The sequence below is a fragment of the Deinococcus aerophilus genome, assembly GCF_014647075.1.
Taxonomy (GTDB): domain Bacteria; phylum Deinococcota; class Deinococci; order Deinococcales; family Deinococcaceae; genus Deinococcus; species Deinococcus aerophilus.
Genome location: NZ_BMOM01000002.1, coordinates 173015 through 229898, shown reverse-complemented (window position 1 = coordinate 229898; position 56884 = coordinate 173015). Strand labels below are relative to the sequence as shown.

Below are 56884 nucleotides of genomic sequence, written 5' to 3'. Positions count from 1 at the left end.
GAAACACCGTCCACACAGATTGCCGGCCAGCTCTCCTTTCCACTCCTGCCCGACGTATAGTTTAAATTCTCAAGTACCCCTCATTTCACGCCCAACCGCAAGGAGATCCATGAAAAAGTTGCTTACGCTGGCCCTCGGCCTGTCCCTCGCCTCCGCCTCGGCCGCTCCCGTAACGCTCACCTACTGGCAGTACGACTACGCCAGCAAGGTCAGCACCATGAACGAGCTGATCAAGAAGTTCGAGGCTGCCAACCCCGACATCAAGATCAAGCAGGAAACCTTTCCCTACGACGCCTACAACCAGAAGGTCGCCTCCAGCGTTCCCGCCGGCCAGGGCCCGGACGTGGTCAACCTGTTCTACGGCTGGCTGCCGCAGTACGTGGACAGCGGTTACCTGCAGCCCCTCCCCGCCAAGGACTTCCCGATCAAGAAGATCGAGAGCGACTTCGTGCCGATGATCCAGACCAGCAAGATGGACGGCAAGTACTACGCCCTGCCCATCTCGGTGCGCACGCTGGCGGTGTTCTACAACAAAGACCTGTTCAAGGCCGCCCGCCTGACCCCCCCGCGCACCTGGGAAGACTTCATCGCCGCCGGGGCAAAGATCGTCAAGGGCGCGCCGCCGCGCTTCACCACCCTGGGCTTCGGCATCCAGCCCGACGGCCAGGACTACCACATGGTCCGCGAGGTGCTCGTGCGGCAGTTCGGCGGCACCCCGTACAGCAAGGACGGCAAGACGGCCACCTACGACAGCGACGCCGGGCGCAAGGCCATGGCCTTCTACACCGACCTGCAGACCAAGTACAAGCTGGGCGTGCCCAACTTCTTCCCCGGCAACAACAGCTACCGCGACGCCTTTATCGCCGGCAAGGTCGGCATGATCATCGACGGTTCCTTCGCCATCAACACCATCAAGAACGGGGCCAAGTTCGAGTGGGGCGTCATCCCGCTGCCGGTGATGAAGGACAACGGCGTCCGCAGCAACTTCGGGTCGTACTGGGTCAACGGCATCACCAAGAATGCCAAGGGCGAAAAGCTCGACGCGGCCGTGAAGTTCCTCAAGTTCCTGACCAGCGAGACCACCCAGCGCACTTGGCTGGACTCGGTGGGCGAGATTCCGGCGAGCCGCAAGCTGGCGGGCGACGCGTCGCTGCGCAAGGACCCGGTGTTCGGGGCCTTCGTGGGCTCGCTGCCGTTCGCGCACTCCACGCTGTTCGTGGACGAAGCCGGGCAGCGCAAGGCCTGGGTGGACGCGATCAACACGGTGCTGCTCAAGGGCGCCAAACCGGCCGACGCCATCAAGCAGGCCGCCGCCGACGAGCAGAAGATCCTCAACAGCTACTACAAGTAAGGCGTTCGGCGGCCCGCGCCGCCGCCTCCCCTCCGGCGCCGTCCGGGGGGAGGTGGAGGCGCGTCGTCCTTCCACGCCCCGCCGTGTCCCCGCAGGCCCTCCATCACTCCGCTCCAGAGGTTGAGATGCCCAGACTCCATGTCCGCCCAGGGACCCCGTGACCCGCACGGCGCCCACTTCCCCTCCCAGGCCCCGCCGGGGCGGCTCGATGCGCCGGCATCAGGCCCGTACGGCCTACACCTTCCTGCTCGTTCCGCTGATCTTCTTTCTGATCGTGCGCTTTTTGCCCACCCTCTCCGCCCTGCGCCTGAGCGTGTTCGACTGGAACATCCTTAAAGAGCAGCAGCCCTTCGTCGGCCTCGAGAACTACGAGCGCCTGTTCGCCGATGAGAAGTTCGGACAGTCACTGCGCAACACGGCACTGTACGCGGTGATCGGCGTTCCGGCCCAGATCGCCCTGGGGCTGGTGGTGGCACTGATGCTCAACCGCATCCAGGCGCTGCGGGGCCTGTTCCGGGCGCTGTACTTCGCTCCCTACGTGACCCCCATCGTGGCCGCCGCGTGGGTCTGGCAGTGGCTGTTCAGCCCGCAATTCGGTCCGATCAACACCTTCCTGATCTGGCTGAACATTCCGCCGCAGAACTTCCTGACCTCGCCCTCGCAGGCGCTGGCCACCACGGCGGCCCTGGTGGTGTGGCAGAACCTGGGCTTTCAGATCGTGCTGTTCCTCGCCGGTCTCGCGGCCATTCCGCGCAGCTACTACGAGGCCGCCGAGATCGACGGCGCGAACGGCACGCAGGCCTTCTGGAAGATCACGCTGCCGCTGCTCAACCCCACCATCGTCTTCAGCGTGGTCACCGGCACCATCTCCTATCTACAGCTGTTCACCCAGGTCGTCAACCTGAACTTCACCGACCAGGGCGGCCCGCTGGGCAGCACCATGACCGTGGCGCTGTACATCTACCAGATCGCCTTCGGCCGCTACCAGATGGGCTACGCCTCGGCCATCACCGTGGTGCTGTTCGTGATCATCCTGGCCATTACCCTGATTCAGCTGCGCTTCCTGACCCGGCGGTACGACCTGTGAACCGGAGTTCATTCCGGCCGCAGGCCACGCTTTCCGGGCAGCGCCCTTCCGTGGAGCCCGCATGACCACCCATCCCGCCCGCCCCGAAGAGCGGCCCGCCGCCGTGAGCGGCCAGCCCCGCCCGCGCCGCCGCCTCAATACCCCCGTCCTCCTGGCCTATGTCGTCCTGACCGTCGGCATCGTGGTCACGCTGTTTCCCTTCGCGTGGATGCTGCTGACCAGCCTCAAGAGCTTTCAGGAACTGTTCAACCTCGCCTTTTTGCCCGCTGTGCCCACGCTCGACAACTACCGTCAGGTGCTGCTGGAAACCCGGTTCCTGCAGTGGTTTGCCAACAGCCTGCTGGTGGCCGGGGTGACCACCGCCAGCGTGCTGTTCTTCGACTCGCTCGTCGGGTACACCCTGGCCAAGTTCGACTTTCCCGGCAAGAACCTGATCTTCATCCTGATCCTGTCCACTCTAATGATTCCCACCGAGATGCTCGTCATTCCGTGGTTCGTGGGCGTCAGCGACCTGCAGTTGACCCGGAGCACCCCCGGCGCGTACTTCGCGATCATGTTCCCGGGACTGATCAGCGCTTTCGGGGTCTTTCTGATGCGGCAGTTCTTCGAGACGCTGCCCGATGACCTGCTCGAAGCGGCGCGCATCGACGGCATGAGCGAGTTCGGCATCTTCTGGCGCATCGCCCTGCCGCTCGTCCGCCCGGCACTGGCGAGCCTGGCGATCTTTACCTTCCTGGGCAACTGGAACGCTTTCCTGTGGCCGCTGATCGTCATTCAGAAACCCGAGTTCCGCACGCTGCCGGTGGGCACGGCGCTGTTCAACGGCGAGGCGGGCACCCAGTGGGGCCTGATCATGGCGGCGAGCAGCCTGGCGGTGATTCCGGTCCTGATCGTCTTCGCCATCTTCCAGAAACAGATCATCGACGGCATTGTGCTGACGGGCATGAAGGGATGAGCGCCCCCGCTTCCCTTCTGGCCGTGTTCGCCCATCCGGACGACGAGGCGCTGCGCTGCGGCGGAACGCTGGCGCTGTACGCAGCGCGGGGGGCGCAGGTTCACCTAATCTGCCTCACGCGCGGCGAGGCCGGGCGCAACACCGATCCGGCCCTGGGCGAGGTGGAGATCGCCCCCCAGCGGGCGCAGGAGCTGAAAGACGCCTGCGCCACCCTGGGCATCCACCCCCCCATCTTTCTGGATTACCACGACAGCGGACGGGGCGACCGGCTGCGCCGCGACGATCCGCTGGCGACCATCAACGCGGACCCCACTGAGATGGAACGCCGGATTCTGGAGGTGATCGAGGCCACCCACCCCCAGATCATGCTGACGTTCGATCCACACGGCATGTACGGCCATCCCGACCACCTGATCGCCCACCGCGTCGCCACCGCCGCCTACGCCAGCAGCGGGTTCCGGCAGGTGCGGGTGCAGCGGCTGTTCTACACCGTTCAGAGCCGCGAGGAAATGCTGCGCCTGCAGAGTGGACGCCCGCTGGGAGTGCTCGAGGGCCTGGAGCCGGAGACGTATGCAGTGTGCGACTGCACCATTGCCGCCCGCATCGACATCCGCAGCCAGGCGGCCCGGAAACGGGCCGCGCTGTTCTCGCACCGTACCCAGACCGGACCGCTCAGCACCCTGGGCACCCTCACCGAGGAGCAGTTCGCACCCCTGATGCACACGGAGACCTTCAGCCTCGGCGGCATTCGCTCCCCGGTGCCCGAGTATCCCATGAACGATCTCTTCGCTGGCCTGGACGTTGAATTCCGCCCGGCCGCCCTGCAAGGGGAACCGGCGTGACCCGCGACCTGGTCATTCTGGGCAACATCAATGTGGACCTGATCGTGGGTCCCCTCGGGGAGTGGCCCCAGCGCGGCACAGAGGTTCTGGTCGAGGAGTTGCAGTGGCGCGTCGGCGGCAACGCCGGAAACGCCGCCGTCGCGTGCGCCGCGCTGGGGACCGACCACGCGGTGATCAGCACCGTGGGAAACGATCTGGCGGGCGAGTGGCTCCGGCGGCAGCTTCCCGCTGGACCCCTGACCTGGATTTCCCACCCCGGACCCACCTCGGTGACGGTCGCCGTGAGCCATCCCGACGGGGAACGGACCTTCCTGACCCAGCTGGGTCATCTCGCGGACCTGAGGTGGGAGGTGTTGCGCCCCCACCTGCCGGGCAGTCACTTTGTCCTGCTCGCCGGGGCCTTTCTGACCCCGGAACTCCGCCGCCAGTACCCCGAGCTGCTGACGCATTTCGAGCGCGCCGGGACGCAGGTGGCGCTCGACATGGGCTGGCCCGATGGAGGGTATACGCCCCAGCTGCGGCGCGAGGTGCTGAGCTGGTTGCCCCGAACCCAGCACCTGCTGATCAACGATCTCGAAGCGCTGGCCCTCGCCGACGAGACCGAGGTGCGGCGCGCCGCCGATGCGCTCGCCGCCCACCTGCCTCCTGAGGGCACTCTGGTCGTCAAATGCGGAGCCAGCGGCGTTGTGCTTCACCACCGCGGGCGGGTGACCGTGCATGCGGCGCCGGCCGTTCAGGTCAGCGACACGGTGGGGGCCGGCGACATCTGGAACGCCGCCTACCTGCATGCCCTGAGCCGCCAGCAGGGCACCGAGGCGGCGGCCGGGTTTGCCGTGCAGGTCGCTTCTCTGGCCGTGTCCACCCAGCCCAGGCGCTACCTCACGCCGCAGTGAGGCGGTGGGCCCGGCATCGAGCTGAGCTCTCCCCTACCGGGGGCACGTCTGGACCACGCCCCGGAACGGTGTCCCGCATCAAACCACTTCGGAGCACCCCGCCACAGCGGCGCGGGTGCGTCTTGCTGTTCGGTGATGGTGCACGGCGTGCCTGCAGCCGCCCGGCGCCCGGGGGGAGTCAGCACACCGCCTCGGTCAACCGCGCCGCGTGTCTGCGCCGCTTGACCGCGTACATGCGTTCGTCGGCCAGGGCGAGCAGCGCGTCCCCGGACGCCTCACGGCTGTGGGCCACCCCCACGCTCGCGCCCCGCAGCGGCGCCACCTGACGCGCCGTGAGCACGGCGGTGTCCACCGCCTCGAGCACCTGTTCCTCGTCCCCTGTGCCCAGCGTCACGAACTCATCTCCGCCCACCCGGTACACCTTCCCCGCCCCACCCAGTTCCACCTTCAGGGTGGCGGCGAATACCTGCAGCAATTGGTCGCCCCGGGCGTGCCCCTCCTGATCGTTGACCGCCTTCAGGCCGTCCAGGTCCAGGCCGGCGAGCACGAACGGCCGCCCGGTGGCCTGCCACTGCGTTAGGTCCTCGCTCAGCGCCCGGCGGTTGAGTACCCCGGTCAGCGCGTCCTGGCGAGCGGCCTGCCAGGCCAGCTGCATCTCGCCCTGCCGGCGCAGCGCGCTGCGAACGCTGCGCCCCGCCGATTCCAGCAGCGCCCGGTCACTGCCGCGCCAGCCACAGACCTCGCTGCCCTGCAGGCGCACCACCAGCAGCAGCGCGCTGCCTTCCACACACTGACCCAGCGGCACCCACGCCACCTGCTGAATTCCAGCGTCCACGACCTCTGCCAGGGCACCCACTTGGTCGGGATAATCCTCGATGTACACGGACGTGGTGATGTCCCGCAGACGCCAGGTCAGCGCCCTGGGCAAGACCGACAGACGGTCTGCCACGGCCCGTGCCTCGGGCGTCATGCGGGGATGGTGGTAGGCCGCCCGGACGCTCAGGTTCTCGCCCTCAAAGGCGATCAGGCCGGTGTAGTCCGCGGCCAACGCCTCGCCCAGCAGCGCGGACGCAGCCAGGATCATCTCCTCGGGACTCAGCTCCTGGTCCATCAGCTGCGCCACGGCTTCGAGCACCTGCGCCTGATCCACCATTCGTTGCAGGTCGGCGCCGCGCTGGGCCTGGGCGTCCAGTTCACGGTCCAGGGCGAGGTTGCGGGCGCGCAGTTCCAGCTCGCTGACCACCAGATCGGCGAGGTCCTGCAACGCCTGCAGGTCGGGGGCCGACAACGCGCGGGGCCGGTCATCCATCACGCACAGCGTACCGATGTGCTGTCCGGCCGGGGTGGTCAGCGGAGTGCCGGCGTACATCTGAACGTGCGGCTCCCCCACCACCAACGGGGTGTGGGCAAAGCGCAGGTCTGCCCGAACGTCCTCGATGGTCAGCGGGCCGCTCTGCAGGATGGTCCACGAGCAAAACGAGTCGTCCCGCGGGGCGACCACACCGTCCAGACCCACAGACGCCTTGCTCCACAACCGGTCCTCATCTACGAAATTGATCAGCGCGATGGGCGTGGCCAGAACGCGGGCCGTCAGGCGGGCGATTCGGTCGAAGGCCGCCTCGCGCGGAGTGTCGAGAATGTCGTACGAGGCCAGATCGAGCAGCCGAGCATATTCGTCAGCGGGCAAGGGGGCACCGGTCATTGACGGCACCGTAGGACACGACGTGTTTCATGGTTCTGACAGAAGATGGACCGGTGTGCTGGTGACGTGGCGCCCAAAAGAAGGACCCTGAGAAGCCGAGCAGAAAGGAGTGGCCTGTCAGGTGCCCGTGAACAGCGAGCAATCCAAGAGCATGTGATGAACCGCCAGACTCAGACCGGCCGACCTTCCAGACACGGCTCGATGAACCCGACGTTCAGCCAGTACGCGGCGTCATTCCGCCTTGTTGGGGCCAGTCGGCCGCACCATACTGCCCACGCTTCCTCTCTCACGTCGTCGTGGCAGCCCAGGTAAGCGGCCAGGGCCGTGCGCTCCTCGCCTGAGGGAGCATTCTCTTTCTGGCCGCTGTCGGCGTGGTACATCCGGGCAAGCTGGTCAGCGATTTCCACTGGGGTCAGGTCAGCGGGGCGCATGACTGCAAAGTACTCACGGCAGAGTGGAGCCGGGATGAGCCCCAGGTCTGCCAGCAGGAGGCGAAGCTGCGCCGCATTGGCGGCGGCGTGTGCGTCGTCTCCCATCTTGCGGGCCATCATGACAGGGCAGGGGCTCTCGCGAACACGAAAATACCTCAATCGTACCTGCCAGACAGCACTCAAATCCAGCGAACACCGTACACTGCCACACAGACGTCTGCCACGACCACACAGGCACCTGGATTCTTCGGCAGACCTTGCAGCTCCACGAGGTTCGTACACATCGGCTTCATCTGGGCCGTGTACTGCCGAGTCAGCTAATGGCTTCTCTGCTACAGAAACGGCACCTGAAAGACCGCGTTGGTGTAGCCGAGCGTCACTCGTTCACTGGCTGCGGCTGATTCTGCCTTGAACGGACAGGACGCAGCGGTGAGGCCTGGCTGTGTTGGGCGTTACAACGCGCGGCCGTGGCCTCCCGGCTGAGCGACACAGCGGTGGGAATGACTCTGGTGCTCGGCGTAGGTGTGACGGTCTTCCAGTGGCAGGCCAGGCTGCCCGTGCAGCCGCTGCCTTTCCCCCTGTGCGCCGGTCTGGGCCTGCCCGTCACCAGGAAGGGCATACTCTCCTCCAGATCGGTTTCGGGGTGGCCGTGACTGGCCCGTTCTTCGCCGCCGGGGCGCTGAAGACGCGTGAGCTGTGCCAGCGATAACGTGGGGTCACTGGACAGACCTGAGCCGGACTGTCTTTAACGTGGCCGGGATAATGCCATGTCCCCGGCTTTTTCCATGCTTTACCTTGAGCTCACCGGAAAATAGAGGGAGCTGCAAAAGGCTGTCGCCAGCGCCATAATTCGGCGTTCCCGATACCCGACTAAACCACCCTGATTGATCACTCGGGTCTGATTACATGACGCAGCAGAACACTGAAAAGCCGTTCCAGAATGTCTAGGGTGCAGGCATGAATGAAAACACCACGGTCAGCCGCTGCGACGCCACCTCCTGCCGTTTCAACAACGACCAGAAATGCACCGCCGGGCAGATCGAGGTCAGCATGAGCGCCGGACAGGCCCAGTGCCTGACTTTCTCGCCCAGCAAGGATGCCCAGGGCGAGCAGCCGCGCACGCAGCAGTAACCTTCACCGCGCCCGTCGTCCGGCCAAGGCTCCTCACTGTGGGAGCTTTTGCTTTGGCTGACCTTTTCATCCGCGTTCATGTGTGCTTTAATCCTGACCAGAGAACTCGGAATTATGCCCAGACTGACTCCTTTCCCTGCATCCACGACCGCCCTTCCCGATCTGCACGACGCTGCCACGCTGGCCGCTGCCGAGGCAGTGCTGGCGCAGTTGTCGGGCCGCGCGCCACTGCGCATCGAATCGGTTTCGCTGGCGGATGGTCCGGCCGTGCGTTATGCCCTGGCACCCGATCTGCAGGCCATGCGTGCCAACCGGGGGCTGATGGAAGACGTGGTCATGACCGCGCTTGCGGCCCCCATGGCCGCCGGGATGCTGGGCTTGCCTCCGGTGGCCCCGGGCCGCGACGCCCGTGCCCTGCTGGACGCCGCCCTGACCGAGCCGGAGGAGCGTGAAGCCGTGGACGCCTACCTGACCGTCCTGAGCGCCCGCACCCGCACCTCGCTTCGCCGTGCGTGGGCCGAGATCGGCGTGGTGGCGGCGGGCCTGCGCGAACACGGCGTGCTGGACCTGCAGGACGTCCAGCACCGCATGGCCTGCGCCCAGGGCATTCGCGGCACCCTGCTGAACTGAGCAGAAATGCTCCAGTCGGCACAGTTCAGGGTGGCCGGTGAACTGCGCCATGAGCACTGAGCGCAAAGTGAAAGTTGCCACTGAACCTGCCTGACGCAGCCGACCCGTACCCAGGGAGCGGATCTGTGGCACCGTCAGACACAACGCCGGATGCTCCTGCGTGGTCCGTTGCCTCGCCCTGAGGACCCCGGGCTCGCCCAGATACCCAGGGTCCTCAGCTTTTGTACCACTGAATTTAATTGGATATATATTCTAGAAGTTTATTCCAGTGCGCCCTGGCCGGTCAGGTGACGTCCCACGATCAGGGTATGAATGTCGTGGGTGCCCTCGTAGGTATCCACCGTCTCGAGGTTCAGCATGTGGCGGATCACCGGATACTCGGTGGTAATGCCGTTGCCGCCCAGCATCTCGCGCGCCAGGCGGGCACCCTGCAGCGCCACCCGCACATTGTTGCGCTTGGCATAGCTGACCTGGGCGTAATTCATGCGCCCGGCATCCTTGAGGACCCCCAGCCGCCACGCCAGCAGAAGGCCCAGGCTGTGGTCGGTCGCCATGCGCACCAGCTTGTCCTGCACCAGCTGACGGGACGCGATGGGCTTGCCGAAGGTGGTACGGTCCACCGTGTAGTCCAGTGCCGTCTGCAGCACCGCTTCCAGCGCGCCCATGGCTCCCCAGGCGATGCCAAAGCGGGCGCTGGTCAGACACGACAGCGGGCTCTTCAGGCCCTGGCTGCCGGGAAGCAGATTGGCGGCGGGAATCCGGCAGTCCTCCAGCACGATCTCGCCGGTCACGCTGGCGCGCAGGCTCATCTTGCGGTGAATCTGCGGAGCGTTGAACCCCGGCGTATCGGTGGGCACGATAAAGCCCCGGATCACGCCGTCGTCGTCCTTGGCCCACACCACCGCCACGTCGGCCTGCGGGCTGTTGGTGATCCACATTTTGTTGCCGTTCAGGACGTACTCGTCACCATCCTTGCGCGCCCGCGTCCGCATCGCGCCGGGGTCCGAGCCGCCGTCGGGCTCGGTCAGGCCGAAGCAGCCGATCAGTTCACCGGAAGCCAGGCCCGGCAGCCAGCGGCGCTTCTGTTCGTCGCTGCCGTAGGTGAAGATGGGAAACATGACCAGGCTGCCCTGCACGCTCGCAGCGCTGCGCAGGCCGCTGTCCACCCGCTCCAGCTCGTACATCATCGCGCCGTAGGCGCTGTAGGACACGCCGGCCCCGCCGTACTCCTCGGGAGTGGTCGGCCCCAGCAGGCCCATCTCCCCGAAGCCGCGCATCACGTCACGCACGGGCAGTTCTCCGTCATCCCACCAGCCGGCAATCCGGGGCATCAGTTCGGCGTCGCAGTAGGCGCGCACGCTTTCACGGACCAGTCTCTCGTCGGGGGTCAACAGCTCATTTACGGCAAATTCATCAATCATGGGTGAACGCATTGTGTCAGGTTTGCGCCCGGCGTTCTGTACCGCAGGTGCAAACCCGGCGGGTGACCCCTCAGCGGGCTGTCCCGGACCGGGCGGCCAGTAAGGTGTTGCCCACGGCCCGGCGCAATCCCTGGATGTCAAAGCCGCTGTGACGGGTGGGATGGACCCGGTGGGTCAGCAGTGTCCAGGCCAGGCCCCGCGCCGGGTCCACCCACAGCCCGGTTCCGGTAAAGCCGGTATGGCCCACCGCCGCCGGGCTGCCCAGGCTGCCCCCACTCCATCCAGGCTGCGCCGCCACGAAGGCCAGCGTCCGTCCGTGCGCCTGAACGCGCAGCGCCTCTGCCTGAGCGGCAGGAGACAGCCAGCCGCCGCACAGCACCTGCTCTGCCTGGGCGAGCACACCGTCCAGTGTGCCGAACAGCCCCGCGTGGCCCGCCACCCCGCCCAGTGCCGCCGCGTTCTCGTCATGGGTCTCGCCGCGCAGCAGGCGTTCCCGCCACGCGCACTGCTCGGTGGGCGCGCAGCGGGCCGCGTCCGGGGTGAAGGTCAGACCTGGGTCCAGCGAAAAGTCCCGCAGGGCGCGCTGGTACACCCGCTCCAGCACCCGTCCCAGCAGGATGTACCCCAGGTCCGAGTACACCACCTCGCCCGGCGTGGACAGCGTCCACGGCTCCTGCAGCACGCGGGCGCGGATGGTCGGCCCGTCGCCCCAGGTATACAGCGGGGCCCAGGCGGGCAGGCCCGCAGTATGTGTCAGGAGCCCGCGCAGGGTACGGGTGCGCAGCGCCGTGTCCTGCATCCACGCAAGCTCGGGAAGATGGGCTCCCAGGGAATCGTCCAGATCCAGGCGACCGTCCTCCACAGCGCGCAGCACCGTGCGGGCCGTGAACAGCGGCTTGGTCAGGCTTGCCAGATCAAACAGGGTGTCGGCCCCCAGCGCAATCTGTTCGGGTTGAAGCTGCGCGTGGCCCAGAATCAGGGTTGCCCGCTCCCCTTCCGCATTCACCACTCCCAGCGCGGCGCCGGGCACGCCCCCCGTCTCGGTGGCGGCGTGCAGCAACTCGCGGGTGCGGGACGGAATCAGATCGGTCTTTGGGGAAGCTGCAGGACGTTCCGGCTTCATTCCGCCTCCAGGGCGGCGCGGGCATGGCCGCCGTGGGCCGCCAGTCGGGTTATGGCCTCGGTCGCCGGGATGCCCAGCAGCAACGTCACGATGGCGACCTTGACGTTTCCGGCGGCGTCGGCCAGCGCCCGCTGCGCCTCAGCTTCCCCCGCGCCGGTGGCATGCCGCACCAGCCGCACGGCGCGGCCCTCCAGCTTGGCGTTGCTTGTCCGGACGTCCACCATCAGGTTGCCGTAGACCTTGCCCAGCCGCACCATCACGGCGCTGGAAAAGGTATTCAGCGCGATTTTCTGGGCGGTGCCGGCCTTCAGGCGGGTGCTGCCGCTGATCACCTCCTCACCCGTGTCCAGCAGCACCGGGCAGTCCACCGCCCGGAGCAGCGGCGTGTCCGCATTGTTCGCCAGGCCCACCGTCAGCGCCCTGGCCCGGCGGCCCTCCTCCACCGCGCCCAGCACGTAGGGTGTGGTGCCGCTGGCGGCGATGGCGATCAGGACGTCGGTGTCGCAGATGCCTATCGCCTGCACGTCGCGCCCACCGAGGGCGTGGTCATCCTCGGCCCCCTCGACGGCCTCGCGGATGGCCCGCGCTCCCCCGGCGATCAGCGGAACGGCACGCTCGCGGGGCCACGAAAAGGTGGGGGTCAGCTCGGTGGCGTCCAGCACCCCCAGCCGCCCGCTGGTGCCCGCCCCCACATACACCAGCCGCCCGCCCTGCGTGAGCCGGGGCAGGGCGGCCTCCACCGCGCGGGCCAGCGCCGGGACCGCTGCCCCCACCGCCCGCAGCGCCCCGGCCTGGTCCCCGGCGAGCACGCGCACCAGTTCGGAGACCTCCAGGCGGTCCAGATCGGGATGGTCGGGGTGAACACCCTCGGTGCGGCGCGAATCCAGGGTCATGAGGACGCTCCGGGGTTGGGAAGACTCAGTTTGCCCGCGCAGACGGCCCGGCGCGCTCCGGTGGTGTGCGGCAGGGTGTTCGCCCAGCCCTGCACGCGGGCATAGCCCAGCAGCGCAAAGGCCGCCGCCTCGCGGGTGGCGTCGGTAAAACCGTGGGCGTTCCAGCCCAGGTCGGCAAAGGTTTTCAACGGCACCGGCGCAAGACGGGCGGCCAGCTCACGCATCACGCTGGGGTTCCGGGCCCCGCCCCCGGCCACGACCACCTCGTCGGGCGGCGCGGGCAGAAAGCGGTGAATCGCGTCTGCCACAGTCTGTGCGGTAAAGGCAGTTGCGGTGGCCGCCAGATCGGGCACAGACAGGTCCGGAACGGGCAGTCGGTCCAGGGACCAGACCTCGCGCCCGGTGGCCTTGGGTGGGGGCACGGACAGCTCGGGGTGGGCGAGCCACGCCCGCAGGGTCGCGGCGTGTGCCGTTCCGGCGGCGGCCAGACGGCCCCCGTCATCACAGGTCTGGCCCATACGGGCAGCGATTTCGTCGAGCAGGCAATTGCCGGGACCGGTATCGAAGGCGACCACTCCAGCCGGGTCCGTGCTCTGCAGGAAAGTCAGGTTGGCGAGGCCGCCCAAATTCAGAATCACCCGGTTCACTCCCGTTTCAGCGAACAGTGCCCAGTCGGCGAAGGGGACCAGCGGCGCCCCCACCCCCCCCGCCGCGAGGTCGGCCGGCCGGAAATCCGAGACCACCGGACGGCCACAGGTTTCGGCGATCACGGCGGCCTCGCCGAGCTGCAGCGTGGCGGGCCGCGCCCACCCGCGTGCCGCCTCGGGCCGGGGATGGTGCTGCACGGTCTGGCCGTGGCACGCGATCACGTCGGCGTCCGCCGCCAGGGTCTGTGCTGCCCCGGCCAGCGCCTCGCCCAGCGCCCAGTGCAGCTGGGTCAATTGTGCCGTGTCCAGCCCGCCACGCATGGCCCTCAGCACCTGCGCGCGCAGCTCGGGCGCGTAGGGGGTAATGGTGTGGGCAACCACCCGACCGCGCGGCACGCCCGGCGGCAGCGCAGGAAAAGCCTCTCCCCCCTTCGGGTTCAGCGCGGGCCAGCCGGGCAATTCCAGCAGCGCGGCGTCAATGCCGTCGGCAGAGGTTCCGCTCATCAGGCCAAGAACCCGGGGAGCGCGGTTCACTCGGGCTCCCCGTGCAATTCCATCACGAAGTCGTAGCGGTCACCGCGGTAGTGGGCACGGGCATACTCGACCGGCCGCCCGCCGGTCGTCCACGAGACCCGCTCGGTGGCGAGCAGCGCCGCGCCCACCGGGACGCCGAGCAGCCCGGCCAGCTGAGGATCGGCGTTGACGGCCCGCAGGTGCCGGATCGCCCGCCGCGGCCCCAGACCCCGGGCACCCAGCAGGGCGTACAGGCTGGCGTCGGTCACGTCGGGCGCACTCAGGGAGCCGACGAGCGCGGCGGGCAGGGTGCTGTCCTCGACCGCCAGGGGCTCACCGCTGGAGGTGCGCAGGCGGCGCAGCCGGTAGACGCCCTCGCCGGGCGACAGGGCCAGACTCATGGCCTCCTGGGGGGTGGGACGGCCCAGCTCGAAGGCCAGGACCTGTGCCCCCGGCGTCTGCCCCCGCGAGCGCACATCCTCGGAAAAGGAACTCAGCAGACCCAGGGGCCGCGACGGGCGCGTCTCGGAGGCGGGCGGGGCCACGAACGTCCCGCTGCCATGCCGGCGGGTCAGCAGCCCCTGCTGCGCGAGCAGGGCCAGCGCCTGGCGCACGGTCACACGCGAGACGCGCAGCTGCGCCGCCAGCTCGCGCTCGGCGGGCAAAGCGCTGCCCGGCCGCAACTCTCCACTGTGGATGCGCCGCTCCAGGCCCTGCGCCACCTGCAGGTACACCGGGGTGGCACTTCCGGCATCGAGCGGGACGGCCCAGGCAGGCGGGGAGGCAGACGCAGACATCGCCTCAGAACATACCACTCCCAAACCACTTGGCAAGGGGGTTGTCATTGGCCGCAAAGTGGTATTACTCTGGGGCGTCGAGTATCACAATTCAGTCTGGCCTTCGAGGTCCGCTTCGTCTGCCTGCCCCCCCCCGTTTCTGCCCCACTCCCCGATGTTTCCGGAGGTTTTCATGCAGCACACTTCATCCCGCCGCCTGCTCCGTTCCGCCGCGCTGGTCACCCTGGCCCTGCTCGGCGGTGCGCTGGCCGCTCCCAAGAAGGTCAGCGGCTATGGCACGCTGGGCGTCACCACCGGCAAGCCCGGCGGCACGCTGACGCTCGCGCTGGGCGACAGCCCGCAGAGCCTGTTCTATTACGGCGTGATCGACAACAACCTGGGCCTGATCTCGCAGCAGCTGTTCGACGGTCTGGTGGAGTTCAACTACGCCACCTACAAGATCGAGCCTGCCCTGGCCGAGAGCTGGACCATCACCGAGGGCGGCAAGGTCTACACCTTCAAGCTGCGTCAGGGCGTGAAGTGGAGCGACGGTCAGGCCTTCAACGCCGATGACGTCGTCTTCTCGTACAAGAACATCATCATGAACCCCGAGGCCCGCGCGGGCGACGCCGGGAACTTCAAGCTGGACGGCAAGGACGTCACCATCAAGAAGATCGACGCTAACACCGTGCAGTTCACCCTGCCGCGCGCCGCGCCCGCCTTCTTGCTGCAGCAGCGCTACTTCATCATGCCGCAGCACAAGCTCGCCAAGTTCAGCGTGGACGGCGGGGCCAAGCCGGCCGACATCAACAACGCCTGGCCCACCAACGTGGCCCCCAGCGAGGTCGTGGGAACCGGTCCCTTCAAACTCGCGGGCTACACGGCGGGCCAGAAGGTCAGCCTGGTCAAGAACCCGAACTTCTGGAAGGTCGACGCCAGCGGTACGCCCCTGCCCTACCTGAACGCCCTGAACTTCCTGATCATCCGCGACCCCCAGGCGCAGGTGGCCCAGTTCCTGGCCGGCAACCTCGACCAGCTGAACAGCAGCGGCGCGCAGTTTCCGGACCTGAAGTCCAAGGAGGTCGCGGGCGCTGCCTTCAAGGTGCTGCGCTCCACGGCGCTGTTCGGCAGCCCCCCCTTTGTCGCGTACAACTTCGACGCCAAGGACCCGGCCCTCTCCAAGCTGTTCAGCGACGCCCGTTTCCGGCGCGCCATGCAGAGTGCGGTGGACCGCGAGCGCATCATCGACACGGTGTACAACGGTCTGGCGAGCCTGCCCGGTCACGGCGTCGCGCCGGTAAACACGCAGTGGTACACGAACACGCGGGCCCAGCTGGGCAAGTTTGACCTGACGGCCGCCGGCAAGGCGCTCGACGCCCTGGGAGTCAAGGACACCGATGGCAACGGCGTGCGCAACGTGCCCGGCGGCAAGGACCTGGAAATTGACCTGACCTACGGCACCGACAGCGCCGTATACCCGGCGATCGCCACCATTCTGCAGAGCGATTTCAAGAAGCTGGGCGTCAAGGTGAACCTCAAGGGCATCCTGTCGAGCAAGCTGTTCTCCACCGGCATGGCGGGGGACTTCGAGATGATCGTGGCCGCTTTCGGCGACCAGCCGGACCCCGAACTGCGCAAGCCCATCTGGCAGCCCGGCGGCGCGCTGTACTACTGGCACCGCAGCACCCAGCCGGCGCAGGACGGCGGAACGCCCAACCTCGCGAAGATGGCTCCGTGGGAAAAGGAGATTTACAACATCTTCAACGACGCGGCCACAACCACCTCGGCGAGCCAGCGCAAGGCCCTGTACACCCGCTGGCAGCTGCTGTTCGCCCAGAATCTGCCGGTGACCCCCATCGCCAAGCCCGAGAACATCGGGGCCATCAGCAACAAGTACGGCAACTACATCTACAACCTGGGGGTTATTCCCGGCTACAACCCGGTCCCCCTGATCTACCAGAAGTAAGGAGCCAGGAACACGGGCGGGAGGCGGGGCGCGCAGGGCGAGAAAACGCCGGCGGCCCCCCGCCTCCCGCCGCCTGTCCTCCACCAAACCCCCACCCCGGCCCTCACCCTCTGGGAGGAAGACCACCCATGACCTGTTTCCCGCCGCCCGCCGCGGGGCCTGCCGGCCCTCTGTTTCCCGCGCCCCCCCTGCCATGCTGAGCTACGCGCTGCGCCGCCTCCTGGGCATGGTCCCCACCCTGCTGCTCATCAGCGTGGTGTGCTTCATCGTGATTCAGCTGCAGCCGGGCAGCTTCATCGACCAGTACCTCGACGACCCGCGTGTGACCCCGGAGACGGTGGCGACCATCACCCGGCAGCTGGGCCTGGACCAGCCGCTGTGGGTGCAGTACTACAGCTGGATCAAAGGCATCGTCCTGCACGGCGATTTCGGGTACTCGTTCGCCAACGGACGCCCGGTGGCCGAACTGATCTGGGAACGGCTGGGCTGGACGGTGTTCCTGGCCCTGCTTACCCTGATCGTCAGCTGGCTGATCGCCATACCACTGGGCATCTACACCGCGCTCAACCGCTACGGCTTCGGCGCGACCGTCACCAACTTTCTGGGGTACATCAGCCTCGCCACGCCGGATTTCCTGGTGGCGCTGCTGCTGATCGCGCTGGTGCTGAACATGGGCGGCACCAACGTGGGAGGTCTGTTCAGCCCCCAGTACATCGGGGAGCCGTGGAGCATGGGCAAGGCCCTGGATCTGCTGGGCCACCTGTGGATTCCCATGATCGCCATCGGGCTGGAGGGGGTCGCGGGGCTGATGCGGCAGATGCGCGCCTCGATGCTGGACGTGATTCACCAGGATTACGTGCGGACCGCGCGGGCCAAGGGACTCGCCGGACAGACGGTGCTGTGGCGGCACGCGGTACGCAATGCCGTCAATCCCCTGATCAGCCTGGCGGGCCTGAGCCTGCCCACCCTGATCTCGGGGACCATCATCGCGTCCATCGTGCTGAACCTGCCCACCATCGGGCCGTACCTGTACGACAGTCTGCTGAACAAGGACCAGTATGTCGCCATGACCCTGCTGCTGTTCAGCGCCCTGCTGCTGCTGATCGGGAACCTGCTCGCCGACCTCGCGCTGGCCTGGGCCGACCCCAGGATCCGCTTCGAATGACGGCACTTCCCGCAAATCCAGGGGTCAGGGATTCGCAGCGGCAGACCCCGCTGACCCTGGCCCTGCGCCGGTTCCGGCGCAACCGCGTGGGCGTGCTGAGCGCCTACGTGCTGGCCGCGCTGTACCTGACCGCGCTGCTCGCCGGATTCTTGGCGCCGTACTCCATCACGGCGCAGCACGCCGAGTACTCGTTTCAGCGCCCACAAGCGGTGCATATTGTCCACGACGGCCAGCTGATGCGGCCCTTTGTGTATGGGGTCAAGAAGACCCGCGACCCGGTGACCTTCCGCTCCACCTTCGCGCCGGACACCAGCACTCCACTGCCCATCCTGTTCGTCGTGCGCGGCGACGATCCGCTGGAATACCGCTACAACTTCCTGGGCGTGTTCCGCAGCCAGTGGCACCTGTTCGGCGTGAAGGACGGCTTCTACTTTCCCCTGGGAACCGACAAATTCGGGCGTGATCTGCTGTCGCGGATGCTCGTCGGGGCGCAGGTCAGCCTGACGGTGGGATTGATCGGTATCGTGATCAGCTTTGGCATCGGCATCGTGCTGGGCGGGGTCAGCGGGTATTTCGGCGGCTGGGTGGACAATCTGATCCAGCGCGTGATCGAGGTGCTGCTGTCCTTTCCACGGCTGCCGATCCTGCTCGCGCTGTCCACCATCATTCCGGCGAGCTGGCCGAGCACCTGGGTCTATCTGGGCATCGTCGCCGTGCTCGCGCTGATCGGCTGGGCCGGGCTGGCGCGGGTGGTGCGCGGTCAGGTGATCAGCGCACGGCATGTGGATTACGTGCAGGCGGCGCGGGCCATCGGCGGCAGCGACCTGCGGGTGATCCTGCGGCACATCATGCCCAACCTGTCGTCGTTTCTGATCGTGACCGCCACGCTGGCGCTGCCGGGCTACATCCTGGGCGAGAGCGCGCTGAGTTTCCTGGGGCTGGGCATCAAGGAACCCATGACGAGCTGGGGCCTGCTGCTCAAGGACGCGCAGAACTTCGAGACCCTCAACCTGTATCCGTGGCTGCTGCTGCCCGGCGTGATGATCGTGCTGTCGGTGCTCGCCTTCAACTTTCTGGGCGACGCGCTGCGCGACGCGGCGGACACCCAGAGCCGGTAACGGACCCCACCCCATGACCCCACCTACACTGTTTGACATGCACCGAATGCCAGCCTTCCCACCCCGCCCGGACCGACCTTGACGCGCACACCCCTGCTGCTGGGACTGGATGCCGGGGGAAGCGGCAGTCAGTGGGCCCTGCTGCGCGGCGGCGAGGTGCGGGCTTCGGGGATGGCCCCCGCCTTCACGGCGGCGCTGCTGGACACGCCGGCAGGGAGGGATGCCCTGCAGGAACTTGCCGCCGGACTGCCCGGTTCGCCGGACGGCGTCCACGCCGGGGTGCCGGGCCTGAGCCGCGGCTCCGAGCGGGCGGCGCAGGTGGAGGCCGCCCTGGCCCAGGCCCTGGGCCTGAGCCCAGAACGCGTCACGGTGGAGGGCGATCTGGACCTGGCGTACCGCACCCACCTCTCCCCCGGCGCGGGTGTGCTGCTGTACGCAGGCACCGGCAGCGTGGCGTATCACGTCACGGCGGCGGGCGAGGTGGTGCGCGCGGGCGGACGAGGGTACCGCATCGGCGATGACGGCGGCGGCTTCGACCTGGGGCGCCACGCGCTGCGGACGCTGACCGACGCGCTGGACGCAGGCACGCTGGACCCAGAGCAGGCTCCCCAGACGCCGCTGGCCCGCGAGGTCGCGGCCATCACGGGCGGGCTGGACTGGCCCACGCTGCGTGCCTTTGCCTACGGCACACCCGGCGCGGCGGCGCTGGCCCGGCTGGCCCCGGCGGTGGGCCGCGCGGCCGATCAGGGGGATCCGGAAGCGCAGCGCATGGTCACGCAGGCGGCCCACGCCCTGGCCGAACTCGCGCGGCGGGTGCTGGCCCGGACCGGGCCGTTGCCGGTCACGGCGACCGGCGGAGCGCTGCGCACCACGGCGCTGTTCGGGGCGGCGCTGGGCCGCGCCCTGCCGGGGGCCACCGTGCAGCACCGCGATCATGCCGAGGCGGCGGCGCGCTACAGCGCCGTGCGCCAGGAGGAGGCCCTCTTCTGATGCCGCTCCGTTCCTGAGTGTGGGTTCTTCCCGCCCAGGGCAAAAAAGAGCGCCACCAAGAACCCAAGTCTCGGTGGCGTCGTCTGGATATTCTAAAAGTCGGCTCTATCCCACCCGACCGCGCGGATCGATGGCCTCGCGCAGTCCGTCTCCGATCAGGTTGAAGGCCAGGACGGCCAGGAAGATCGCCAGACCAGGGAATACAGCCATCCACGGAGCGTCGGTGAGGTAGCCGCGCGCGGCATTGAGCATGGAGCCCCAGCTTGGCGCGGGCGGCTGGATGCCCAGTCCCAGGAAGGACAGGCTGGCCTCGGCGAGGATCGCGTTGGCCACCGCCAACGAGGTCTGCACGATCAGCGCCCCGCTGATGTTGGGCAACAGGTGGCGGGTGATCATGCGCCCGTCGCCGGCCCCCAGCGCGTGCGCGGCCTGGACATACTCGCGCTCGCGCTGCGACAGCACCTCGCCGCGCGTGATGCGGGCAAAGGCGGGGGCCGTGACGATGGCGATGGCGATCATGGTGTTCTGCAGGCTGGGACCCAGAATGGCGGCCAGCGCGATGGCGAGCACGAGAAAGGGCAGCGCCAGCAGCGCGTCCACGACCCGCATCAGCACGTCATCCAGCCAGCCGCCGGTATACCCGGCAATCAGGCCGATGGCGCCGCCGAACACCAGTGCCAGCGACACCGAGACCAGACCGGCGCTCAGCGACACCCGTGCGCCGTACACCACCCGCGAGAAGATGTCGCGTCCCAGCTCGTCGGCCCCGAACACGTGGGCGGCGCCGGGCGCGGCCCGCAGGTCGGAGAAGAAGATCTGAGCGGGATCGTAGGGGGCCACCCAGGGGGCGAGCAGCGCCGCGAGCGCAAACACCAGCAGCACGAACAGGCCAGCGACGGCCAGCTTGTTGTTCAGGAAGCGCCGCAGCGGTGCGGGCAGACGCCGCCTGGCCGGGGACGGACCTTTGGAAAGTGTTGAGGTCATCGTTGTTCTCCCATTAATGGTCCGGGCATCAGTGGTACCGGATGCGCGGGTCGACCGCCGCGTAGCCCAGGTCCACCAGGAAGCTCACCAGAAAGACCGCCACGGCCGACACGAGCACCACCGCCTGAATCACCGGCAGATCCCGGGTGAACACGGCGTCCACGAGCAGGCGTCCGAAACCGGGAATGCTGAAAATCTGCTCGGTGATGACCGCTCCGCCCAGCAGGCCGCCCAGCTGCAGCCCAAAGGCAGTCAGGAAGGGAATCAGCGCATTCTTGAGGGCGTGTTTGGAGATCACCCGGCCCGCCGGTAGCCCCTTGGCATGGGCGGTCCGCACGTAGTCCTGCGCCAGCGTCTCGCTCAGGCTGGAGCGCAGGTACCGCGTGAGCACGGCTGCCGAGCCGATGCCCAGCGTGATGGCCGGCAGCAACAGCAGCAGCAGGTTGCGGCCCGGATTCTCCAGCAGACTGGTGTAGCCGCTTGCGGGAATCCACGCCAGGCGGATGCTGAACAAGTAGATCAGCAGGATGCCCAGGAAGAAATTGGGCAGGCTGATGCCCGACAGGGCGAACAGGGTCAAGGCCCGGTCAATCCAGGTGTTGCGCCGCACCGCGCTGAGAATCCCGGCAGGCAGCGAGATCAGCATCGAGATCAGCATGGCGAACAGCGCGAGTTCCAGCGTGACCGGCAGCTTCTGGGCGATCAAGCGTCCCACACTGCTGTTGTCGGTCAGGCTGGTGCCAAAATCCAGCTGCACGGCGCTGGCCAGCCAGCTCAGGTACTGCTCGGGCAGCGAGCGGTCCAGGCCCAGCGAACGGCGCAGCTCGGCCAGGGCCTGCGGCGTGGCTTCCTGGCCCAGAATCAGCCGGGCCGGATCGCCGGGCAACAGCTTGACCATCGCGAACACCAGCAGCGTCACGATCAGGAGCGTGGGAATGGATGACAGCAGACGGCGCAACGCGAAGACAGCCACTTGACCTCCTTATTCAAACTTGTTCAAAGAGAGCGAAAAGGGCGGGGAGTTGATCCGACCCGGCCCTTTTCCTGGGAAATACATCCGAAGCAGTGATGGAGCGGGAGGCGCCGGAGCAGGACCGTCGGCGCCTCCCCGGAGCCCTTACTTCAGGTCCACATCCTTGAAGCGCAGAATGCCGTCCGGGATGGGCTTGAGGCCGGTCAGGCCCTTGACGCTTCCCACCAGGTTGCGCTGGAAGTAGACCCAGGTGTACGGCGTGTCGCTGATGATGGTGCCCAGGGCGACGTTGTAGGTGGCGATGCGGGCCGACATGGCGTTCTGGGCGCGGGCCTTGGCAAGCAGGCCGTCCACGGTCTTGTTGCTGTATCCGGCCTGGTTGTTGGTGCCGCCCGTCGTGAAGAAGTCATAGATGTTGCCGTCGGGATCGGGCCGGCCGCTCCAGCCCAGCATCAGGGCGTCGTAGTCCTGCTTGTCGGCGCGGTCCAGCAGCGTTCCGAACTCTACCTGCTCGATCTTGGCCGTGATGCCGGCCTGCGCAAACATGGCCTGGTACACCTGCGCGAGCTGCGTGGTGACGCTGCCCGGCGTGGTGAGCAGCGTGAAGGACAGCGGCTTGCCGCCCAGTTTCTGCTTGGCCAGGGCAAGGTTGGGTTTCTGAACCGTGATGGCCGAGGACGCGGCGGCCGTGCCGGGGGGGAAGGGACCGGCGGCGGGAGTGACGGTGCCGTAGAAGATGCTCTTGGCAATGGCCTCGCGGTCGATGGTGGCGGCCACGGCCTGACGGAAGTTCTTGTTGTTGAAGGGCGGGCGGGTCACGTTGAACCACACCCCCTGGAACCCGATGCCGGGGTAGTTCAGCACGTTGAACTTGGGGTTCTGCTCGAGCTTGCTGACGTCCTTGGGGTCAATCGGCGTGATGGCCTGCACGGCGCCCGAGAGCAGGTTGGCGTAGCGCACGTCGCCGTCGGGGAAGGGACGGTACACCAGCTTGTCGATCTTGGGCACGCCGCCCCAGTAGGACTTGTTGGCGTTCAGCGTGATGTTGTCCTGGCGCACGCGGCTGACAAAGGTAAAGGGGCCGCTGCCCACCGGATTGTTCTGGAAGTCGGTGCCGGCTTTCTTGGCCGCCGTGGGCGACACGATCATGCCGGCGCGGTCCGTGAGCACGGCCAGCAGCGGACCATACGGCTGCGAGAGGGTCAGCTGAACGGTCTGTGGATCGATGACCTTGACCTCTTTCACGCTGGACAGCTCATTCTTGCGGGCGCTGCCCTCCAGGGTCCGGTTGCGGTCCAGGCCGTACTTGACGGCGGCGGCGTCCAGCGGGGTGCCGTCGCTGAACTTCACGCCGCTTCTGAGCTTGAAGGTGTAGGTCAGGCCGCCGTTCGTGACCTTCCACGACGTGGCCAGCGCCGGAATCACCTTGAGGTTCGCGTCCAGATCGACGAGCTTGTCGAAGATCTGGTTCATGACCTGACGGTCGACCAGCGCCGTGGAGAGCGCCGGGTCCAGGCGCGGCGGATCGGCGTCCAGGCCCACGGTCAGGGTCTGGGCCGAGGCCGGGTGGGCGGCACCCAGAAGGGCCGCGCTCAGGAAAGCCATCAGAATTTGAGGTTTACGCATTGTCTGCTCCTTGATCGATGAGGGGGGCGGCGTGACGACGAACGGACTGCATGTGAAAGAGCATGGCCTCACGGGCGGCCTGAGGAGAGGCGCTGGCAATGGCGTTGACCACCCTGCGGTGCTCCGCGATGGTCACTTCCGGTTGATCGCCCACCACCTGATTGCGCAGCTGGGCCAGCAGGGCCCGCAGCGTGTCCAGGACCAGCATGACCACCTCGTTGCCCGCAATCTGGGCAATCAGCTGGTGAAAGATCATGTCCTCATCGCTCAGCTTGATGTGCCGCGCACGGGCGGCCTCCTGGCGGTCGAGGCAGTGCTGCAACTGGGCAATCTGGGTCGGTGTGGCGCGGGCAGCGGCCTGCGCCGCCACTTCCGGCTCGATCATCTGGCGGAACTCGAGAACATGTGCCAGCTTCTGGGGCGAGCGGATCAGCATCCCCTGAAAGGACTGGGTCAGGTGGGCGGCGGAGGGTTCCCGGATGAACACACCGTTGCCCTGTCGCGCCTCCAGGTGTCCCAGAACTTCGAGACGGGCAATGCCGTCGCGCAGGCTGGTGCGGGAAATGTTCATCTGTTCGGCCAGCACCCGCTCGGGTGGAAGCCGCTGCCCGGGAGTGAAGTCTCCCCGCAGAATCAGGGCCAAGAGTTCATCCGCTGCGCTGGCAGCCAGTTTCTGGTGCTTGATCGGCTGCGCCGTCATCTCGCCTCCTTCCCTCTGAGTTTGAGGTCCAGTGGTTGGACCATTTAAGGATGGCTTCAGCTTAGGGCTTCCCACCGCAGGAGTGTTCGTTTGTCTATACCGTTCAGGACCGGCACCCAGCGGACACAGCGCCGAAACTGGCCCCCGTTTCCGCTGCCTTCATGCGCGGCAGGGGGAGGCCGGCCGCACCGCAGGGGGCAGACCGAAGCGTTCCAGACAGCAGTTGAACAGCGGCCACCGTCTGGAACGAAGTTCAGAAGTTCAGCTGAGAAGCGGGCAACCAGTGCAGGAAAGGGGCGGCGAGGACAGCGCCGGGCTCAGCCCTGATCCAGCGGACGGATCAGCAACTCATTGACGTTCACCCGCTCCGGCTGGGTCACGGCGTACAACACGGCGGCGGCGATGTCCTCGGATTCCAGGGGCACCATGTCCTTGATGCGGCCCTCGTACATGTCCTTGGTCTGCGTGTGGGTGATGTGGTCGGTGAGTTCGGTGGCGACCACTCCGGGCTCAATGACGGTCACGCGGATGCGGTCCTGCTTCGCTTCCTGGCGCAGCCCCTCGCTGAAGCCGCCCACCGCCCACTTGCTGGCGCTGTACCCGGCGCTCAGGGGACTGGCCCCGCGGCCCGACACCGAGGAGATGTTGACGATGTGCCCGCTTTTTTGGGGCTTCATGACTTCCAGCGCCGCCTGCGAGAGATGCATCAGCGCCGTGACGTTCAGGTCCATCATGCGCTGCAGATCGCTGGGGTCGCCCCCGGCCACCGGCCCGAGGAGCATGATGCCCGCGTTGTTCACCACGATGTCCAGGCGGCCCAGCGCCGTGAGGGTCTGCTGGACGACCGTGGCCGCCTGCCCGCCCTGCGCCAGATCCGAGACGATCACGGCTGACTGCCCGCCCATCTCGCCGATCTTCTGGGCCAGCTCTTCGAGGCGCTCCCGGCGCCGGGCAACCAGGGCAACGGCGGCCCCCTCCTGCGCGAGGGCCAGTGCGGTGGCTTCCCCGATGCCGCTGGACGCGCCGGTGATCAGGGCGACTTTGCCGGTCAACTTGCCGTTTTGCTGGGTCATGCGGTCTGCTCCTTCCTGCCCACGGTGGGGTGGTCCAGGCCATACAGCTCGGTGAATTTGCCGCTGAGATAGTCCAGATACGGCTGTGGGTCCAGGCCGTGTCCGGTGGTGCGCTCCAGCAGTTCGTGGGGCGTGTAGGTGCGGCCATGCTGATAGATGTGTTCGGTCAGCCAGCCGCGCAGGGGCGCGTAGTCCCCGCGGGCGAGCGTGCCTTCCAGATCGGGCACCTGCCGCGTGGCCGCCGCGTAGAACTGCGAGGCCATCACATTCCCGATGGTGTAGGTGGGAAACGAGCCGAACATCCCCGCCGACCAGTGAATGTCCTGCAGCACTCCCCGGGCGTCGTCGGGCACGTCCAGGCCGAGGTCCGCCTTGATGCGGGCGTTCCACGCTTCGGGCAGGTCCCGCACCTCCAGTTCTCCCCCGATCAGCGCCCGTTCCAGTTCCACCCGCAGCATGATGTGCAGGTCGTAGGTGAGCTCGTCGGCCTCCACCCGGATCAGGCTGGCCTGAACGGTGTTCACGGCGCGGTGGAAGGTGGCGGCGTCCACCCCCGCGAGCTGCTCCGGGAAGGCCGCCTGCAGCTGCGGGTGGTGCAGGTCCCAGAAGGCCCGCGAGCGCCCGATGCGGTTTTCCCACAACCGCGACTGGCTTTCGTGGGTGCCGTAGCTCGCCCCGGCCACCGCGTACAGGCCGAGCAGGTCGCTGGTCAGCGCCGTGCGGACGAGGTCCGGGCTGACCCCCTGCTCGTACAGGGCGTGCCCGGTCTCGTGCAGCGTGCCGAACAGCGCACCGGGCAGGAAGTGCTCCTGAAAACGGGTGGTGATGCGCACGTCGCTGCGGGTGAAGCTGATCTCGAAGGGATGGGCCGATTCGTTGAGGCGGCCGCGCCGCGTGTCATAGCCGAATTCCTGCGCCAGGGCCAGCGAGAGGCGCCTCTGCTGCGCCGCCGGATAGTGGGCGTGCAGAAAATCGGTGCGCGGCTGGGGCCGGGCCTGGATGGCCCGCAGCAGGGGCACATGGTGTTCGCGCAACCGGTCAAACAGGGGCCGCAGGGTGGACACGGTCAGCCCCGGTTCGTACATGTTCAGCAGGGCGTCGTAGGGGTAGTCCTCGTAGCCCAGTGCTCCGGCGAGCTGACGGTTGAGCTCCACCATCCGGGTGAGCAGCGGCGCGAACATGTCGAAGTCACTGGCCGCCCTGGCCCGCGCCCAGACGTCCTGCGCCTCGCCCTTCAGAGCGGCGAGTTCACGGGTCAGCTCCGGCGGCACCCGCCGGAGGGCCGAGACGGCGTCCAAGGCCTGCCGGGCGGCGCGGTCTTCCGGACCAACCTCCCGGGCCGCCGCCTCGTAGGCCGGGTCCAGCAGCCTTTCCTGGGCCAGCGCGCTGAGGGTCGCCATCTGCTGCGCCCGCGCGGCGCTGCTCCCGGCGGGCATCTGGGTGCGGGCGTCCCAGTTCAGGACGTTCAGGATGCACAGCAGGTCATTGAGCTCCGCCGAACGGCGCTGAAATTCATTCATGGTCACCTCTGTGGCCCAGCGCGTGCCAGAACTGCGCCCAGGCCCGCTGGCCCTCGTACAGCCGGGGCACGCGGAAGAATTCGTTGGGGGCGTGGATGTCCTCGTCGCCCACCGCAAAGCTGAAAAACACGGTGTCCAGGCCCAGCACGCGCTGAAAGGTTTCCAGCACGGGAATGCTGCCGCCCATGCCCACGTCCAGCGGTGGCCTGCCGTACAGGTCCTCCAGCACCCGGCGGGCCACCACCGCGCCGGGATGATCCCCGGGCAGGCGGTAGGCCCGCGCACCGTGTTCGCTGGGCCGCAGGTCCAGGGTCACGCCGGGCGGCAGGGTGGCCTGCAGGTGCGCCTGGACCAGTTCCACGATGCGCCCCGGCTCCTGCCCCGGCACCAGACGGCAGGTGATCTTGGCGTGGGCCTCGGAGGGCAGCACGGTCTTGCTGCCGTCGCCGGTGTAGCCCCCCCACATTCCGTTGATCTCCAGCGTGGGCCGGTGCCACTGACGCTCCAGCGTGGAGTACCCGGCCTCCCCGTAGAGAGCGGGCGCTCCGGTCTGGGTCAGGTAGGCGGCGTCCTCGAACGGAAGCTCCCGCAGGTCCCCGCGCTGCTCCAGCGTCAGATCAGAAACGCCGTCGTAGAAACCGGGCACCGTTACCCGGCCCGAATCGTCGTGCAGCCCGGCAACCAGCGTCGCCAGCGCGTGCAGCGGATTGTGCACGCTGCCACCGTGCCGCCCGGAGTGCAGGTCCTTGGCCGGGCCGCGCACGGTGAGTTCCAGCGCCGCCAGCCCCCGCGCGCTGACCGTCAGCGAGGGTATCTCGGCGCTCCACATGCCGCCGTCGGCGCTCAGGACGAAATCGGCCCCCAACCGCTCGGCGTGTTCCGCGACCAGCGCGTCCAGGTGGGCGCTGCCGACCTCCTCCTCGCCCTCGAAAAGGAATTTGAGGTTGATGGGCAGCGTCCCGGTGGCCGTGAGGTAGGCGTCCACCACCTGCACGGTGAGCAGCAGCGGTCCCTTGTCGTCGCTGACGCCACGGCCATAGATGCGGTCACCGACGACGGTGGGCGTGAAGGGCGGGGTCTTCCAGCGGTCCAGCGGATCGGGAGGCTGCACGTCATAGTGTCCGTAGACAAGGACGGTCGGGGCGTCCTCACCCGCCTCCAGATGCTCCGCATAGACGGCGGCGTGCCCGGCGGTGGGCCACTGCTCGACCGTATTCAGGCCGGCGCGGCGCAGCCGCTGCTCCAGCCAACCGGCGGCGCGGGCCATGTCCGCGCGGTGGTCCGGCTGGGCGCTGACGCTGGGAATGGAAGCGAAGTCCACCAACTCGGCGAGAGAGGCCGCCGAGCGCTCCTGAAGCAGCGCGAGGACGTCGTGAAGGCCGCCGCTCATTTGCCGCCGTCCACGCTCAGCACCTGACCGCTGATCCAGCCGGCCTCCTCGGAGGCGAAAAACAGCACGGCGTGCGCGATGTCCTCGGGCGTGCCCAGCCGTTTGAGGGCGATGCCCTGCACGAGCTTGCGCTGACCTTCCCCACCGTAGCTCTCCCACTGGCGCTCGGTGGTGGGGTTGCTGCGCACGAAGCCGGGGGCCACGTTGTTCACGGTGATGCCCCATGCGCCCAGCTCGTGGGCCAGCTGACGGGTCAGGCCGATCTGGGCGGCCTTGGCGCTGGCATACGCCTGGATGCCGGTCAGGCTGATGCCCAGGCCCGCGCCGCTGGAGATGTTGATGATGCGCCCCCGTTGCCGGGCCTTCATGTGCGGGGCGACGGCCTGCGCGAAGAAGAAGGCCCCGTCCACATTCACCTGGAAGATGGCCCGCCAGTCCTCCGGGCTGATCTCCTCGATGGGCCGCCCCACCTGACCGAGCACGCCCCCCGCATTGTTGACCAGCACGTCCACGCAGCCCGTCGCCCCAGTCACCTCGGCCACGAAGGCAGCCACCGCCGCGCCGTCCCCGACGTCCACCGTCCGGGTCTGGACCGTCCGGCCATTCTCCTGGGCCAGCCGGGCCGTTTCATTCAGCCCGGACAGGTTCACGTCGCAGGCCCACACGTGCGCGCCCTCGGCCGCAAAAGCATGGGCGATGGTGCGGCCAAAGCCGTGGGCGGCCCCGGTGACCACCACCGTCTGGCCCGTGAAGCGCTGCGGCCGCGTCATGCCCGCTCCGGCAACAGCAAGCCCCGCAGCTCGGTCAGGTTGTCGCGGCTCAGCTCGCGGGTCCCTTCCTCGATCCCATGAATCAGGGCGACCAGATGGGTGGTCAGCGGGGTGGGAACCCCATGCACCGCACCGAAATGCACCACCCAGCCCAGCTGCGCGTCCACCTCGGTGCGGCGCTTGCGCACGGCCAGGTCACGCCAGATGCCGCTGTGGGTCTTGGCGCTGCGGCGGTTGAACGCGACCATCTCGTCCAGACTGGCGTGCGCCGCCGCGTCGCTGGCCCCGGGCAAAAAGGCCGCCGGATCAAAGCCGTTGAAGGCCTCGGGCGTGACTCCGTGCGCGAGCGCCACCCGCATGACCTCGCGGCCCAGTTCGGTGTACAGGGCGCGGTCCTCGGGGCGGTTCAGGGCGTCGGCAATGCTGTCGTGGGTGACCGCAGTGGCAAACAGCAGCGCGCCGTACCCCAGCTTGCTCCACAGGTAGCCCCAGACGTTTGGGCTGAGGATGGCGTGGTCGTCGAAGATCTGGAACAGGGCGTGCAGCCGCCGGGCGCGCTCGGTGATCTGTCCGTCCTGCTCTCCGACCACCACCGCGCCGCGACCGCCGTAATGGACCACGCCGGGTTCCAGATAATCCGCGCCGAAATTGACGAAGCTGCCCAGCACGCGCCCGGCCGGAATGGTCTCGTTGATGATCAGCGGATTCAGACCGTTCTGCACCGAGACGACCATGCCGTCCGGACCCAGGTGGGGCGCGAGGGCCTGGGCCGCCGCCGCCGTGTGCTGCGCCTTGGTACACAGCAGGGCGGTGTCCCACTGCCCCCGCAATTCATCGGGGGTGAAGGCGGGCGCCGAGACGCTGAAGTCTCCAAACGGGCCGGTGATCGTCAGCCCCCGCTCACGGATGGCCGCGACGTGATCGGCGGCCACGTCCACAAAGGTCACCTCCTGCCCGGCGCGGGCCAGATACGCTCCGATGGTTCCGCCGATGGCCCCCGCTCCCCACACGAGCAGGCGTTGGGACCCCTCCTGCGCGGTCACTCCCCCCACCCGCTTTCCAGCAGCGCGCGGGTCTCGGCCACCGCCACATCCCAGATGGCGTGCATGTCCTCGTCGGGGCGCTGGAATTTTCCGCCGTAGTTGCCCTCCCCCAGATAGCCGCGCAGTTCCTGCGGCCCCAGCAGGCGCAGCCGGTTCAGGTCCAGCGCGGCCTTCTCCTCCTCGGGCAGCGTCACGCCCTCCAAGCGGGTCCAGGGAAAGTTCTCCATCCAAGAGGCGTGGCTGGCGTTGGCGTCGGTGGCCTGCACCTTTTTCCATACTTGCGGGGCATTCCACCAGTTGTGGAACTTGACCCGCGCGCCGGGATGATCGGCCATCCACTCGCCCGCAAAGCCCTGCGCCGGGGTGTTGCCGCCGTGCCCGTTGACGATCAGGATGCGCCGGAAGCCCTGCTCGTGCAGGCCGTCCAGAAGGTCGCGCACCACCGAGAGGTAGGTCTGCACCCGCAGGGTGACGCTGCCGGGATAACCCCGGAAATACGGCGTGATGCCGTAGGGCAGCACCGGAAACACGGGGATGCCCAGCGGAGCGGCCGCTTCGTGCGACAGGCGTGCGGGCAGAATGTTGTCCACGCACAGGCTGAGATAAGCGTGCTGCTCGGTGCTGCCCAGCGGCAGAACGCAGCGGTCGTCGGTCTGCAGGTACTCTTCGACCTGCATCCAGTTCATGGTTTCGATGGCAGTCATGGGGTGTCCTTTGTGACGGCGTGGGCCGAGCGGTGGGCGGTGACGGCGGGCAGCACCAGTTCCTCGATGTCGCGCGGGTCGATGATGTGGCGGTACTCGAAAGCGGGCTTGTCGGGCATCAGCTGCCGGACCGACTCCGAGCCGGTGGCGTACAGGGCCACGTCACAGCTGTTGAGCACGGCCGACAGGTTGTCGGCGTTCAGGTGGGTGGCCTGCATGGCCGAGACGTGCGGGGCAAAGCGTTTGACCCCGGCCAGGAAGGTGGGCAGGAATTCCTCGAAGGTGGCCACCACGCCCAGCCGGATCAGCGGACTCAGGGCCGCCAGCGTCGCGCGGGTGCGCTGCGAGGGAATAAAGCCCACCGGTATGACCTCGCGGCCCGGCAGCAGTTCGCGGGTCTCCGCGAGGCGGTGGGCCAGCGCGAGCACCACGTCGGCCCCCTCCACCCCGCGCTGTCCCCGGCCCGCGCGCAGTTCGCCCAGCGTGACGGTCTGGACCCGGTCGGCGGGCGTCAGGGCGGCCTGCACGTCGGCCGCGTAGCTGCGCGTGGCGTCCACGAACAGGCCCACAAGCAACACCCCCACGCCCTGCGGCGCGGGCTGCGGGCTGCGGGCCAGCAACGCGCCTACCGCCTCGCTGATCTGGCGCTGGCTGTAGCCCTCGCGTTCGGCCTGGGCGAGCACGCCCTCGAGCAGGCGGGTCAGGCGGGCCGGATCCGGGCCGGCGGCGCGGCGCGGCGCATCTGCCACGAAGGTGCCGCGCCCGCGCGCCGTGACGATCAGGCCCAGGGCCACCAGTTCCTTGTACACCTGCGCCACCGTCACGTGCGCGACGCCGAGTTCCTGGGACAGCTCGCGGACGCTGGGCAGCCGTTCTCCCCGGGGAATGTCCCCGCAGGCAATGCCGTATTCCAGCTGCCCGCGCAGCTGCGCTCCCACACTCACCCCCAGCGTCCGGTCCACGCTCAGCAGCCAGGATCGGGCCTCTGGTAAAGGGGAAGATGCAGCGTCCAGCACGGTGGTTTTCACCCCCCTACCATAACGGGCGCCGCCGGAACGCCGTCATAAAGATGGCAAGCCACCTCCTGACCCCCGCTCAGGGTCAGCAGCGGCGGCCGCTCCACGGCGCAACGGTCGAAGGCGTGCGCGCAGCGGGTGCGAAAGGCGCAGCCGCTGGGCACGTTCAGCGGACTGGGCAACTCGCCGCTGATGGCCGGGGCCTGCGTGCGGTGCCCGGGGTCCAGGGTCGGTGCGGCGGCGAGCAGGGCCTGGGTATAGGGGTGGCGCGGCGCGGTGAACATCGTCTCGGTGTCGGCCACCTCGACCACCCGGCCCAGGTACATCACGGCAACCCGGTGTGAGAGGTGGCGCACCAGCCGCAGGTCGTGGGCCACGAACAGCACGGTCAGGTGCAGCTGCTCCTGCAGTTCCAGCAGCAGGTTCACGACCTGCGCCTGCACCGACACGTCCAGCGCCGAGACGAGTTCATCGGCGATCAGGCACTCGGGTTCCAGCGCCAGCGCCCGCGCGATGCCGATGCGCTGGCGCTGGCCGCCGCTGAACTCGTGGGGCAGCTTGTTCGCGGCGTCGGGCGGCAGACCCACCAGCGTCAGCAGCTCGCTCACGCGCGCGGGTTGCTCGGCCGCCGGGCGCATGTGGTGCACGCTCAGCGCCTCGCGCAGCACCTGCCCCACCGTCATGCGTGGGTTGAGGCTGGAATACGGGTCCTGAAAGATCATCTGCACCCGGCGGTGGTAGGCCCGCAGTTCGGGGCCGCGCAGCGCCAGCACGTCCTGCCCGCCGTAGCGCACGCTGCCCCGGTCGGCGGCGTACAGCCGGACCAGGGTGCGCGCCAGCGTGGACTTGCCGCAGCCGCTCTCCCCCACGATGCCCAGCGTCTCGCCCCGGCGCACGCTGAGTTCCACGTCGGTCAGGGCCTGCACGGCGCGCCGCGGCTGCCCCCGCCAGCGCGCGATCAGGCCCTGGCGCACCGGAAAGGTCTTGGTGAGGCCACGAATTTCCATCAGCGGCTCAGCGGTCATGCGTGGACCTCCTGCAGTTCGGTTCTCAGCGCGGGCAACTCGTCAAAGTGAATGCAGGCGCTCAGCCGTCCGGGCGCGACTTCCCGCAGCGGAGGCTCGGCGGCGCGGCACTCGTCGGTGACGTGGGCGCAGCGCGGCGCGAACGGGCAGCCAGGCGGCAGGGCACGCAGGTTGGGCGGCCCGCCGGGAATCGGCTGCAGGGGCTGACGCTGCGCCCCGGCCCCCGGCAGGCTCTGCAACAGTCCCAGCGTGTAGGCATGCTTGGGGGCCCGGAACAGCTCATGCACACCCGCCGTCTCGACCAGCCGCCCGCCGTACATCACCGCCACCCGGTCACAGGTCTGGGCCACCACGCCCAGATCGTGCGTGACCAGAATCAGGCCCATGCCCAGCTCGTCGCGCAGGCGCAGCAGCAGACGCAGAATCTGGTCCTGGATGGTCACGTCCAGCGCGGTGGTCGGCTCGTCGGCGAGCAGCAACCTGGGCTCGGAGGCGAGCGCGATGGCGATCATGGCGCGCTGGCGCATTCCGCCGGAAAACTGATGGGGGTAATCCGCGAGGCGGGCGCGCGGGCTGGGAATGCCGGTCAGGTCCAGCAGTTCGGCGGCCCGGTCCTGCGCGGCGCGGCCCCGCAACGCGGTGTGCTCGCGCAGGTTCTCCCCGATCTGCTCGCCCACCGTCAAGACCGGGTTGAGGGCCGACATCGGTTCCTGAAAGATCATGCTGATCTGCGAGCCGCGCACCGAGCGCAGGCGGGCCTCGGACATCTTCAGCAGGTTCTGGCCGCCGTACTCCACCTCGCCGGACATGACGATGGGCGGGCGGTGCAGCCGCAGCAGCGCGCGCAGCGTCACGCTCTTGCCGCTGCCCGACTCGCCCACCAGCCCTAGGACCTCGCCGGGATTCAAATCAAAGTTCACGCCGCGTACCGCATGCAGCTCGCCGCCGGGGGTGGGGATGCGGACGTTGAGGTCACGCACCCGCAGCAAGGGAGCCCCCGTCATGCGCGCGGCCTCAGGGCGTCGGCCAGGCCGTCCCCGATCAGGCTGAAGGTCACGCCCGCCAGCGTCAGGGCCAGGCCCGGAAAGGTGCTGATCCACCACGCGGTCGCCATGAAGTTCTTGCCGTCGGCGACCATCACGCCCCACTCGGGGGTGGGCGGCTGTGCGCCCAGGCCCAGGTAGCCCAGCGAGGCCCCGAGCAGAATGCCCAGGCTCATGTCGGTCATCAGGTACACGATGGCGGGGGTCACGGCGTTGGGCAGCAGGTGACGCAGCAGCACACGCGACGGGCTGTAGCCCAGCACCCGCGCGGCCTGCGCGTACTCGGCTCCCTTCTGTGCGAGCACCTCGCCGCGCGTCAGGCGCCAGTAGCTGACCCAGCCCACCGCGCTGACCGCGATGTACAGGTTGGTCAGGCCCGGCCCGAGCACCGCCACGATGGCGATCACCAGAACCAGGAAAGGAAAGACCACCACCAGATCGGCAATGCGGCCCACGATGGCGTCGCTCCAGCGGCCCAGAAACCCGGTCAGGGCCCCCAGCAGCGTGCCGAAGATGAACGGAAACAGGGTGGTGAAAACGGCGATCTGCAGGTCGATGCGGGTGCCGTAGACCACGCGGCTGAATACGTCGCGCCCGAAATTGTCGGTCCCGAAGGGATGCTTCAGGGAAGGCCCCTTGAGGATGGCCTCGTAGTCGAAGTCGGTGGGGCTGAAGCGGGCCAACAGCTGCGGAAACAGCGCTGCCACAAGCAGCAGCAGCAGCAAGGTCAGCCCGATCAGCAGCGTGGGTTTGGGCCAGCGGCGACGCGGCCGGACCGCCACCTCCAGCACGGGGGAATGCATGGTCGTCACGGGTATCTCCCGGTTGTTATCCCGCGCGTCATGACAGCTCCGCGCGCGGGTCCAGGCGGGCATGGATCAGATCGGTGATCAGGAAGACCACGGACACGATCACGGCAAAGGTCAGGGTCAGGCCCTGAATCACCGGGTAGTCGCGCCCGAAGATGGCGTCCACCATCAACCGGCCAACGCCGGGAATGGCAAACACGGTTTCGGTGATCACGGCCCCGCCGATCAGGGCACCGATGTTCAGGCCCAGCAGCGTGACGGTGGCGATCAGGGCGTTGCGCAGCACGTGGCGCCCCAAAATCACGCGGCCCCGCAGCCCCTTGGCCCGGGCGAATTCCACGTACTCGGCCCCCAGCACCTCGATGACGCTGTTGCGCAGGGTCCGCACCAGAATGGCCGCGAGGTTCAGGCCCAGCGTCAATGCGGGCAAGAACAGGTGGTATAGGTGGCCGGTAAAACCCTCGCCGTAGCCGCCGATGGGAAACCAGCCCAGGCGTGCGCCCAGCAGGGTCAGCAGTTGCAGCGCTACATAGAACACGGGCAGCGACAGCCCCACCTGAAACACGCCCCGGATCAGCGCGTCCACCCAGGTGTTGCGGCGCACGGCGGCGAGCACCGCCAGCGGCACGGCCATCAACACGCCCAGCACGGCGGCGTAGGCGGTCAGAAACAGCGTGGTGGGCAGCCGTTCCAGAATCAGGCGCAGCACCGGCACCTTCAGGCTGATGCTGTCTCCCAGGTTGCCCTGCAAAAGATTTCCAACAAAAATCCCGAACTGCACGGGCAGGGGTTTGTCCAGGCCCAGGGCCCGGTTGGTGCGCTCGACGACTTCCTCGGTGGCACGGTCTCCCAGAATGGCGCTGGCCGGATCGCCGGGCAACAGCCGCACCAGCAGGAAAACCACCAGCATGACCGCCAGAAAGGTCGGAATGATCTGAAGGAGCCGTTTGATGACGTAATTGGCGTGCATATTGAATTCCTCCGGTCCCTGGCCCAGCCGGACAGGGAAGCGCCGCCTCATGAATGACTGGGCGGCGCCTCGAACCCCTCGACTGGGGTTACTTGTCCAGATATGCCCCGGCAAAGATGTTGTTGCCCAGCGGAATCTGCACAAAGCCCTTGACCTTGTTCGACAGCGCCACCGGATACGGCGTCTCGTAGAGGTACACGATCGGCGCGGCCTTGAGGTAGATGCTCTGAATCTGCTGGTACTGCGCGGCGCGTTTGGCCGGATTCAGTTCCTGCTGACTCTGGGCAAACAGCTTGTCGATCTCGGCGCTCTTGAAGCCGGTGTGGACCGACTCGATGTTGTCAAAGAGCGTGTAGTAGCTGGTGATCTGGCTGGGATCGTTGATGTCGTTGGTCCAGGCCGCCGTGCGCATCTGGAAGTCGTTGGCGCGGTAACGGGCAGTCTTGGTGGCGGCGTCGAGCTGCTCGATCTTGAGCTTGACGCCAATCGCTCCCCACATCTGCTGCAGGGCGGTCAGCAGGGCCAGATCGTCGGCGCTGCCGCTGGTCGCCAGCACGGTGACCTCAAAGCCGTCCTTGAATTTGCTCGCCGCCATCAGGGCCTTGGCCTTGGCCAGATCGTACGGGAACCCGGGCTGCTTGGCATCGAACAGCGGCGTGGTGGAGGACATGTACGACTTCATCAGCTTGCCGGTGCCGTAGGTGACCACCTGAATCAGCGCGTCCTTGTTGGCGGCGTAGTTCAGCGCCTGACGAACGTTGACGTCGCTCAGCGGGTTCACGGTGCCGTCGTTCAGCTTGGGCCGGTTGTTCATCAGGATGCTGTTGACCTTGGTGGAGGGAAACAGCGTCATGTTGATGTTCGGGGCCTTTTTCAGCTCGGCCACGCGGCTCAGCGGAATGAATTCTGCGCCCTGCAGCTCGCCGGCCTGCAGTTTCAGGATGCGGGTGTTGTCGTCGGGAATGATCTCGAAGCGCACGCTGTCCAGGTAGGGCAGCGCTTTGCCATCGTCTCCCTTCTTCCAGTAGTAGGGATTGCGCTTCATGACCATGTACGAGCCGCGCTTCCACTCGCTCAGGACAAAGGGACCGGAGCCCACCGGCTTCTCGGCAAAGGCCTTGGCCTTCTCGGCGTCGTTCTTGCCGGGCGCGGCGGTGAACAGCTTCTGCGGCATGATCGCGGCGTTGAAGGTGGCCAGCGCGGCGGGCAGGGTAGGGTCGGGCTGCTTGAGGTTCAGCGTCACCTTGTTGCCGCTCGCGACAATGGAGCTGATGCTTGCCAGCGAGCTGTTCCAGGCCCCCGCTTCAGGATTGCGGGCGCGGTCCAGCGACCACTTCACGTCGGCCGCCGTCAGGGCGCTGCCGTCGGCAAACTTCAGGCCCGGGCGCAGGGTCAGCACCATGCTCTTGCCGTCCTTGGCCGTCGTGTAGCTGCTGGCCAGTCCCGCCTGCACGCCCTTGCCGTCGGTGGTCGGCTGCAGCAGGGTGTCGTACAGGTTGGTCAGAATCCAGATGTCGAGGTTGGCGTCGTTGAGCACCGGGTCCAGAAACAGAGAGTCGGCGTAGCGGCCGTAGACCAGCTGGCCTCCCCGGGTGGCGGCGAGGGCCTGTCCAGCGGCGAGGGCAGCGGCGAGCACGAGGGCAGAACGGGTCAGGCTTTTCATAGGCGACCTCCAGAACACTCTGTACATTCTTGTGTTTGTTACGGGCAACCATAACACTTTGGAAGGCCTTTGAGAAGTCTTTAAGAAGACTGGTCTGCCAGACAGATGAAGTGTGCCCGCCGGGTCTGACTTTCTGCCGGGATGGGAGACCGGAACTGACCCCGCCTTCAACACCGGACGACCAACGTCACGGCCGGCGGCAAGACCCTTATGGACATGCTGCTGGCGCGTGCGCCCAGCCTGAGCCTGGAACTCGATACCGTGTGGGTCCACGTGGAGCGCACACCGCCCGTTCACCTCAAGGACCTGCGGCGCGAGGGAGAGACCGCACCGTCGAGCTAGGAGCGGGCGAGGTGCTGCTGGCAGCGATTCTGGAGGCCCTTTCGCCGGGAGCTTCAGTGTTCTACGGGCAGGACCATGCCGACGGCCTGAACAGCCTGCGAACCAGCCCGGCCTAACTGAGGAGCCTCGAAACACAGCACCGCTCCGTGTCTGACGGCGCTGCATCTGACCGTGCCGCTCCTGAACCGCGCGGCCGCTCGGTCCGGACTGCGCGGCGGCGATGCCCCTGTCGGGCTACGTTCCCGGCCAGGGCTGACCTACCCCAGCGCCCCCGCCGCGCACCGGCCGGCGACCCGCCCGCTGAACAGGCAGCCTCCCAGAAAGGTGCCTTCCAGCGAGCGGTAACCGTGCAGGCCGCCGCCGCCGAAGCCCGCGACCTCGCCGGCCGCGTACAGACCCGGCATCGGCTGGCCGGCGGCGTCCAGAACCCGCGCCTGCAGATCGGTTTCCAGGCCGCCCAGGGTCTTGCGGGTCAGGATGTTCAGCCGGACGGCGATCAGGGGTCCGGCCGCCGGGTCCAGCAGCGGCGCAGGCTTGACGATGCGGATCAACCGCTCGTTGATGAACGCGCGCGCCCCCGTGACGACGGCGAGCTGCGGGTCCTTGCCGAAGGGGTTGGCAACTTGCAGGTCGCGGTCGGCAACCTCGCGCTGCACGGTCTCAAGATCCACCGCCTCATCCCCGATCAGTTCGTTCATGCCGCGCACCAGTTCAGGCAGGCTGCCGCGCACCACAAAATCCGCGCCGTGGTCCATGAAGGCCTGCACCGGGGGGGCCACCCTTCTGCCCAACCGCCCGGCCACCCCCCGCCAGTCCCGGTTGGTCAGATCCAGGTTTTGTTCGCTGCCGGAGAGGGTGAATTCTTTTTTGATGACTGCGCGGTTGAGCACAAACCAGGTGTGGGGATAGCCGTGCGTGGTGATGTGCTGCAGGGTACCCAGGGTATCGAAGCCGGGGTAATGGGGGTACGGCAGCCGGCGGCCGTCCGGCGCGAGCCACAGGCTGCTCGGCCCCGGCAGGATGCGAATGCCGTGCATGGCCCAGATGGGATTCCAGTTGCGGACTCCTTCGGTGTAGTGCCACATGCGGTCGCGGTTGATCAGCCGCGCCCCGGCCCGCTCGGCCATGGCCTGCGCCGCGCCGTCCACATGCTGCGGCACCCCGGAGACCATGAATTTCGGCGCGGGACCCAGGCGCTGGGTGGGCCAGTTCTGGCGCACCAGCTCATGGTTGCCGCCGATGCCCCCGGAAGTGAGAATCACCGCCCCGGCGTTCAGATCGAAGTCGTCCACGACCACCCGCGAACTCGCCTCGCCGCGCCCCACCCCCGAGGGTTCCAGCACGTCGCCGTGGACGCCATGCACCACGCCGCCCGTGATGTTCAGGCCGCGCACGCGGTGGCGAAAGCGGAAGGTGATGCGCCCCGCTGCCACGTGCCCGCGCACCCGCCGCTCGAAGGGCTCCACGACGCCCGGCCCGGTGCCCCAGGTGATGTGAAAGCGCGGCACGCTGTTGCCGGGACCGCCCGCACCCTGCCCGCCGCGCTCGGCCCAGCCCACGCCGGGAAAGAAACGCACGCCCTGCGCCGCCAGCCAGCCGTACTTTTCCCCGGCGGCAAACTCCACGTAGGCCTCGGCCCAGCGGCGCGGCCAGTGGTCCTCCGGGCGGTCGAATCCGGCCGTGTTCTGCCAGTCGCGCCACGCCAGGGTATGGCTGTCGCGGATGCCCAGACGCCGCTGCTCGGGTGTGTCGATCAGAAACAGGCCACCAAACGACCAGTACGCCTGTCCGCCCAGATTCTGCTCGCCCTCCTGGTCCAGCAGCAGCACGCGCCGGCCAGCGTCGGCGGCCTCGGCGGCGGCGACCAGTCCGGCCAGGCCTGCGCCGACCACGATGATGTCCGTCTCGTGTGGGGTCATGGGTTCTCCTTCAGGCCGGCCATCTTCCGGTCTGTGTCGCAGTGAAGTCGAATGGCCCCATTGTGCCGCATGCAGGGCGGTGTTCGCCGGAGGCGGCGTGGGCCACAGGGCTGGGCAGGGACCACAGGCGCGCCCGAATCCAATCAACACCTGGGGAAAAGAACCAGAGTTCTGGAGGGGGATGCTCTAGTGTGGCCGGGACCGGAGGTGGCAATGACGCAAGACACGGAACCACGGAAGCAGGCGGAACAGCTGCCGCAGGACGAGCGGGCGGCACAGGAACCGCGCCTGCGTGATCTGGCCCTGCTGAGTGACCGGCGCAGCGCCGCCCTGGTGAGCGCGCTGGGTGAAGTGGTGTGGTACTGCCCGGGCCGCTTCGACGCACCCTCCCTGCTTGCGCGCCTGCTGGACCCGGTGCGCGGCGGCTCGTGGGCCGTGGTGTGCCCGGGAGCGCAGGGCGGTGGCCGCAGCTACGTCGCGGACAGCGCCGTTCTGGAATCGCGCCTGCGGCTGGAAAGCAGCGGTGGAGGCGCTCCCCTGGCCCTGACCCTGACCGATTTCATGCCGTTCGGGAAGGGGCTGCCTTCCGGACTGTGCCGTACGCTCTCGCCGGCCCCACAGCCGCTTGAACTGGTGCTGCGCGCCGCCCCCGACTACGCCCGCCGGGAAGCCCATCTGCGGCCCGATGGCGCGGGCGTGCAGATCAGTGACCGCCAGTGGCTGTACGCCTCGCACCCGCCGCGCATTGAGGAGGGCGCCGTGGTGGTCCGCGTGCCGGCCGGCGAGGCGGCCTGGGCTCTGCTGAGCGATGATCGGCTGGACGCGGCCCCCGGCTGGGCCGACGTGGCCCGCTGGCGCGAACAGACCCTCGCGGCGTGGCAGGAACTCGCGGCGCACGCGGGTTACCACGGCCCGTACCAGCACGCGGTGCGTTCCTCGCTGCGGGCGCTGCGTATGCTCACCGACGGGAACAGCGGCGCCACCATCGCCGCCCCCACCACCAGCCTGCCCGAGGTGGCGGGCGGCGACAAGAACTGGGACTACCGCTACGTGTGGCTGCGGGACGCCGGTATGGTGGTCAGCGCCCTGACCCGGATAGAGAGCGACGGCAGCGAGGGCCGACAGTTTCTGGCCTTCATCTGCGGAACCGCACACCGCGAGGACGGTCTGCCCGCGCCGCCGTTCATGACGGTGGGCGGCGGCGACCCGCCCGCCGAGATCGAACTGAATCTGCGCGGTTACCAGGACAGCCGCCCGGTCCGGATTGGAAACGGAGCGCGCGGACAGCTGCAGCTCGACGCCTACGGCAACGTGCTGCTCGCCGCCAAGCTGATCTATGAGCGTTTCGGTACCCGCGAGCACTGGAGCGTGGTGGAACGTCTGGCCGAGTACCTGTGCGACCACTGGCAGGACGACGATTACGGCATCTGGGAAGAGCGTCAGAAACGTCCCTACGTGGCGGGCAAGGTCCTGGCCGCCACCGCCCTGGAATACATCGCCGGGTCCGCCTCCACTCCGGAGCAGGCCGCCCGCTGGCGCCGGGCCGCCGCCGCCGCGCGGGACTGGGTTGCGTGCCATGGCCTGACCGCCGAGGGCGCCTACGCCTACGTGGCGGGCGAGGAGGGGGTGGACCTGACGGCGGCCCTGTATCCGGTCTGGGGCTACTGCGCCCCCGACACCCCGGAGATGCTTGCGACCCTGCGGGTGCTGGAACGCGACTACTGCCACAACCACCTGTACTGGCGGCATCTGGCCGGTGAGACGGACCGGCGGGAGGGCGTCTTCCTGGCGGGGACCCTGTGGGTGGCGCAGTACTGGGTCATGCGGGACCCGCAGCGGGCCAGAACCATCCTGGAAGCGGTCCTGGCCCAGGCGAGCGACCTGGGCTTCCTGGCCGAGGAAGCCGATCCCTGGACCGGCGAGTTGCTGGGCAACTACCCGCAGACGTTTGTTCACGCGGCCCTGATCGGCATGGTCATCGACCTCAAGGCGGCCCTGGCTGACCTGGAAGCGGTCTGATCTCCACCCCGCCGCCATCCTCCGCGTTTGAATAAACGTCGGCTCATCGGGCGCGTGGCCCTGCCCGGTACGGTGAAAGGATGCCCTGTCTTCCTCGAGCCCGGTGTCCGGCGCCATGACGGACCACGACCACGCGGCTTCCGGCCACAACCACGGAGCGAACGCCAACGCCCGGCAGCTGGCCCTGGCGCTGGGTCTGACGGCCAGTTTTCTGGTGGTCGAGGTGATCTACAGCTTCATCTCGGGCAGCCTGGCGCTGCTTTCGGACGCCGGACACATGCTCACCGACGTGATGGCGCTGGTGCTCTCGCTGCTCGCGATCCGTGTGGGGGCGCGACCGGCCGACCGGCGGCGCACCTTCGGCTACCGCCGTGCCGAGATTCTGGCGGCGGCGGTGAACGCCGGGGCGCTGTTTGCCGTTGGCCTCTACATCCTGGTGGAGGCGTACTCGCGCCTGCGTGAACCGGTCACGGTGCAGTCCACACCCATGCTGATCGTGGCCGTGCTGGGCCTGATCGTCAATGTGATCAGCGCCCGCATTCTGGTGGGCGGCAGCACGCAGAACCTGAATCTCAAGTCGGCCTACCTGGAGGTGATGGGCGACCTGCTGGGGTCGGTCGCAGTGATCGCCGGGGCCGTGATCATCCGGGTGACCGGCCTGAGCTGGGTGGATCCGGTGCTGGGCGCACTGATCGGCCTGTGGGTGCTGCCGCGCACCTGGACGCTGCTGCGCCAGAGCGTGAACGTGCTCCTTGAAGGTGTGCCCGAGGGCCTGGACCTGAGAAGCTTGCGTGCCGACCTTGCGGCGCTGCCCGGTGTGCAGGGCGTCCACGACCTGCACGTATGGAGCGTGACCAGCGGACAGAACAACCTGACGGCCCATCTGGTCGCGCCCGATCCGGTTCCGGCGCTGCTGCCTCGGGTGGAGGAACTGGCCCGGCAGCACGGCATTGACCACGTCACTGTCCAGCTGGAGGCTCCGGATGCCCACGGCGAGCACGGCGACGAACACCTGCATCCGTGAGTCTGGGAAACCAGGACCCGTGGCCGAGCGGAAACGCTGGGATGTCCGGGCCGGGACAGATGACCCTCTGTGGCGTGTATTCCCGAACAGATGAACAGGATGATTCATCGTCCTGGATGCGTGGTTGTGCCAGACGTGTCAGACCCCCCACCTATACTGAAGAAACTTTGCGAGCCTGTTTCCTCATTCCGAACACCATCTGTCATGACTGACCGCACTGCTCCCTGCCGTGCGTGTCAGGTTCCGCCCGCCTCACCGCTGACGCTGCAGATGGCCTTCCAGCCCATCGTGGACATGAGCCGCCGTGAGGTCTACGCCTACGAGGCGCTGGTGCGCGGGCCCCAGGGCCAGCCGGCGGGCTGGGTGTTCGAGCAGTTCCAGGCGGCCCAGGACAGCGCGGGGGCGCCGGATGTGGGCAGCCTGTACCACCTTGACCAGCAGTGCCGCATGACTGCCATCCGCAGCGCGGCCCGCCTGGGCATGCAGACCCGGCTGTCCATCAACATCATGCCCAACGCGGTATACAACCCTCGAACGTGCATACAGGCCACCCTGCAGACGGCGCGTGAGGTGGGCTTTCCGCTGGAGCGGCTGCTCTTTGAGATCACCGAACACGAGCAGGTACCCGACGCGGCGCATGTGCGGAACATCATTGACACTTACCGGGCCTGGGGCTTTGGCACCGCGCTGGACGACTACGGTGCGGGACATGCCAACCTGGGCCTGTTGCTCGCAATCCGCCCGGATGTGGTGAAGATTGACCGCACGGTGGTCAGCGGCCTTCACCATGACCGCTGGCAGCAAGCGGCGCTGCGCCACATGGCCCAGTTTGCCCGGGAAGCCGGGGTGCTGCTTGTGGCCGAGGGAGTGGAGGATCTCGCCGAGGCGCGCTGCCTGCTCTCGCTGGGCATCACGCACATGCAGGGATATGCCCTGGCCCGTCCCGGGCTGGAGTGCCTGCCTGAAATTGCCCCGGAAGTCTACGCGCAGCTCAACTGAAGGGGAGGGCGCTTCGGCCTACAACCGGGTCCGCACCTCCCACAGTTCGGGAAACAGCACCGTGTTCAGGGCCGCGCGCAGGTACCCCGCACCGCTCGTGCCGCCCGACCCGGCCTTGAAGCCGATGGTGCGCTCCACCGTGGTGAGGTGGTTAAAGCGCCAGCGCCGGAAGTTGTCCTCCACGTCCAGCAGCTTCTCGGCCAGCTCGTACAGGTCCCAGTAGGTGTCGGGGGCACGGTACACGGTCAGCCACGCGTCCAGCACGGCCTCGTTGAGGACCGGCGGCTGGGTGAGGTCCCGCTCCAGCACCTCCCGGGGCACCGGCAGTCCCCGCGCGGCGAGCAGCCGCAGCGCCAGGTCGTACAGGCTGGGGGCGTGCAGGTCCGCTTCCAGCGGGTCATGCAGGTCGGGACGGTGTTCGTGCGGGCGCAGCAGCACCGCGCGGCGGTTGCCGAGCAGAAATTCCACCGTGCGGTAGCTCGCCGACTGAAAGCCCGACGCCTGCCCGAAGGCGTGCCGGAACTGCAGATAGTCGGCGGGCGTCATGGTCTTGAGAACTTCCCAGGCGTTCGTGAGTTGCTCCTGTGCGCGGACCACGCGGGTCAGCATCTTCAGCGGCGTGTCGGTGATGCCCCCATGAAGCAGTGTCATGGCCGCCCGCAGCTCGCGCACGATCAGTTCCAGCCACACCTCCGAGACGTGGTGAACGGCGATAAACAGGTGCTCGTCGTGGGCCCCGGTGATGGGCCGGTGCGCGGCCTTGAGCGTATCCAGCTGCAGGTAATCGCCGTAGCTCAGGCTGTGGCTGAAGTCGGTATGTGCGCGTTCCGGAGCGTCCTGATCGCTCATGCTCCGCGCTCCTCCAGCACCGCCCGGATGCCCTGTACCGCCCGCCACACGTCCGCGTGCGAGTGGTACAGCGGCGTGAAGCCGAAGCGCAGGATGTCCGGCGTGCGGAAATCACCCAGAATGCCCCGCCCGATCAGGGCGTCCATCACGGCCCGCGCTTGGGGGTGCTGGTACGACACCTGACTGCCGCGCTCGGCGTGGGCCCGCGGCGTCACCAGCGTCAGCGGATGCTGCGCCGCCAGCGGCTCCATCAGCTCGATAAAGGCGTCGGTCAGCGACAACGACTTGGCGCGGAGTTCGGCCATGTCCACATCGGCAAATACGTCCAGCGCCGCGTCCAGGGCGCTCAGGCTCAGGACCATCGGCGTGCCCACCACGTAGCGCCGCGCCCCGGGAGCGGGCGTGAAGTCGCGCGCCATCTCAAAGGGATCGGCGTGGCCCATCCAGCCGCTCAGGAACACCGGCGCAGCGTGGTGCCGCTGTGCCACGAACAGGAACGCGGGAGCGCCCGGGCCGCCGTTGAGGTACTTGTAGCCGCAGCCCAGCGCGAAGTCCACGTCCGCGCCGTTCAAGTCCACCGGAAAGGCTCCGGCCGAGTGCGCGAGGTCCCAGACCGTCAGAATGCCCTGTGCGTGCGCGCGCGCCGTGAATCCGGCCAGATCCATCCGGCGCCCGGTGCGGTAGTCCACCTCGGTCAGCAGGGTGACGGCCACCTCGTCGGTCAGGTGCCCTTCCAGCTCGGCTCCCGGCACGCGCCGCACCTCATAGCGCCCGTCCAGCAGCGCGTTGAGGCCCTGGGCCACGTACAGATCGGTGGGAAAGTTGTCGGCATCGGTGAGGATCACGCGGCGTTCCGGCGGCGCGAGGTGCAGGGCGGCGGCGAGGGCCTTGAAGATGTTCACGCCGGTGCTGTCTCCCACCGAGAGCTCGTGTGGCTGCGCGCCGACCAGCGGGGCCAGCTTGGCGGCCACCCGGTCGGGCAGGTTCATCCAGCCCTGTCCTGTCCCGGCCCCCGCCGTCCAGGATCGGATCAGGCCAGCGCCCCACTCCTGCTCGGCCACCTGGGCAAGCCGGGCGGGTACGCGCCGGGGCAGCGCTCCTAGGCTGTTGCCGTCCAGATACACCACGCCGTCCGGCAGGATGAATTCGGCGCGTTTGTGGGCCAGCGGATCGCGGGCATCCTTCTCTTGCAGCTGGCTGAGGGCAGAATCGGCAAACAGGCGGTCAAAGACAGTCATAGCACAACACCTCTGAAAGAGACAGGCGGGTTCGCCCCGCACGGGGGCACGGCAGGCAGGGCCCGTCAGCGCCGCAGCGGGCGGCCCAGTTTGGCGCACCACCAGCCGTGCAGGGCGCGGGCGATGTCGTTTGCCCCGGCGCGCGCACGGCTGGGCTGCAGCGGGAGCGTCATGGCCGGAGTATACGGGGGGGGCCGCCCACCACCACCGCAGGGCGTCGCCACCAATAAGTAAACCCCTTCGTAAAACACAGTATGCTCGGGCCTGGAGGACGCCGGCACTCTCGGGTGCGCCGCTCCCTGGGAGGACGCCTATGCAGATTGGAATCGACAGCTTCGCCGCCGTGGTCTCGGATCCCCGGACCGGAGAAACGCTGGGGGCCGCCGACCGGCTGAGCAACCTGCTCGGCGAGATTGTCCAGGCCGACGAGGCGGGCATCGACGTGTTCGGCATCGGCGAGCACCACCGTCAGGAATACCTGGACTCGGCCCCCACCCTGATACTGGCGGCGGCGGCGGCCCGCACGCAGCGCGTCCGGCTGACCAGCGCCGTCACCGTGCTCAGCGCCGACGATCCGGTGCGGGTGTTCCAGGACTTCGCCACGCTGGATCTGCTGTCGCGTGGCCGCGCCGAACTGGTGGTGGGCCGGGGCTCCTCGGTGGAGGCGTATCCGCTGTTCGGGCATGACCTGCAGGACTACGACTCGCTGTTTGCCGAGAAACTGGACCTGCTGCTGAAGATCCGCGAGCAGACCCACGTGCACTGGTCGGGTCGGCACCGCCCCCCGCTGAGCGGCCAGGGCATCTATCCGCGCCCGCTGCAGGACCGCTTGCCGGTGTGGCTGGGGGTAGGCGGCACGCCGCAATCCTTCGTGCGCGCCGGCACCCTGGGGCTGCCGCTGATGATCGCCATCATCGGCGGCGACTTCCGGCACTTTCGTCCGCTGGTGGACCTGTACCGGCAGGCGGGCGCGCGGGCGGGCTTCGCTCCCGAACAGCTGCGGGTGGGCGTTCATGCTTTCGGCTTCGTGGCCGACACCTCCCGTGGGGCGGCCGACGCCTTCTGGCCGGGCCATGAGCGGCTGTTTACCCTGCTGGGCCGCGAGCGCGGCTGGCGCCCGCCCACCCGCGCCCAGTTCGACGCTGCGTGTGCGCCGGGCGGCGCCTACCTGATCGGAGATCCGCAGGCGGTCGCCGACAAGGCGCTGTACCTGAATGATGTCCTCGGCGGCCTCTCACGCCTGACCTTCCAGATGACCAACGTGCTCATGCCGCATGAACAGATGCTGCGCAGCATCGAGCTTCTGGGCACTGAGGTTGCTCCGCTGATTCGCGGACGCCTGACCACTCCCGCCTGAGGCCCCCTCAATCCTGGCCCTTGCCCATGAAGGCTGCGGTTCGGTTCTCCGGGCCTTGCTGATACGGCCTTCAAATTGAGGCATGCCTAGACAAGGCGCGCTGAGACTGGCCGCCTCCGACCCCTTCGGTGGGTGCTGTCGGTTGCCGTGAAAACACCGTTTCTGAACGTTAAAATCGGCCTCGGTGCGCAAGAATGACTTTCGTGGCTTACCCCACCAGTCATGCCTTAAGGCCGATCTGATCTGCGCCTGTAAGAATTTTGTCAGGAGACTCCGTACCGGAAGTGACTAGGCAAAGGGCGATTTTGAGTTTATTCTCTGCTCATCCTTCTCAGGCCCGATGTTTGACCACTTTCCCGGAGGCTTCATGCTGACCAGTCCTGTCTACCGTGCCATTGCTCCAGAGACCGCCCTCTCGAGGCACCTGTCCACTGACCGACTGCTCGCGCGCATCTGCGTGCGCCCCCCCTATTTTGCCCTGAGTGACCTCAGCGCCGAAGCGGGCCGCCTGAATGCCACCGCCCGCGCCGAACTGCCGCGCAGCCAGGAACTCGGGCCGATTCAGGGAGCGGAACTCAGCCGCCACGCGGCCATCGCCGGCCTGTGCGCCGCCGCCCTGGCCCAGGCCGATGACCAGCGCCGCTACTATCTGGCGCAGAAGGCCCAGTACACGGGTTTTTTGAACGACGCGCCGTATGGCTCGGTGATCACCCTGCAGGCCGAACTGCTGAACCTCAGCAAGCGTGAAGCCACCGCGCGCATCGAGGCCTTCGCAGGGGGCAAACCGCTCGCCGTGGTCGAGGTGGAATACACCATCCTGACCGACAGCGCGTTCTCACGGCTGTTCCGCTCGCGCGCGCGGCCCGAGTTCAGCGCCGAGGGCCTGGGGCGCATGCCCGCGCTGCCCGACGGCACCATCCAACGCGACGGGCCGCGCTGGATCCGCCGGATCGGCGAGGTGCCGGTGCAGGCGTGTGCCGGCCACTTTGACCGCTACCCGGCCATGCCGGTCGCCATCCTGATGGGTCAGCTGTCGCAGCTTGCGGGCCTGAGCCTGGGCGGAGATCAGGCCTTTTTCATCCCGCATGCCGAGGTCGTGGCTCATGACTTCTGCTGGGCCGGCGAGAGCGCCACTTTCGAGGTCGAGGAGACGTCCGCGCAGGCCGCCAACCACGTGTTTGCCTGTCAGGCCGAGGCCGCCGGGCGCACGGTCGGCCAGATGCAGCTGACCCTCAGCCGGCGCTGAAGTCTCCCGGAGATCCCCCAGTACACCAGAAGGGGGTGCAGGCGGCCCGTATGCGGCCATCTGCACCCCCTTCTTTTGCATATCCCGACCCCCTGCAACCAGTCCAACCGGATCGTCCTGCCCCGGCCGTATTGCCGGGGAGACTGCCGGCGATTCGCCGTTCACTTCCCGGACACCGTATCCCTATGAAGCCGGTTCCTCAGAACCGACTGTGTCTGCACAGACGGGCGAGTTGCCCACAAGATGCGAAAGGGGACGAAGCGATCACTGTGCCGGACCTGAGGGCAGGGGCCGCAGGGCACGGAATCCAGAGGCGAAATCAGCGGAGGTCGTCCGCGACAGACCGGGAACTGGGCTGTGCTGCCCCGTCATCGGACATGATCAATTTCTCCGAGACCAGATAAAAGACGGACCTGATCACCTGATTTTTCACCCGTGGACTTTGGATTTCTTCACTCCACAGTTCACCTTGGGGCGGGGGCTGTTCCTGACACGTTTCCCCATATCTCAGCGGCCACAGCGCTTGAATCCAGCCCAGAGCAGATACGTCCCCTGGACACGGCAATTACTTAGGCGTAAAATTAATGCACACCACAACAGGCCACTGTTCTGCATGGATAACCAGCGGCCCGCCTTCTTCTCGTCACCGGCGTGAACCATGCATCCGGGGCCTCTGGCCCGGGGTGTGCATGGAACGTCGGGTTTATTGTTGTTGACGATGGAGGCAGCATGGACAGCTTTACGGTGACAGTCAACGGAGAACCCCGCACGGTGCACGGCGCACGGCCCCACGAAACGCTCCTGGGCTGGCTGCGGGACGGCGGCCTCACGGGCTGCAAGGAGGGCTGCGCCGAGGGAGAGTGCGGAGCCTGCGCGGTGCTCGTCTCGCGCCCGGACGGACAGGGCGGCACGCGCCTGGAGAGCGTCAACGCCTGCCTGCTGCTGCTTCCGGCCATGAACGGCCAGGAGGTCATCACTGCCGAGGGCCTGGGGTCGCCTACCGATCTGCACCCGGTCCAGAGGGAACTGGCCGTGCGCGGCGGCTCGCAGTGCGGATACTGCACGCCCGGCTTCGTGGTGAGTATGGCCGCCGAGTATTACCGGCCCGAGCGCCGGGACGGCGAACACCACGCGCCCAACGGCTTTGACATTCATGCCCTGAGCGGCAACCTGTGCCGCTGCACCGGCTACCGCCCGATTCAGGACGCGGCCTATGCGCTGGATACCCCCCCGCAGGGCGACCCGCTGGCGACCCGGCGTTCGCGGCCCGCTCCGACCCCACCGCCCACCCGCCTGTCCGGGCCGGACGGAGCCTTTTACCGCCCCGCCGATCTGGCCCAGGCCCTGGACCTGCTCGCCGAACACCCCGATGCCAAGTTGCTTGCCGGCGGCACCGACTGGGGTGTGGAGGTCAACCTGCGCCATGCGCGTGCGGACGTGACCATCGCGGTCGACGGTCTGGACGAACTGCGCGAGCTGGAGTGGCACAGTGACCACGTGCGCCTCGGGGCGGGCCTGAACCTCTCGGAACTCGAGCGGCGTCTGGACGGACGCATTCCGCTGATGGCCGAGTGGTTCCCGCAGTTCGCCAGCCGCCTGATCCGCAACAGCGCCACGCTGGGCGGCAACCTCGGAACCGCCTCGCCCATCGGAGACAGTCCGCCCACGCTGCTCGCGCTGGACGCCTCGCTGGTGCTGGCCTCGCGCACCGGGGAACGTGAGGTGCCGCTCGCGGACTTCTTCAGGGGCTACCGTCAGACCGACCTGGGGGGCGGCGAGCTGATCCGGGCGATCAAGGTGCCGCTGCCGCTCGCACCCTTGACCGGTTTTTACAAATACGCCAAGCGCCGCTTCGACGACATTTCCAGCGTGGCGGTGGGCATTGCCCTGGAGCTGGACGGTGACCGCGTCCGCCGCGTTCGCATCGGCCTGGGCGGAGTGGCCGCCACCCCGCTGCGGGCCGTCGAGACCGAGCAGGCCCTGGTCGGCCAGCCGTGGACCGAAACCACCGTCCGCGAGGCGGCCCGCCTGTTGCGCCGCGAGGGCACTCCCCTCAGCGACCACCGCGCCAGCGCCGAATACCGCGCGGCCATGCTGGAACAGACGCTGCTGAAGTTCTTCCATGAGCGGCGGGACGTGGCCCGTGTTTAGGGATCCACCGCCCACACTTGCGACTTGCCCCTTCCCGGAGGTGACCCCATGACCAGCCTGCACGAACGTCCCCACAACGGTGCCGTTGGCGACGCCATTCCGCATGAAAGCGCCTCGCTGCACGTCACCGGGCACGCGCTGTACACCGACGACCTGGGGGTGCGCCTCGCCGGATTGCTGCACGCGTGGCCGGTGCAGGCCCCGCACGCCCACGCCCGCGTGACCCGCCTGGACGTATCGCAGGCGCTAAACGTCCGCGGCGTGGTGCGCGTGCTCACCGCCGCCGACGTGCCCGGCGCGAACGACGCGGGCGTGAAGGGCGACGAGCCGCTGTTTCCCACGGAGGTGATGTACCACGGTCACCCGGTCGCCTGGGTGCTGGGCGACAGCGCCGACGCGGCGCGGCGCGGCGCCCAGGCGGTGGAGGTCGGGTATGAGGTACTGCCGTCCCTCGTGACCGTGCAGGAAGCCATCGCCGCCGAATCCTTCCAGGGCGCTCAGTCCACCCTGCGGCGCGGGGACATCACCCTCGGGTTTGAGGGAGCCGCCCACACCTTCGAGGGCGAGTTCGAGATGGGGGGGCAGGAGCACTTCTACCTGGAAACCAACGCCGCGCTGGCCTACGTGGACGAGGGGGGGCAGGTTTTTATCCAGTCCAGCACCCAGCATCCCAGCGAGACCCAGGAGATCGCGGCGCACGTGCTGGGGCTGGACTCCGCCCAGGTCACCGTGCAGTGCCTGCGGATGGGCGGGGGTTTTGGCGGCAAGGAGATGCAGCCACACGGCTACGCGGCGATTGCCGCGCTGGGCAGTGTCCTGACGGGCCGTCCGGTCCGGTTGCGCTTGAACCGCACCCAGGACATGACCCTGACCGGCAAGCGCCATCCCTTCCACGCCCAATGGAAGGTGGCCTTCGACGACAATGGCAAACTGCGCGCCCTGCAGGCCACCCTCACCAGCGACGGCGGCTGGAGCCTGGACCTGTCCGAGCCGGTGATGGCGCGGGCGCTGTGTCATATCGACAACGCCTACTTCATTCCGCATGTGGAGGTCCGCGGCCGCATTGCCCGGACGAACAAGACCTCCCAGACCGCCTTCCGGGGCTTCGGCGGCCCACAGGGCATGCTGGTGATCGAGGACATCCTGGGCCGCTGCGCGCCGCTGCTGGGGCTGCCGGCCCATGAACTGCGGCGGCGCAACTTCTACCGGCCGGGCGAGGCCACCCCCTACGGCCAGCCGGTGCGCCACGCCGAACGCCTGGAAGACCTGTGGGGGCAACTGCTGGTCAGCGGCGACTTCGCGGCCCGCACCGCTGAAGTGGAGGCCTTCAACGCCGCGCACCCGCATACCAAGCGGGGGCTGGCGATCACACCGGTCAAATTCGGGATCTCCTTCAACTTCACGGCCTACAACCAGGCCGGCGCCCTGGTCCATGTCTACAAGGACGGCAGCGTCCTGATCAACCACGGCGGCACCGAGATGGGCCAGGGCCTGCACACCAAGATGATTCAGGTGGCGGCGACCGCGCTGGGCGTGCCGGTGGGGTGGGTCCGGCTGGCCCCCACCCGCACCGACAAGGTGCCCAACACCAGCGCCACGGCCGCGAGCAGCGGGGCCGACCTGAACGGCGGGGCCATCAAGGACGCCTGCGAGCAGATCCAGGCCCGCCTCGCAGCCGTGGCGGCCGGAGCGCTGGGCGTGCATCCGGGGGACGTGCGCTTCGAGGAGGGGCTGGTGTATCCGCTGGGTCATCCGGACAAGGGCATCGACTTCAAACAGCTTGTCCACGACGCCTACCATCTGCGGACGCAGCTGTGGGCGGCCGGGTACTACCGCACGCCGGGTCTGCACTGGGACCGCGTGGCGATGCACGGCGAGCCCTTCAAGTATTTCGCGTACGGCGCGGCCATCGCCGAGGTGGAGGTGGACGGCTTTTCCGGGTTGTACCGCACCCGCCGGGTGGACATCTTGCAGGACGTGGGCGACAGCCTGTCGCCGCTGATCGACATCGGGCAGGTGGAGGGCGGCTTCGTGCAGGGGGCCGGCTGGCTGACCCTGGAAGAACTGCGCTGGGACGAGTCGGATGGCCCGAACCGTGGCCGCCTCAACACCCAGGCGGCGAGCACCTACAAGCTGCCCAGCTTCAGCGAGATGCCCGAGGTGTTCAACGTGGCCCTGCTGGAGCGCGCCACCGAGACCGGCGTGGTGTACGGCTCCAAGGCGGTGGGTGAGCCCCCCCTGATGCTGGGCATCAGCGTCCGTGAGGCGCTGCGGCAGGCCGCCGCCGCGTTTGGCCCCGGCGGCCGCACCCAGGAACTGGCCTCTCCGGCCACGCCCGAGGCCGTGTTCTGGGCGCTGGAGGCGGCGCGGCGGGCGCAGACCGAACCGGTGGCCGCCGATGACTAGGAAGCCCGTCGTCGGGCAACATGCGGTGCCCCCCATCCCTTCTCCCCACCGCCCATGAACTGGCTGCGGGCCCTCCAGCACCTGCAGGACCACGGCCTTCCCGGTGTGCTCGTCACCGTCGCCGCCGTGCGCGGCCACGCTCCGCGTGAGGCGGGGGCCAAGATGGTGGTCGGCGCGGAGCAGGCCTGGGACAGTGTGGGCGGCGGCAATCTGGAGGCGACCGCCACCGAGCGGGCGCGGGCCATGCTGAAGGTCTCGGCCCACACGCCGGAACTGCTGACCCTGCGCCTGACCGACCGCGCGGGCAACGAGCACGGGCGGCAGTGCTGTGGCGGTGAGGTGACGCTGCTGCTGGAGCCGCTGCAGACCGTGCGGCCCCACGTTGCCATTTTCGGGGTCGGGCACGTGGGGCTGGAACTGGGGCGCATTCTGGCGCGGCTGCCGCTGCACCTGCATCTGGTGGATTCGCGGGCCGCGCAGCTCACGCCCGAGCGGCTGGCCCCGCTGCAAGGCGGCGAGGCGCGCCTTGCAGTTCACCACGCCCCCATCCCCGAGATGACACTGCACGACCTGCCCGCCGGCACCCACCTCCTGATCCTGACCCACGACCACGCCGAGGACGCCGCCCTGTGCGACGCGGCGTTGCGCCGCCGCGACCTGGGCTTTGTCGGGCTGATCGGCTCATCGGTCAAGTGGCTCCGCTTTCAGGAACAGCTGCGGCGCGAGGGCCATGACGACGCGGCCCTGACACGCATCACCACACCCATCGGCGTGCCGGACATCTCGGGCAAGGCACCCGCCGTGATCGCCGTCAGCGTGGCCGCGCAGCTGGTCGCGCGCATGGAACATGACGCCGCGCAGGCCACGTCTTCCCTTCCCTCTTCCCTTCCGTCTGTGAGGCCCCAATGACCCCCATGCTGTACCGCGCCACCTTCATGCACACGCCCCTCGACCCGTTCCGGGAGGCCGACGCCCTGCACGTTCAGGAGGACGGCGGCCTGCTGATAGGCGGCGGCGTGATCCGCAGCAGCGGCGACTTCGCCGCCCTGCACGCGGCCCACCCGGACGCTCCCGTCACCGACCTGCGCGGCGGCGTGCTGCTGCCAGGATTTATTGACACCCACGTGCATTACCCGCAGGTCCGCATCATCGGCGGGCTGGGCATGCCGCTGCTGGACTGGCTGGACCGCTGCGCCCTGCCTGAGGAGGCGCGGCTGGCCGACGCGACGTATGCCCGCGCCGTGGCCCGCGAGTTCCTCGGCGGGCTGGCCCGCAACGGCACGACCACCGCGCTGGTCTTCGGCTCGCATTTTGCCGGGGCAATGGACGAGTTTTTTGACGAGGCGGCGACGTCGGGCCTGCGGACGGTCGCCGGACAGGTCGTCAGCGACCGGATGCTGCGCGGCGAATTGCACACCACCCCCGAGCGGGCCTACGCTGAGGGCAAGGCCCTGATCGAGCGCTGGCACGGTCAGGGCCGCGCCCGGTACGCCGTAACGCCACGCTTCAGCCTCTCGGCCAGCGAGGGCATGCTCGACGCCTGCGCCGCGCTGATGCGCGAGTTTCCGGACGTGCATTTCACGAGTCACCTCAACGAGAACCGGGCAGAAATCCAGACCGTGCGCGGGCTGTTCCCGGACGCCCGCGATTATCTGGACACCTATGACCGGGCCGGACTGCTGGGGCGGCGCAGCGTGTTTGCCCACAGTGTCCACACCACCGACCGCGAACTGCACGTCATGGCCGCGCACCACTGCAGCGCCGCCCATTGCCCGTGCAGCAACAGCTCGCTGGGCAGCGGTCTGTTTCCGCTGGGCCGGCACCTCGCGGCGGGCGTGCATGTCGCGCTGGGGACCGATGTGGGCGGCGGCACCGGATTTTCCATGCTCAAGGAGGGCCTGCAGGCGTACTTCATGCAGCAGCTTCAGGCCGGGGACAGGGTGGCGCTGACGCCCGCCCACCTGCTGTACCTGTGCACCCGGGCCGGAGCGCAGGCGCTGGACCTGCAAGACCACATCGGGGATTTTGGCGTGGGCAAGGCCTTCGACGCCGTGTGGCTGCGCCCCGGCGCGGGAAGCACGCTGGAGGCCGTCCTGCAGCACGCCGACAGCGCCCCGGGCACGTTGGCCGCCCTGTATGCCAACGGCACCCAGGCCGACGTGGCCCGGGTGTGGGTTGGCGGCGACCCAGTGTACGACCGCCCCCACACGCCCTCCGGGACAGCCGTGCCCGCCGGGATGCCTTGATTCTGCCGTCCGGCTCCCGCCACCGTTCCGCCATGAGGCTCTTCCGGTCCGTCAGGAAAGAGCGAAGGAGATGTCATGTCTGATCCCGCCGCCGCCCGTACTCCGTCCACCCCGACCTCTGGCCTGGACCGTTACTTCGGCCTCAGCGCCCAGAACTCCAGCGTCCGGCAGGAGATGCGCGCGGGCCTCACCACCTTCCTGACCATGAGCTACATCCTGTTCGTGAACCCACAGGTTCTCGCCACCGCCATTGACGTGCCCAACGCCTTCGTGCAGCTGTTGATGACCACCGCCATCGCGGCGGCCTTCGGCTCGCTCGCCATGGGACTGGTGGCGAAATATCCTTTCGCGCAGGCTCCGGGCATGGGCCTGAACGCCTTTTTTGCCTACACGGTGGTGCAGGGCATGGGCGTCGCGTGGCAGACCGCCCTGGGCGCCGTCTTCATCAGCGGGGTGCTGTTCGTGCTGCTCAGCGTGCTGGGCGCACGGCAGGCCATCGTGCAGGCTATTCCCAACTCGCTGAAGTTTGCCATCACCGGCGGCATCGGCGCGTTCCTGGCCTTCCTGGGGCTCAAGAATGCGGGCATCGTGGTCGCCAATCCAGCCACGCTGGTGGGCATGGGTTCGCTGTCCTCGCCGACGGTCTGGCTGGCGTCCATCGGCGTCATTCTGACCGCCGCGCTGATGGCCCGCCGGGTCACCGGGGCGATCCTGTACGGCATCCTGGCAACCACGGTGCTCGGCATCGTGACCGGAGCCGCCGTGTACGCGGGCGGACCGGAGGGCGCGCTGCGCTCGTTTCCCGGTTTTGACGGTCCGTTTCTGGGCATTTTCGGCACGCCGGTGTGGCCGGGCGCGCTGGTGGGGCAGATGGACCTCGCCGGAGCGCTGGGGCTGGGCCTGCTGAGCGTGGTCTTTACCTTCTTCTTCGTGGATTTCTTCGATGCCACCGGCACCCTGACCGGGTTGTCGCAGCGTGCGGGTTTTATTGACGCGCAGGGCAACATGCCGCGTGCCCGCCGCCTGTTCTCGATGGACGGCCTCGCGGCCATGTTCGGCGCGTTCATGGGCACCTCCACCACCACCGCCTACGTGGAATCCGCCGCCGGCATCGGCGAGGGGGGCCGCACCGGCCTGACCGCCGTGACGGTCGCCGTGCTGTTCCTGCTGAGCATGTTCCTGTGGCCGCTCGCCGCCGCCATTCCCGGCGCGGCCACCGCGCCCGCCCTGATTCTGGTGGGAGCACTGATGATGGAGGGCGTGCGCCACATCGACTGGGACGACATCGCCGACAGTCTGCCGGCCTTTTTGACCATCATTGTCATGCCGCTGACCTTTTCCATCGCCAATGGCGTCAGCCTGGGGGTCATCAGCTACTGCGCCATCAAACTGCTCGGCGGCCGGGGACGGCAGGTCAGCCCGATTCTGTACGGGGTCGCGGCGGCGCTGCTCGCCCGGTACATCTGGCTCACCGAGGGATAGAGGGAATCAAGGGAAAGGAGCGGGACAGTACATGCTGTCCCGCTCCTTTCTTTTCTGCTTTCCGGTTGGCGCAGGCGCCGCTCAGTCGCCCGACACCAGACTCCCAGGAACTCCGGGCTGCGGATCGGGCTTCACGCGCCGCCGCTCGAACTGCCAGAACACGCTGGGGACCACATAGAAGGTGAGCAGGGTCGACGTGACCACACCGCCCAGAATCACGATGCCCAGACCCCGGCGGAATTCCGCGCCGTCGCCCTGGCCCAGAATCAGGGGAATGCTGATCACGAGGACGGTCAACGTAGTCATCAGAATGGGCCGGAAGCGCAGCTCGGCGGCTTCAATGAGCGCCTCACGCAGGGGCAGGCTGCGGGCGCGCTCGGTCACGAATTCCAGGTACAGAATGGAGTTCTTGGTGGACAGACCCAGCAGGATCACCATGCCCAGCACCGTGATCACGTCCAGATTGACCCCAAACAGCCCCAGCGTCCACAGCGCCCCCACAATGGCGATCGGCACCGGCAGCAGCAGGTAGATGGGATAGCGGAACGAGTTGAACTGGCTGCCCAGCACCAGATAGGTCAGCAGAATGGCCGTGACCATCAGAATCGGACCGTAGAAGATCAGGTCGCCGGTGAGGCCCGCGCTGCCAAAGGCGCTCGCATT

The 56884-nt window shown here is 68.0% G+C and carries 49 protein-coding genes (1 of these 49 only partly in view); 22 read left to right on the top strand and 27 right to left on the bottom strand.

Annotated features, from left to right (window positions below):
* Positions 1-109 precede the first annotated feature (109 nt).
* From IEY21_RS02490 to IEY21_RS02470, 5 genes are all read left to right on the top strand, one after another.
* Positions 110-1351, top strand: coding sequence for an extracellular solute-binding protein (locus tag IEY21_RS02490; RefSeq protein ID WP_188900991.1), 1242 nt, complete (start codon positions 110-112; stop codon positions 1349-1351).
* A gap of 157 nt (positions 1352-1508) precedes the next feature.
* Positions 1509-2438 (top strand): carbohydrate ABC transporter permease, encoded by a 930-nt coding sequence (locus tag IEY21_RS02485; RefSeq protein ID WP_229752808.1) that lies wholly within the window; start codon positions 1509-1511, stop codon positions 2436-2438.
* 61 nt (positions 2439-2499) lie between these two features.
* A complete protein-coding gene (locus IEY21_RS02480) occupies positions 2500-3393 on the top strand; it encodes a carbohydrate ABC transporter permease (protein WP_188900989.1) in 894 nt (297 codons plus the stop codon).
* A complete protein-coding gene (locus tag IEY21_RS02475) occupies positions 3390-4235 on the top strand; it encodes a PIG-L deacetylase family protein (RefSeq protein WP_188900987.1) in 846 nt (281 codons plus the stop codon). The genes IEY21_RS02480 and IEY21_RS02475 overlap by 4 nt, the downstream gene beginning before the upstream one ends.
* Positions 4232-5128, top strand: a complete 897-nt coding sequence (locus IEY21_RS02470; protein WP_188900985.1) for a carbohydrate kinase family protein — start codon at positions 4232-4234, stop codon at positions 5126-5128. Before IEY21_RS02475 ends, IEY21_RS02470 begins: the two co-directional genes overlap by 4 nt.
* A gap of 178 nt (positions 5129-5306) precedes the next feature.
* On the opposite strand, the gene IEY21_RS02465 is transcribed toward IEY21_RS02470, so the two are convergent.
* Complete coding sequence (locus IEY21_RS02465; RefSeq protein ID WP_188900983.1) at positions 5307-6830, bottom strand: sensor domain-containing diguanylate cyclase; 1524 nt, start codon at positions 6828-6830, stop codon at positions 5307-5309.
* A 170-nt stretch (positions 6831-7000) separates the two neighbouring features.
* Positions 7001-7378: a hypothetical protein gene (locus IEY21_RS02460; RefSeq protein ID WP_229752806.1), complete on the bottom strand. Its 378-nt coding sequence runs from the start codon at positions 7376-7378 to the stop codon at positions 7001-7003.
* Positions 7379-8218: 840 nt separating this feature from the next.
* On the opposite strand from IEY21_RS02460, the gene IEY21_RS02455 reads away from it, so the two are divergent.
* Together IEY21_RS02455 and IEY21_RS02450 are read left to right on the top strand one after the other, a co-directional pair.
* The gene (locus IEY21_RS02455) at positions 8219-8392 is read left to right on the top strand and encodes a DUF1540 domain-containing protein (RefSeq protein ID WP_188900981.1); all 174 of its coding nucleotides are present in this window, start codon (positions 8219-8221) and stop codon (positions 8390-8392) included.
* A 114-nt stretch (positions 8393-8506) separates the two neighbouring features.
* Positions 8507-9022, top strand: coding sequence for a hypothetical protein (locus tag IEY21_RS02450; RefSeq protein ID WP_188900979.1), 516 nt, complete (start codon positions 8507-8509; stop codon positions 9020-9022).
* Positions 9023-9282: 260 nt separating this feature from the next.
* Here IEY21_RS02450 and IEY21_RS02445 read toward each other — a convergent pair whose 3' ends face one another.
* The 5 genes from IEY21_RS02445 to IEY21_RS02425 form a co-directional block, all read right to left on the bottom strand.
* On the bottom strand, positions 9283-10443 hold the full coding sequence (locus IEY21_RS02445; RefSeq protein ID WP_188900977.1) for an acyl-CoA dehydrogenase family protein: 1161 nt from the start codon (positions 10441-10443) through the stop codon (positions 9283-9285).
* A gap of 70 nt (positions 10444-10513) precedes the next feature.
* The gene (locus tag IEY21_RS02440) at positions 10514-11566 is read right to left on the bottom strand and encodes a serine hydrolase domain-containing protein (protein WP_188900975.1); all 1053 of its coding nucleotides are present in this window, start codon (positions 11564-11566) and stop codon (positions 10514-10516) included.
* Complete coding sequence (locus IEY21_RS02435; RefSeq protein ID WP_188900973.1) at positions 11563-12459, bottom strand: N-acetylmuramic acid 6-phosphate etherase; 897 nt, start codon at positions 12457-12459, stop codon at positions 11563-11565. The genes IEY21_RS02440 and IEY21_RS02435 overlap by 4 nt, the downstream gene beginning before the upstream one ends.
* Positions 12456-13640, bottom strand: coding sequence for an anhydro-N-acetylmuramic acid kinase (locus tag IEY21_RS02430; RefSeq protein WP_188900972.1), 1185 nt, complete (start codon positions 13638-13640; stop codon positions 12456-12458). The genes IEY21_RS02435 and IEY21_RS02430 overlap by 4 nt, the downstream gene beginning before the upstream one ends.
* Complete coding sequence (locus IEY21_RS02425; RefSeq protein WP_188900970.1) at positions 13637-14416, bottom strand: GntR family transcriptional regulator; 780 nt, start codon at positions 14414-14416, stop codon at positions 13637-13639. Before IEY21_RS02425 ends, IEY21_RS02430 begins: the two co-directional genes overlap by 4 nt.
* A 172-nt stretch (positions 14417-14588) precedes the next feature.
* Here IEY21_RS02425 and IEY21_RS02420 point away from each other — a divergent pair, with 172 nt between their 5' ends.
* From IEY21_RS02420 to IEY21_RS02405, 4 genes are all read left to right on the top strand, one after another.
* Positions 14589-16361, top strand: coding sequence for an ABC transporter substrate-binding protein (locus tag IEY21_RS02420; RefSeq protein WP_188900968.1), 1773 nt, complete (start codon positions 14589-14591; stop codon positions 16359-16361).
* A gap of 193 nt (positions 16362-16554) precedes the next feature.
* Entirely contained in the window at positions 16555-17526 is a 972-nt protein-coding gene (locus IEY21_RS02415; RefSeq protein WP_188900966.1) for an ABC transporter permease, read from the top strand.
* On the top strand, positions 17523-18644 hold the full coding sequence (locus tag IEY21_RS02410; RefSeq protein ID WP_188900964.1) for an ABC transporter permease: 1122 nt from the start codon (positions 17523-17525) through the stop codon (positions 18642-18644). Before IEY21_RS02415 ends, IEY21_RS02410 begins: the two co-directional genes overlap by 4 nt.
* 78 nt (positions 18645-18722) lie before the next feature.
* Positions 18723-19634: a BadF/BadG/BcrA/BcrD ATPase family protein gene (locus IEY21_RS02405; protein WP_188900962.1), complete on the top strand. Its 912-nt coding sequence runs from the start codon at positions 18723-18725 to the stop codon at positions 19632-19634.
* A 105-nt stretch (positions 19635-19739) separates the two neighbouring features.
* On the opposite strand, the gene IEY21_RS02400 is transcribed toward IEY21_RS02405, so the two are convergent.
* From IEY21_RS02400 to IEY21_RS02325, 16 genes are all read right to left on the bottom strand, one after another.
* Positions 19740-20618 carry an ABC transporter permease gene (locus IEY21_RS02400; protein ID WP_188900960.1) on the bottom strand — a complete coding sequence of 293 codons (879 nt, stop codon included), beginning with the start codon at positions 20616-20618 and terminating at the stop codon, positions 19740-19742.
* Between the two features lie 28 nt (positions 20619-20646).
* The gene (locus IEY21_RS02395; RefSeq protein ID WP_188900958.1) at positions 20647-21591 is read right to left on the bottom strand and encodes an ABC transporter permease; all 945 of its coding nucleotides are present in this window, start codon (positions 21589-21591) and stop codon (positions 20647-20649) included.
* A 144-nt stretch (positions 21592-21735) separates the two neighbouring features.
* The gene (locus tag IEY21_RS02390) at positions 21736-23217 is read right to left on the bottom strand and encodes an ABC transporter substrate-binding protein (protein WP_229752804.1); all 1482 of its coding nucleotides are present in this window, start codon (positions 23215-23217) and stop codon (positions 21736-21738) included.
* Positions 23210-23917 carry a FadR/GntR family transcriptional regulator gene (locus IEY21_RS02385; RefSeq protein ID WP_188900956.1) on the bottom strand — a complete coding sequence of 236 codons (708 nt, stop codon included), beginning with the start codon at positions 23915-23917 and terminating at the stop codon, positions 23210-23212. Before IEY21_RS02385 ends, IEY21_RS02390 begins: the two co-directional genes overlap by 8 nt.
* Positions 23918-24234: 317 nt before the next feature.
* Positions 24235-24990, bottom strand: coding sequence for an SDR family NAD(P)-dependent oxidoreductase (locus tag IEY21_RS02380; protein WP_188900954.1), 756 nt, complete (start codon positions 24988-24990; stop codon positions 24235-24237).
* On the bottom strand, positions 24987-26510 hold the full coding sequence (locus IEY21_RS02375; protein ID WP_188900952.1) for a carboxypeptidase M32: 1524 nt from the start codon (positions 26508-26510) through the stop codon (positions 24987-24989). Before IEY21_RS02375 ends, IEY21_RS02380 begins: the two co-directional genes overlap by 4 nt.
* Entirely contained in the window at positions 26503-27900 is a 1398-nt protein-coding gene (locus IEY21_RS02370) for a dipeptidase (RefSeq protein ID WP_188900950.1), read from the bottom strand. The genes IEY21_RS02375 and IEY21_RS02370 overlap by 8 nt, the downstream gene beginning before the upstream one ends.
* Positions 27897-28670 (bottom strand): SDR family NAD(P)-dependent oxidoreductase, encoded by a 774-nt coding sequence (locus tag IEY21_RS02365; RefSeq protein ID WP_188900948.1) that lies wholly within the window; start codon positions 28668-28670, stop codon positions 27897-27899. Before IEY21_RS02365 ends, IEY21_RS02370 begins: the two co-directional genes overlap by 4 nt.
* Positions 28667-29713: a ketopantoate reductase family protein gene (locus IEY21_RS02360; RefSeq protein ID WP_188900946.1), complete on the bottom strand. Its 1047-nt coding sequence runs from the start codon at positions 29711-29713 to the stop codon at positions 28667-28669. Before IEY21_RS02360 ends, IEY21_RS02365 begins: the two co-directional genes overlap by 4 nt.
* Complete coding sequence (locus tag IEY21_RS02355) at positions 29710-30417, bottom strand: creatininase family protein (protein WP_229752802.1); 708 nt, start codon at positions 30415-30417, stop codon at positions 29710-29712. The genes IEY21_RS02360 and IEY21_RS02355 overlap by 4 nt, the downstream gene beginning before the upstream one ends.
* On the bottom strand, positions 30414-31445 hold the full coding sequence (locus IEY21_RS02350) for a GntR family transcriptional regulator (protein WP_229752800.1): 1032 nt from the start codon (positions 31443-31445) through the stop codon (positions 30414-30416). Before IEY21_RS02350 ends, IEY21_RS02355 begins: the two co-directional genes overlap by 4 nt.
* Complete coding sequence (locus IEY21_RS02345; RefSeq protein ID WP_188900944.1) at positions 31442-32458, bottom strand: ABC transporter ATP-binding protein; 1017 nt, start codon at positions 32456-32458, stop codon at positions 31442-31444. Before IEY21_RS02345 ends, IEY21_RS02350 begins: the two co-directional genes overlap by 4 nt.
* Positions 32455-33462: an ABC transporter ATP-binding protein gene (locus tag IEY21_RS02340; protein WP_188900941.1), complete on the bottom strand. Its 1008-nt coding sequence runs from the start codon at positions 33460-33462 to the stop codon at positions 32455-32457. Before IEY21_RS02340 ends, IEY21_RS02345 begins: the two co-directional genes overlap by 4 nt.
* On the bottom strand, positions 33459-34304 hold the full coding sequence (locus IEY21_RS02335; RefSeq protein ID WP_188901032.1) for an ABC transporter permease: 846 nt from the start codon (positions 34302-34304) through the stop codon (positions 33459-33461). Before IEY21_RS02335 ends, IEY21_RS02340 begins: the two co-directional genes overlap by 4 nt.
* Positions 34305-34341: 37 nt before the next feature.
* The gene (locus IEY21_RS02330; protein ID WP_188900940.1) at positions 34342-35280 is read right to left on the bottom strand and encodes an ABC transporter permease; all 939 of its coding nucleotides are present in this window, start codon (positions 35278-35280) and stop codon (positions 34342-34344) included.
* 88 nt (positions 35281-35368) lie between these two features.
* Complete coding sequence (locus IEY21_RS02325) at positions 35369-36943, bottom strand: ABC transporter substrate-binding protein (protein ID WP_188900938.1); 1575 nt, start codon at positions 36941-36943, stop codon at positions 35369-35371.
* Positions 36944-37159: 216 nt separating this feature from the next.
* On the opposite strand from IEY21_RS02325, the gene IEY21_RS17000 reads away from it, so the two are divergent.
* Entirely contained in the window at positions 37160-37285 is a 126-nt protein-coding gene (locus tag IEY21_RS17000; protein ID WP_268237766.1) for a hypothetical protein, read from the top strand.
* Between the two features lie 257 nt (positions 37286-37542).
* On the opposite strand, the gene IEY21_RS02320 is transcribed toward IEY21_RS17000, so the two are convergent.
* Positions 37543-39204: an FAD-binding dehydrogenase gene (locus IEY21_RS02320; protein WP_188900936.1), complete on the bottom strand. Its 1662-nt coding sequence runs from the start codon at positions 39202-39204 to the stop codon at positions 37543-37545.
* Positions 39205-39417: 213 nt separating this feature from the next.
* On the opposite strand from IEY21_RS02320, the gene IEY21_RS02315 reads away from it, so the two are divergent.
* From IEY21_RS02315 to IEY21_RS02305, 3 genes are all read left to right on the top strand, one after another.
* Positions 39418-41223, top strand: a complete 1806-nt coding sequence (locus IEY21_RS02315) for a glycoside hydrolase family 15 protein (RefSeq protein WP_188900934.1) — start codon at positions 39418-39420, stop codon at positions 41221-41223.
* Positions 41224-41338: 115 nt separating this feature from the next.
* Positions 41339-42247, top strand: a complete 909-nt coding sequence (locus IEY21_RS02310; protein ID WP_188900932.1) for a cation diffusion facilitator family transporter — start codon at positions 41339-41341, stop codon at positions 42245-42247.
* Positions 42248-42451: 204 nt separating this feature from the next.
* On the top strand, positions 42452-43246 hold the full coding sequence (locus IEY21_RS02305) for an EAL domain-containing protein (RefSeq protein WP_229752798.1): 795 nt from the start codon (positions 42452-42454) through the stop codon (positions 43244-43246).
* A gap of 18 nt (positions 43247-43264) precedes the next feature.
* On the opposite strand, the gene kynA is transcribed toward IEY21_RS02305, so the two are convergent.
* Both kynA and kynU read right to left on the bottom strand, forming a co-directional pair.
* Positions 43265-44095, bottom strand: a complete 831-nt coding sequence (kynA, locus tag IEY21_RS02300) for a tryptophan 2,3-dioxygenase (protein ID WP_188900930.1) — start codon at positions 44093-44095, stop codon at positions 43265-43267.
* On the bottom strand, positions 44092-45333 hold the full coding sequence (gene kynU, locus IEY21_RS02295; RefSeq protein WP_188900928.1) for a kynureninase: 1242 nt from the start codon (positions 45331-45333) through the stop codon (positions 44092-44094). The genes kynA and kynU overlap by 4 nt, the downstream gene beginning before the upstream one ends.
* 313 nt (positions 45334-45646) lie before the next feature.
* On the opposite strand from kynU, the gene IEY21_RS02290 reads away from it, so the two are divergent.
* The 7 genes from IEY21_RS02290 to IEY21_RS02260 all read left to right on the top strand — a co-directional run bounded on the left by IEY21_RS02290 (position 45647) and on the right by IEY21_RS02260 (position 56221).
* Positions 45647-46690 carry an LLM class flavin-dependent oxidoreductase gene (locus IEY21_RS02290; RefSeq protein WP_188900926.1) on the top strand — a complete coding sequence of 348 codons (1044 nt, stop codon included), beginning with the start codon at positions 45647-45649 and terminating at the stop codon, positions 46688-46690.
* 367 nt (positions 46691-47057) lie between these two features.
* The gene (locus IEY21_RS02285; RefSeq protein ID WP_229752797.1) at positions 47058-47936 is read left to right on the top strand and encodes a hypothetical protein; all 879 of its coding nucleotides are present in this window, start codon (positions 47058-47060) and stop codon (positions 47934-47936) included.
* A gap of 729 nt (positions 47937-48665) precedes the next feature.
* Positions 48666-50087 (top strand): xanthine dehydrogenase small subunit, encoded by a 1422-nt coding sequence (locus IEY21_RS02280; protein WP_188900924.1) that lies wholly within the window; start codon positions 48666-48668, stop codon positions 50085-50087.
* A gap of 48 nt (positions 50088-50135) precedes the next feature.
* A complete protein-coding gene (gene xdhB, locus IEY21_RS02275) occupies positions 50136-52493 on the top strand; it encodes a xanthine dehydrogenase molybdopterin binding subunit (protein WP_188900922.1) in 2358 nt (785 codons plus the stop codon).
* A gap of 54 nt (positions 52494-52547) precedes the next feature.
* Positions 52548-53402 (top strand): xanthine dehydrogenase accessory protein XdhC, encoded by an 855-nt coding sequence (gene xdhC, locus IEY21_RS02270; protein ID WP_188900920.1) that lies wholly within the window; start codon positions 52548-52550, stop codon positions 53400-53402.
* Complete coding sequence (gene guaD, locus IEY21_RS02265; protein WP_188900918.1) at positions 53399-54739, top strand: guanine deaminase; 1341 nt, start codon at positions 53399-53401, stop codon at positions 54737-54739. Before xdhC ends, guaD begins: the two co-directional genes overlap by 4 nt.
* A 75-nt stretch (positions 54740-54814) precedes the next feature.
* A complete protein-coding gene (locus IEY21_RS02260) occupies positions 54815-56221 on the top strand; it encodes an NCS2 family permease (protein WP_188900916.1) in 1407 nt (468 codons plus the stop codon).
* Between the two features lie 81 nt (positions 56222-56302).
* Here IEY21_RS02260 and IEY21_RS02255 read toward each other — a convergent pair whose 3' ends face one another.
* Positions 56303-56884 carry the end of an efflux RND transporter permease subunit gene (locus IEY21_RS02255; protein WP_188900914.1) on the bottom strand. 2838 nt of this gene lie beyond the right edge of the window, so the window shows 582 of its 3420 coding nt (coding positions 2839-3420); its start codon lies beyond the right edge, outside the window; its stop codon occupies positions 56303-56305.

Excerpts from the sequence above, each read along its gene's own strand:
- IEY21_RS02490 (WP_188900991.1), top strand. The coding sequence starts at position 110 with ATGAAAAAGTTGCTTACGCTGGCCCTCGGCCTGTCCCTCGCCTCCGCC.
- IEY21_RS02480 (WP_188900989.1), top strand. The coding sequence starts at position 2,500 with ATGACCACCCATCCCGCCCGCCCCGAAGAGCGGCCCGCCGCCGTGAGC.
- IEY21_RS02475 (WP_188900987.1), top strand. The coding sequence starts at position 3,390 with ATGAGCGCCCCCGCTTCCCTTCTGGCCGTGTTCGCCCATCCGGACGAC.
- IEY21_RS02465 (WP_188900983.1), bottom strand. The coding sequence starts at position 6,830 with ATGACCGGTGCCCCCTTGCCCGCTGACGAATATGCTCGGCTGCTCGAT.
- IEY21_RS02460 (WP_229752806.1), bottom strand. The coding sequence starts at position 7,378 with ATGGCCCGCAAGATGGGAGACGACGCACACGCCGCCGCCAATGCGGCG.
- IEY21_RS02455 (WP_188900981.1), top strand. The coding sequence starts at position 8,219 with ATGAATGAAAACACCACGGTCAGCCGCTGCGACGCCACCTCCTGCCGT.
- IEY21_RS02450 (WP_188900979.1), top strand. The coding sequence starts at position 8,507 with ATGCCCAGACTGACTCCTTTCCCTGCATCCACGACCGCCCTTCCCGAT.
- IEY21_RS02445 (WP_188900977.1), bottom strand. The coding sequence starts at position 10,443 with ATGATTGATGAATTTGCCGTAAATGAGCTGTTGACCCCCGACGAGAGA.
- IEY21_RS02440 (WP_188900975.1), bottom strand. The coding sequence starts at position 11,566 with ATGAAGCCGGAACGTCCTGCAGCTTCCCCAAAGACCGATCTGATTCCG.
- IEY21_RS02435 (WP_188900973.1), bottom strand. The coding sequence starts at position 12,459 with ATGACCCTGGATTCGCGCCGCACCGAGGGTGTTCACCCCGACCATCCC.
- IEY21_RS02425 (WP_188900970.1), bottom strand. The coding sequence starts at position 14,416 with ATGTCTGCGTCTGCCTCCCCGCCTGCCTGGGCCGTCCCGCTCGATGCC.
- IEY21_RS02420 (WP_188900968.1), top strand. The coding sequence starts at position 14,589 with ATGCAGCACACTTCATCCCGCCGCCTGCTCCGTTCCGCCGCGCTGGTC.
- IEY21_RS02415 (WP_188900966.1), top strand. The coding sequence starts at position 16,555 with ATGCTGAGCTACGCGCTGCGCCGCCTCCTGGGCATGGTCCCCACCCTG.
- IEY21_RS02410 (WP_188900964.1), top strand. The coding sequence starts at position 17,523 with ATGACGGCACTTCCCGCAAATCCAGGGGTCAGGGATTCGCAGCGGCAG.
- IEY21_RS02400 (WP_188900960.1), bottom strand. The coding sequence starts at position 20,618 with ATGACCTCAACACTTTCCAAAGGTCCGTCCCCGGCCAGGCGGCGTCTG.
- IEY21_RS02390 (WP_229752804.1), bottom strand. The coding sequence starts at position 23,217 with ATGCGTAAACCTCAAATTCTGATGGCTTTCCTGAGCGCGGCCCTTCTG.
- IEY21_RS02385 (WP_188900956.1), bottom strand. The coding sequence starts at position 23,917 with ATGACGGCGCAGCCGATCAAGCACCAGAAACTGGCTGCCAGCGCAGCG.
- IEY21_RS02380 (WP_188900954.1), bottom strand. The coding sequence starts at position 24,990 with ATGACCCAGCAAAACGGCAAGTTGACCGGCAAAGTCGCCCTGATCACC.
- IEY21_RS02375 (WP_188900952.1), bottom strand. The coding sequence starts at position 26,510 with ATGAATGAATTTCAGCGCCGTTCGGCGGAGCTCAATGACCTGCTGTGC.
- IEY21_RS02370 (WP_188900950.1), bottom strand. The coding sequence starts at position 27,900 with ATGAGCGGCGGCCTTCACGACGTCCTCGCGCTGCTTCAGGAGCGCTCG.
- IEY21_RS02365 (WP_188900948.1), bottom strand. The coding sequence starts at position 28,670 with ATGACGCGGCCGCAGCGCTTCACGGGCCAGACGGTGGTGGTCACCGGG.
- IEY21_RS02355 (WP_229752802.1), bottom strand. The coding sequence starts at position 30,417 with ATGACTGCCATCGAAACCATGAACTGGATGCAGGTCGAAGAGTACCTG.
- IEY21_RS02345 (WP_188900944.1), bottom strand. The coding sequence starts at position 32,458 with ATGACCGCTGAGCCGCTGATGGAAATTCGTGGCCTCACCAAGACCTTT.
- IEY21_RS02340 (WP_188900941.1), bottom strand. The coding sequence starts at position 33,462 with ATGACGGGGGCTCCCTTGCTGCGGGTGCGTGACCTCAACGTCCGCATC.
- IEY21_RS02335 (WP_188901032.1), bottom strand. The coding sequence starts at position 34,304 with ATGCATTCCCCCGTGCTGGAGGTGGCGGTCCGGCCGCGTCGCCGCTGG.
- IEY21_RS02330 (WP_188900940.1), bottom strand. The coding sequence starts at position 35,280 with ATGCACGCCAATTACGTCATCAAACGGCTCCTTCAGATCATTCCGACC.
- IEY21_RS02325 (WP_188900938.1), bottom strand. The coding sequence starts at position 36,943 with ATGAAAAGCCTGACCCGTTCTGCCCTCGTGCTCGCCGCTGCCCTCGCC.
- IEY21_RS17000 (WP_268237766.1), top strand. The coding sequence starts at position 37,160 with ATGCTGCTGGCGCGTGCGCCCAGCCTGAGCCTGGAACTCGATACCGTG.
- IEY21_RS02320 (WP_188900936.1), bottom strand. The coding sequence starts at position 39,204 with ATGACCCCACACGAGACGGACATCATCGTGGTCGGCGCAGGCCTGGCC.
- IEY21_RS02315 (WP_188900934.1), top strand. The coding sequence starts at position 39,418 with ATGACGCAAGACACGGAACCACGGAAGCAGGCGGAACAGCTGCCGCAG.
- IEY21_RS02310 (WP_188900932.1), top strand. The coding sequence starts at position 41,339 with ATGACGGACCACGACCACGCGGCTTCCGGCCACAACCACGGAGCGAAC.
- IEY21_RS02305 (WP_229752798.1), top strand. The coding sequence starts at position 42,452 with ATGACTGACCGCACTGCTCCCTGCCGTGCGTGTCAGGTTCCGCCCGCC.
- kynA (WP_188900930.1), bottom strand. The coding sequence starts at position 44,095 with ATGAGCGATCAGGACGCTCCGGAACGCGCACATACCGACTTCAGCCAC.
- kynU (WP_188900928.1), bottom strand. The coding sequence starts at position 45,333 with ATGACTGTCTTTGACCGCCTGTTTGCCGATTCTGCCCTCAGCCAGCTG.
- IEY21_RS02290 (WP_188900926.1), top strand. The coding sequence starts at position 45,647 with ATGCAGATTGGAATCGACAGCTTCGCCGCCGTGGTCTCGGATCCCCGG.
- IEY21_RS02285 (WP_229752797.1), top strand. The coding sequence starts at position 47,058 with ATGCTGACCAGTCCTGTCTACCGTGCCATTGCTCCAGAGACCGCCCTC.
- IEY21_RS02280 (WP_188900924.1), top strand. The coding sequence starts at position 48,666 with ATGGACAGCTTTACGGTGACAGTCAACGGAGAACCCCGCACGGTGCAC.
- xdhB (WP_188900922.1), top strand. The coding sequence starts at position 50,136 with ATGACCAGCCTGCACGAACGTCCCCACAACGGTGCCGTTGGCGACGCC.
- xdhC (WP_188900920.1), top strand. The coding sequence starts at position 52,548 with ATGAACTGGCTGCGGGCCCTCCAGCACCTGCAGGACCACGGCCTTCCC.
- guaD (WP_188900918.1), top strand. The coding sequence starts at position 53,399 with ATGACCCCCATGCTGTACCGCGCCACCTTCATGCACACGCCCCTCGAC.
- IEY21_RS02260 (WP_188900916.1), top strand. The coding sequence starts at position 54,815 with ATGTCTGATCCCGCCGCCGCCCGTACTCCGTCCACCCCGACCTCTGGC.